At 68.2% G+C, this 56,669-nt stretch carries 52 protein-coding genes (1 of these 52 running past the window's edge); 38 read left to right on the forward strand and 14 right to left on the reverse strand.

What is annotated here, in order from left to right; genetic code table 11:
• Positions 1 to 284: 284 nt before the first annotated feature.
• The gene (gene zwf, locus JHL17_RS34515) at positions 285 to 1,805 is read right to left on the reverse strand and encodes a glucose-6-phosphate dehydrogenase (RefSeq protein WP_200199185.1); all 1,521 of its coding nucleotides are present in this window, start codon (positions 1,803 to 1,805) and stop codon (positions 285 to 287) included.
• A gap of 152 nt (positions 1,806 to 1,957) precedes the next feature.
• Positions 1,958 to 3,796, reverse strand: coding sequence for a phosphogluconate dehydratase (gene edd / locus JHL17_RS34520; RefSeq protein ID WP_200199186.1), 1,839 nt, complete (start codon positions 3,794 to 3,796; stop codon positions 1,958 to 1,960).
• 223 nt (positions 3,797 to 4,019) lie between these two features.
• Between edd and JHL17_RS34525 the strand changes: the two genes are divergently transcribed.
• From JHL17_RS34525 to pqqE, 8 genes are all read left to right on the forward strand, one after another.
• Positions 4,020 to 4,937 carry an SIS domain-containing protein gene (locus JHL17_RS34525; RefSeq protein WP_200199187.1) on the forward strand — a complete coding sequence of 306 codons (918 nt, stop codon included), beginning with the start codon at positions 4,020 to 4,022 and terminating at the stop codon, positions 4,935 to 4,937.
• Between the two features lie 510 nt (positions 4,938 to 5,447).
• Positions 5,448 to 6,098: a response regulator gene (locus JHL17_RS34530; protein ID WP_200199188.1), complete on the forward strand. Its 651-nt coding sequence runs from the start codon at positions 5,448 to 5,450 to the stop codon at positions 6,096 to 6,098.
• 152 nt (positions 6,099 to 6,250) lie between these two features.
• Positions 6,251 to 6,739, forward strand: a complete 489-nt coding sequence (locus JHL17_RS34535; RefSeq protein WP_200199189.1) for a rhodanese-like domain-containing protein — start codon at positions 6,251 to 6,253, stop codon at positions 6,737 to 6,739.
• A 43-nt stretch (positions 6,740 to 6,782) separates the two neighbouring features.
• The gene (gene pqqA / locus JHL17_RS37475; RefSeq protein WP_247894027.1) at positions 6,783 to 6,956 is read left to right on the forward strand and encodes a pyrroloquinoline quinone precursor peptide PqqA; all 174 of its coding nucleotides are present in this window, start codon (positions 6,783 to 6,785) and stop codon (positions 6,954 to 6,956) included.
• A 123-nt stretch (positions 6,957 to 7,079) separates the two neighbouring features.
• Positions 7,080 to 8,012: a pyrroloquinoline quinone biosynthesis protein PqqB gene (gene pqqB / locus JHL17_RS34545; protein ID WP_200199190.1), complete on the forward strand. Its 933-nt coding sequence runs from the start codon at positions 7,080 to 7,082 to the stop codon at positions 8,010 to 8,012.
• Positions 8,009 to 8,785, forward strand: coding sequence for a pyrroloquinoline-quinone synthase PqqC (gene pqqC, locus JHL17_RS34550; RefSeq protein ID WP_200199191.1), 777 nt, complete (start codon positions 8,009 to 8,011; stop codon positions 8,783 to 8,785). Before pqqB ends, pqqC begins: the two co-directional genes overlap by 4 nt.
• Complete coding sequence (pqqD, locus tag JHL17_RS34555; protein ID WP_200199192.1) at positions 8,782 to 9,078, forward strand: pyrroloquinoline quinone biosynthesis peptide chaperone PqqD; 297 nt, start codon at positions 8,782 to 8,784, stop codon at positions 9,076 to 9,078. The genes pqqC and pqqD overlap by 4 nt, the downstream gene beginning before the upstream one ends.
• A 37-nt stretch (positions 9,079 to 9,115) precedes the next feature.
• On the forward strand, positions 9,116 to 10,234 hold the full coding sequence (gene pqqE, locus JHL17_RS34560; protein ID WP_200199193.1) for a pyrroloquinoline quinone biosynthesis protein PqqE: 1,119 nt from the start codon (positions 9,116 to 9,118) through the stop codon (positions 10,232 to 10,234).
• Between the two features lie 24 nt (positions 10,235 to 10,258).
• On the opposite strand, the gene JHL17_RS34565 is transcribed toward pqqE, so the two are convergent.
• Positions 10,259 to 10,435 (reverse strand): hypothetical protein, encoded by a 177-nt coding sequence (locus tag JHL17_RS34565; protein WP_200199194.1) that lies wholly within the window; start codon positions 10,433 to 10,435, stop codon positions 10,259 to 10,261.
• Between the two features lie 168 nt (positions 10,436 to 10,603).
• Here JHL17_RS34565 and osmF point away from each other — a divergent pair, with 168 nt between their 5' ends.
• From osmF to JHL17_RS34600, 7 genes are all read left to right on the forward strand, one after another.
• Complete coding sequence (gene osmF, locus JHL17_RS34570) at positions 10,604 to 11,536, forward strand: glycine betaine ABC transporter substrate-binding protein OsmF (RefSeq protein ID WP_200199195.1); 933 nt, start codon at positions 10,604 to 10,606, stop codon at positions 11,534 to 11,536.
• A 9-nt stretch (positions 11,537 to 11,545) separates the two neighbouring features.
• A complete protein-coding gene (locus tag JHL17_RS34575) occupies positions 11,546 to 12,730 on the forward strand; it encodes an ABC transporter permease (protein ID WP_345773938.1) in 1,185 nt (394 codons plus the stop codon).
• Positions 12,727 to 13,701, forward strand: coding sequence for an ABC transporter ATP-binding protein (locus tag JHL17_RS34580; protein WP_200199196.1), 975 nt, complete (start codon positions 12,727 to 12,729; stop codon positions 13,699 to 13,701). Before JHL17_RS34575 ends, JHL17_RS34580 begins: the two co-directional genes overlap by 4 nt.
• Positions 13,698 to 14,456: an ABC transporter permease gene (locus JHL17_RS34585; protein ID WP_282189402.1), complete on the forward strand. Its 759-nt coding sequence runs from the start codon at positions 13,698 to 13,700 to the stop codon at positions 14,454 to 14,456. The genes JHL17_RS34580 and JHL17_RS34585 overlap by 4 nt, the downstream gene beginning before the upstream one ends.
• Before the next feature lie 266 nt (positions 14,457 to 14,722).
• Complete coding sequence (locus tag JHL17_RS34590; RefSeq protein ID WP_200199197.1) at positions 14,723 to 15,679, forward strand: thiamine pyrophosphate-dependent dehydrogenase E1 component subunit alpha; 957 nt, start codon at positions 14,723 to 14,725, stop codon at positions 15,677 to 15,679.
• Positions 15,680 to 15,695: 16 nt separating this feature from the next.
• Positions 15,696 to 16,667 carry an alpha-ketoacid dehydrogenase subunit beta gene (locus tag JHL17_RS34595; RefSeq protein ID WP_200199198.1) on the forward strand — a complete coding sequence of 324 codons (972 nt, stop codon included), beginning with the start codon at positions 15,696 to 15,698 and terminating at the stop codon, positions 16,665 to 16,667.
• 188 nt (positions 16,668 to 16,855) lie between these two features.
• Positions 16,856 to 17,407 (forward strand): hypothetical protein, encoded by a 552-nt coding sequence (locus tag JHL17_RS34600; RefSeq protein WP_200199199.1) that lies wholly within the window; start codon positions 16,856 to 16,858, stop codon positions 17,405 to 17,407.
• A gap of 122 nt (positions 17,408 to 17,529) precedes the next feature.
• Here the strand turns inward: JHL17_RS34600 and JHL17_RS34605 are convergent, their stop codons facing one another.
• The 3 genes from JHL17_RS34605 to JHL17_RS34615 are packed head-to-tail and all read right to left on the reverse strand — an operon-like array spanning position 17,530 to position 21,131.
• Entirely contained in the window at positions 17,530 to 18,129 is a 600-nt protein-coding gene (locus JHL17_RS34605) for a PqiC family protein (protein WP_200199200.1), read from the reverse strand.
• A 19-nt stretch (positions 18,130 to 18,148) separates the two neighbouring features.
• Positions 18,149 to 19,852 (reverse strand): PqiB family protein, encoded by a 1,704-nt coding sequence (locus JHL17_RS34610; RefSeq protein ID WP_247894029.1) that lies wholly within the window; start codon positions 19,850 to 19,852, stop codon positions 18,149 to 18,151.
• A complete protein-coding gene (locus JHL17_RS34615) occupies positions 19,845 to 21,131 on the reverse strand; it encodes a paraquat-inducible protein A (RefSeq protein ID WP_247894030.1) in 1,287 nt (428 codons plus the stop codon). The genes JHL17_RS34610 and JHL17_RS34615 overlap by 8 nt, the downstream gene beginning before the upstream one ends.
• 305 nt (positions 21,132 to 21,436) lie before the next feature.
• Here JHL17_RS34615 and hutC point away from each other — a divergent pair, with 305 nt between their 5' ends.
• The 11 genes from hutC (at position 21,437) to JHL17_RS34670 (ending at position 31,645) form a co-directional block, all read left to right on the forward strand.
• Entirely contained in the window at positions 21,437 to 22,183 is a 747-nt protein-coding gene (hutC, locus tag JHL17_RS34620) for a histidine utilization transcriptional repressor HutC (RefSeq protein WP_345773939.1), read from the forward strand.
• 64 nt (positions 22,184 to 22,247) lie between these two features.
• Positions 22,248 to 23,078 carry a transporter substrate-binding domain-containing protein gene (locus JHL17_RS34625; RefSeq protein ID WP_247894031.1) on the forward strand — a complete coding sequence of 277 codons (831 nt, stop codon included), beginning with the start codon at positions 22,248 to 22,250 and terminating at the stop codon, positions 23,076 to 23,078.
• A gap of 194 nt (positions 23,079 to 23,272) precedes the next feature.
• Positions 23,273 to 23,920 carry an amino acid ABC transporter permease gene (locus JHL17_RS34630; protein WP_200199202.1) on the forward strand — a complete coding sequence of 216 codons (648 nt, stop codon included), beginning with the start codon at positions 23,273 to 23,275 and terminating at the stop codon, positions 23,918 to 23,920.
• A gap of 4 nt (positions 23,921 to 23,924) precedes the next feature.
• The gene (locus tag JHL17_RS34635; protein ID WP_200199203.1) at positions 23,925 to 24,629 is read left to right on the forward strand and encodes an amino acid ABC transporter permease; all 705 of its coding nucleotides are present in this window, start codon (positions 23,925 to 23,927) and stop codon (positions 24,627 to 24,629) included.
• Positions 24,629 to 25,456, forward strand: coding sequence for an amino acid ABC transporter ATP-binding protein (locus tag JHL17_RS34640; protein WP_282189403.1), 828 nt, complete (start codon positions 24,629 to 24,631; stop codon positions 25,454 to 25,456). Before JHL17_RS34635 ends, JHL17_RS34640 begins: the two co-directional genes overlap by 1 nt.
• A gap of 243 nt (positions 25,457 to 25,699) precedes the next feature.
• The gene (locus tag JHL17_RS34645) at positions 25,700 to 26,374 is read left to right on the forward strand and encodes an energy-coupling factor ABC transporter ATP-binding protein (protein ID WP_200199204.1); all 675 of its coding nucleotides are present in this window, start codon (positions 25,700 to 25,702) and stop codon (positions 26,372 to 26,374) included.
• Entirely contained in the window at positions 26,374 to 27,009 is a 636-nt protein-coding gene (locus JHL17_RS34650) for an energy-coupling factor transporter transmembrane component T family protein (RefSeq protein ID WP_200199205.1), read from the forward strand. The genes JHL17_RS34645 and JHL17_RS34650 overlap by 1 nt, the downstream gene beginning before the upstream one ends.
• A gap of 27 nt (positions 27,010 to 27,036) precedes the next feature.
• The gene (locus JHL17_RS34655) at positions 27,037 to 27,585 is read left to right on the forward strand and encodes a biotin transporter BioY (RefSeq protein WP_200199206.1); all 549 of its coding nucleotides are present in this window, start codon (positions 27,037 to 27,039) and stop codon (positions 27,583 to 27,585) included.
• A 24-nt stretch (positions 27,586 to 27,609) separates the two neighbouring features.
• The gene (locus JHL17_RS34660; RefSeq protein ID WP_200199207.1) at positions 27,610 to 29,079 is read left to right on the forward strand and encodes a class I adenylate-forming enzyme family protein; all 1,470 of its coding nucleotides are present in this window, start codon (positions 27,610 to 27,612) and stop codon (positions 29,077 to 29,079) included.
• A gap of 163 nt (positions 29,080 to 29,242) precedes the next feature.
• Positions 29,243 to 30,409 carry a thiolase family protein gene (locus JHL17_RS34665; RefSeq protein WP_200199208.1) on the forward strand — a complete coding sequence of 389 codons (1,167 nt, stop codon included), beginning with the start codon at positions 29,243 to 29,245 and terminating at the stop codon, positions 30,407 to 30,409.
• A complete protein-coding gene (locus JHL17_RS34670; protein ID WP_200199209.1) occupies positions 30,410 to 31,645 on the forward strand; it encodes an MFS transporter in 1,236 nt (411 codons plus the stop codon).
• Between the two features lie 42 nt (positions 31,646 to 31,687).
• Here JHL17_RS34670 and purT read toward each other — a convergent pair whose 3' ends face one another.
• A complete protein-coding gene (purT, locus tag JHL17_RS34675; RefSeq protein WP_200199210.1) occupies positions 31,688 to 32,857 on the reverse strand; it encodes a formate-dependent phosphoribosylglycinamide formyltransferase in 1,170 nt (389 codons plus the stop codon).
• 189 nt (positions 32,858 to 33,046) lie between these two features.
• On the opposite strand from purT, the gene JHL17_RS34680 reads away from it, so the two are divergent.
• Positions 33,047 to 33,478 carry a hypothetical protein gene (locus tag JHL17_RS34680; RefSeq protein ID WP_247894032.1) on the forward strand — a complete coding sequence of 144 codons (432 nt, stop codon included), beginning with the start codon at positions 33,047 to 33,049 and terminating at the stop codon, positions 33,476 to 33,478.
• A 7-nt stretch (positions 33,479 to 33,485) separates the two neighbouring features.
• Here JHL17_RS34680 and JHL17_RS34685 read toward each other — a convergent pair whose 3' ends face one another.
• The 5 genes from JHL17_RS34685 to JHL17_RS34705 form a co-directional block, all read right to left on the reverse strand.
• The gene (locus JHL17_RS34685; protein WP_200199211.1) at positions 33,486 to 33,761 is read right to left on the reverse strand and encodes a DUF5985 family protein; all 276 of its coding nucleotides are present in this window, start codon (positions 33,759 to 33,761) and stop codon (positions 33,486 to 33,488) included.
• Positions 33,761 to 34,030 carry a DUF5985 family protein gene (locus JHL17_RS34690; protein ID WP_200199212.1) on the reverse strand — a complete coding sequence of 90 codons (270 nt, stop codon included), beginning with the start codon at positions 34,028 to 34,030 and terminating at the stop codon, positions 33,761 to 33,763. The genes JHL17_RS34685 and JHL17_RS34690 overlap by 1 nt, the downstream gene beginning before the upstream one ends.
• Before the next feature lie 87 nt (positions 34,031 to 34,117).
• The gene (locus tag JHL17_RS34695; protein ID WP_200199213.1) at positions 34,118 to 34,492 is read right to left on the reverse strand and encodes a hypothetical protein; all 375 of its coding nucleotides are present in this window, start codon (positions 34,490 to 34,492) and stop codon (positions 34,118 to 34,120) included.
• Positions 34,493 to 34,556: 64 nt separating this feature from the next.
• On the reverse strand, positions 34,557 to 36,983 hold the full coding sequence (locus JHL17_RS34700) for a response regulator (RefSeq protein ID WP_247894033.1): 2,427 nt from the start codon (positions 36,981 to 36,983) through the stop codon (positions 34,557 to 34,559).
• On the reverse strand, positions 36,980 to 42,907 hold the full coding sequence (locus tag JHL17_RS34705; protein ID WP_247894034.1) for a HAMP domain-containing protein: 5,928 nt from the start codon (positions 42,905 to 42,907) through the stop codon (positions 36,980 to 36,982). The genes JHL17_RS34700 and JHL17_RS34705 overlap by 4 nt, the downstream gene beginning before the upstream one ends.
• A 487-nt stretch (positions 42,908 to 43,394) precedes the next feature.
• On the opposite strand from JHL17_RS34705, the gene JHL17_RS34710 reads away from it, so the two are divergent.
• From JHL17_RS34710 to JHL17_RS34720, 3 genes are all read left to right on the forward strand, one after another.
• Positions 43,395 to 43,604: a hypothetical protein gene (locus tag JHL17_RS34710; RefSeq protein ID WP_200199214.1), complete on the forward strand. Its 210-nt coding sequence runs from the start codon at positions 43,395 to 43,397 to the stop codon at positions 43,602 to 43,604.
• Positions 43,605 to 43,725: 121 nt separating this feature from the next.
• Entirely contained in the window at positions 43,726 to 44,673 is a 948-nt protein-coding gene (msrP, locus tag JHL17_RS34715; RefSeq protein WP_200199215.1) for a protein-methionine-sulfoxide reductase catalytic subunit MsrP, read from the forward strand.
• Between the two features lie 2 nt (positions 44,674 to 44,675).
• A complete protein-coding gene (locus JHL17_RS34720; RefSeq protein WP_247894035.1) occupies positions 44,676 to 45,398 on the forward strand; it encodes a protein-methionine-sulfoxide reductase heme-binding subunit MsrQ in 723 nt (240 codons plus the stop codon).
• Positions 45,399 to 45,459: 61 nt separating this feature from the next.
• Here the strand turns inward: JHL17_RS34720 and JHL17_RS34725 are convergent, their stop codons facing one another.
• Entirely contained in the window at positions 45,460 to 46,146 is a 687-nt protein-coding gene (locus JHL17_RS34725; RefSeq protein ID WP_200199216.1) for a dienelactone hydrolase family protein, read from the reverse strand.
• A 448-nt stretch (positions 46,147 to 46,594) separates the two neighbouring features.
• Between JHL17_RS34725 and JHL17_RS34730 the strand changes: the two genes are divergently transcribed.
• The 8 genes from JHL17_RS34730 (at position 46,595) to JHL17_RS34765 (ending at position 56,330) form a co-directional block, all read left to right on the forward strand.
• The gene (locus tag JHL17_RS34730; RefSeq protein ID WP_200199217.1) at positions 46,595 to 48,511 is read left to right on the forward strand and encodes a bifunctional sugar phosphate isomerase/epimerase/4-hydroxyphenylpyruvate dioxygenase family protein; all 1,917 of its coding nucleotides are present in this window, start codon (positions 46,595 to 46,597) and stop codon (positions 48,509 to 48,511) included.
• Positions 48,512 to 48,551: 40 nt separating this feature from the next.
• Positions 48,552 to 49,001 carry a type II 3-dehydroquinate dehydratase gene (aroQ, locus tag JHL17_RS34735; protein WP_200199218.1) on the forward strand — a complete coding sequence of 150 codons (450 nt, stop codon included), beginning with the start codon at positions 48,552 to 48,554 and terminating at the stop codon, positions 48,999 to 49,001.
• Complete coding sequence (locus JHL17_RS34740; protein ID WP_200199219.1) at positions 48,998 to 49,906, forward strand: shikimate dehydrogenase; 909 nt, start codon at positions 48,998 to 49,000, stop codon at positions 49,904 to 49,906. The genes aroQ and JHL17_RS34740 overlap by 4 nt, the downstream gene beginning before the upstream one ends.
• 58 nt (positions 49,907 to 49,964) lie before the next feature.
• Complete coding sequence (locus tag JHL17_RS34745) at positions 49,965 to 50,579, forward strand: TRAP transporter small permease (RefSeq protein WP_200199220.1); 615 nt, start codon at positions 49,965 to 49,967, stop codon at positions 50,577 to 50,579.
• Positions 50,580 to 50,591: 12 nt separating this feature from the next.
• Positions 50,592 to 51,872 (forward strand): TRAP transporter large permease subunit, encoded by a 1,281-nt coding sequence (locus JHL17_RS34750; protein WP_200199221.1) that lies wholly within the window; start codon positions 50,592 to 50,594, stop codon positions 51,870 to 51,872.
• Between the two features lie 50 nt (positions 51,873 to 51,922).
• On the forward strand, positions 51,923 to 52,942 hold the full coding sequence (locus JHL17_RS34755; protein ID WP_200199222.1) for a TRAP transporter substrate-binding protein: 1,020 nt from the start codon (positions 51,923 to 51,925) through the stop codon (positions 52,940 to 52,942).
• Between the two features lie 123 nt (positions 52,943 to 53,065).
• On the forward strand, positions 53,066 to 53,743 hold the full coding sequence (locus JHL17_RS34760) for a TetR/AcrR family transcriptional regulator (RefSeq protein WP_200199223.1): 678 nt from the start codon (positions 53,066 to 53,068) through the stop codon (positions 53,741 to 53,743).
• Between the two features lie 214 nt (positions 53,744 to 53,957).
• On the forward strand, positions 53,958 to 56,330 hold the full coding sequence (locus JHL17_RS34765) for a mechanosensitive ion channel family protein (RefSeq protein WP_200199224.1): 2,373 nt from the start codon (positions 53,958 to 53,960) through the stop codon (positions 56,328 to 56,330).
• 158 nt (positions 56,331 to 56,488) lie between these two features.
• Here JHL17_RS34765 and JHL17_RS37820 read toward each other — a convergent pair whose 3' ends face one another.
• Positions 56,489 to 56,669 carry the end of a flagellar biosynthesis regulator FlaF gene (locus tag JHL17_RS37820; RefSeq protein WP_200199225.1) on the reverse strand. It continues 365 nt past the right edge of the window, so 181 of the gene's 546 nt are visible here — the last part of the coding sequence; the start codon falls outside the window, past its right edge — the gene reads right to left on this strand; it ends in the stop codon at positions 56,489 to 56,491.

A 56,669-nucleotide genomic window follows, 5' to 3' on the forward strand; every position in this document is an offset into this window, starting at 1 on the left:
CCCAAGGCCGCAACGGCTACCAACTGCCGCCGCCTGCGCATCCCTTCTCACAACACGGTATAAACTTGTCAAAGAACCCGCCCGATGCAGAAACCGGATGCTCGACCGAACCTCTGGGGTTCGGGTCGCAAGCGCCGGTTTGTCGGGCTTCCCGTTCGCGTGTCGGTCGCTGCCGTGTCGGCGGCGCCGGCGTCGTTCGCGTCGGGAGGCGCTTTATAGGCGAGCCCTCCCGAACCGCGCAAGACCTTTTTTCACTCCGATGACGATTTTCTAACCGGACGCCGTCAGAAGGCAGCGGATGGAATCTCGTCGTCATGCCAGGTGCGGCCGTCGCGCTCGATCAGGGCGATGGACTGGGACGGCCCCCAAGTGCCGGCGATATAGGGCTTCGGCATCTCGTGCCGGGCCATCCAGCCGTCGATGATCGGCTCCGCCCATTGCCACGCGGCCTCGACCTCGTCGCGACGCATGAACAGGGTGGAGTTGCCGCGCACCACATCCATCAGAAGCCTTTCGTAGGCATCCGGGAACCGGCCGCCGAAGGTTTCGGCAAAGCTGAGGTTGAGAGCCGCCGGCCGCAGGCGCATGCCGCCCGGTCCCGGTTCCTTGGTCATCAGATGCATGCGGATGCTCTCGTCCGGCTGGAGCCGGACGATCAGGCGGTTGGCCTGCAGTTCGCCCGCACCTTGCGGGAAGATGGAATGGCGGATCGGCCGGAACTGGATGACGATCTCCGACATCTTGGCCGGCAGCCGCTTGCCGCTGCGCAGGTAGAAGGGCACGCCGGCCCAGCGCCAGTTGTCGATCTCCAGCTTCAGCGCGACGAAGGTCTCGGTGCCGCTGCCGGGCGGGATGCCGGGTTCGTCGAGGTAGCCCGGCACCGCACCGCCGGCGACGGCGCCGGCGCGATACTGACCGCGAACGGTGCAGCCGCCGATCTCGTCCGGCCCGATGGCTTTGAGCGAGCGCAGGACCTTCAGCTTCTCGTCGCGCACCGATTCCTGGGCCAGCGAGATCGGGCATTCCATGCCGACCAGGCAGACCAGCTGCAGCAGATGGTTCTGCACCATGTCGCGCAGGGCGCCGGACTGGTCGTAATAGCCGCCGCGCTCCTCGACGCCGACCGTCTCGGCGACGGTGATCTGCACATGGTCGATGTGGTCGGCGTTCCACAGCGGTTCGAACAGGGAATTGCCGAAACGCAGGGCCAGCAGATTCTGCACCGTCTCCTTACCGAGGTAATGATCGATGCGGTAAATCTGCGGCTCGGTGAAGACGGCACCGACCCGGTCGTTGATCTCCTGTGCCGAGGCGAGGTCGCGGCCGATGGGCTTCTCCAGCACGACCCGCGAATCGGCGGTGGCCAGACCGAAGGCACGCAACTGATCGCTGACCGGACCGAACAGGCCGGGAGAGGTCGCGAGATAGAAGATGCGGACCGCTCCGCTGCTCCGGGCCGGTGGATTGTCCAGCCGTTCCGTCAGTTCGTTCCAGCCATTGTCGGAGGTGACGTCGACCGGAACATAGTCCAGCCGTTCCAGGAACCGGGCGATCACCGCGGTGTCGCGTTCGTCCGCGTGCACGTGCTCTTGGATCGCCTCCTCGGCCTTGGCGCGGTAGTCGGACGGAGTCAGCGGGCTGCGCGAGACGCCGATGATCCGGCTGCCGTCGGCCACCTGCCCCGCCTTGTCGCGCAGATAGAGCGCCGGCAACAGCTTGCGCAGGGCCAGATCGCCGGTGCCGCCGAACACCGTGTAATCGAAGGGAGGCAGTGCGGGGGCTGCGCCGGTGGATCGGGAGTGCATCTTCGGGACCTCTCGACGTCGATGGCACGGAGCCTTGGGTCAGCCCGTGCGTCATGGTGCCACAGGGATGGGCCGGTCACAATGCGGGCCGGCATGGCCCGATGCCGGCCCGATTTTCCATGATCCTGCCTGCCGGTTCGGCTCGACAGGTTTCAGCCCAGCAGGTTGAGGACGGAAGCGCCGCTCTCCGCCGGGCCGGCATTGTTGCGGAACAGGGAGAACAGCTCTCGGCCGCAGCCATGGGAGGCATCCTCGCTCGGCGGCGGCGGGGCACCCCGGCTCTCCCACTCGGCTGCATCGACCAGAGCTTCGAGGGTCCCGGCTTCCGCATTCAGCCGCAGGACGTCGCCGTCACGCACGCGGCCGAGCGGCCCGCCGCCCTTCACCTCCGGCGTGACATGGATCGCGGCCGGCACCTTGCCCGACGCGCCGGACATGCGGCCGTCGGTCACCAGCGCGACCTTGAAGCCCTTGTCCTGCAAGACGCCCAGCGGCGGCGTCAGCTTGTGCAATTCCGGCATGCCGTTGGCGCCGGGACCCTGGTAGCGCACGACGACGATGACGTCGCGGTCGAGTTCGCCGGCGCGGAAGGCGATCTGGACGGCCTCCTGGCTGTCGAAGACGCGGGCCGGGGCTTCGACCAGGCGATGCTCCGGCTTGACCGCCGAGATCTTGATGACGCCGCGGCCGAGATTGCCGGTCAGCACGCGCAAGCCGCCTTCGGCCGCGAAGGGCGCCGCCGTGGTGGCGACCACCGACGGGTCGCCGCTCTGATCGGTGGCGGCACGGGTCCAGGTCAGGGCGCCGCCCTCATCCAGGTCCGGCATGCTGCGGTAGGGCTCCAGTCCGCCGTCGCCATGGATGGTGGCGATGTCGGTGTGGAGGAGGCCGGCATCGATCAGCTGGCCGATGACGAAGGGCATGCCGCCGGCCTGATGGAAGCGGTTCACGTCGGCGCTGCCGTTGGGATAGACGCGGGCCAGCAGCGGGACGACCGCCGACAGCTCCGAGAAATCCTCCCAGTTCAGTTCGACGCCGGCGGCGGCGGCGATGGCCGGGATGTGCAGGGTGTGGTTGGTCGAACCGCCGGTGGCCAGCAGTCCGACGATGCCGTTGACCAGCGCGCGCTCGTCGACGATCCGGCCGATGGGGGTGCCGGCACCGGGAACGGTCATCGCCACCACCCGCCGGGCCGCCGCGTCGGTCAGCGCATCGCGCAGGGGAGTGTTGGGATTGACGAAGCTGGCGCCCGGCAGGTGCAGGCCCATGATCTCCATCAGCATCTGGTTGGTGTTGGCGGTGCCGTAGAAGGTGCAGGTGCCGGGGGCATGGTAGGATTTGGACTCGGCCTCCAGCAGTTCCTCGCGCCCGACCTTGCCCTGGGCGTAGAGCTGGCGCGCCTTGGCCTTGTCGGCGTTCGACAGGCCGGACGGCATCGGACCGGCGGGGACGAAGATCGTCGGCAGATGGCCGAAGGCGAGCGAGCCGATCACCAGGCCGGGGACGATCTTGTCGCAGATGCCCAAGCACAGCACGCCGTCGAAGGTGGCGTGGGACAGCGCGACTCCGGTCGCCAGGGCGATGACGTCACGGCTGAACAGCGACAGTTCCATCCCCTCATAACCCTGGGTGACGCCGTCGCACATGGCGGGTACGCCGCCGGCCACCTGGGCGACGCCGCCGGCCGCGCGCACCGACTCGCGGATCATCGCGGGATAGCGCTCATAGGGTTGATGGGCCGAGAGCATGTCGTTGTAGGCGGTGACGATGCCGATCGACGGCTGCGTCTCGCCGCGCAGCGCCGCCTTGTCATTCGCACCGCAGGCCGCAAAGGCGTGGGCGAGGTTGGCACAGCCCAGGCGATGGCGGCGCGGCTGTCCGCCGGCGCTTTCCAGCCGCGCCAGATAGGCGGCACGGCGGTCGCGGCTGCGCTCCGCGATACGCTCCGTCACGCGGGCGACGACAGAATTCAGGGGGCTGGGCTTGCTCATGATCGCGTCTCGACCGTTTGTGGGAGGCGATGATTTCCGAACCGGACCATACGCCAAGGGCAGCGGGGTGTGAAGAAATTTTTTTTCATACAGGGGCCGGCTTTGTCGGATTTCTCGCCATTCATGGCGAAATTCTTCATAGTGGCGGGAACGCCCCATCGAAGCATCTCGCCGGTCTGGCTCCGCGATGGGCCGGTCCTTTCCAGGGAAGTAACTTTACGTCATGGCATCCCCGGTCAACACCGCAGCCACCAATCCTGCACCATTGGATATATTGGGCGAGATCCGCCGGTTGCGGACTGGGCTGAAGCGGTCGGAGGGGCGGATCGCCGATTTGGTGCTGGCCGATCCGCGGCGGGTGCTGGACCTGAACGTCACCTCTCTGGCACAGGCGGCGGCGGTGAGCGAAGCGACCGTCGTGCGTTTTTGCCGCAGCGTCGGCTGCGCCGGCTTCCCCGACTTCAAGCTGCGCCTTGCCGGCTCCCAGGCCCGCGATGCGTTGCGCTGCGAGGGTCTCCGCGGCACGCCCTATGTCAGCCAGGATGTCGCACCCGGCGACGATGTCGGCACGCTGGCGCGAAAAATTTTTTCATCGAGCGCCGCCGCGCTGACTGCGGCGTCCGACGCGCTGGACGACGAGGCGCTGGACCGGGCCATCGCCCTGCTGGCCGATGCACCACGGGTGCTGTGCGTCGGCACCGGGGGGTCGAGCGCCCTGGCCCAGGATGCGGCACACAAGCTGCTGCGCTTCGGGGCCGACGCCCAACCCTGCGCCGATCCGGTCCTGGCGCGCATGCTGCTGGTCAATATGGCGGCCGGCGGGGTGTTGCTGGCGCTGTCCAACACCGGACGCAGCGGAACGATCAACGAACTGGCGGCGGCGGCCCGGGCCCAGGGTACGGCGGTGGTGGCGATCACCGCTCCCCGATCCCCCCTAGCCGCCATGGCGACCGTGATCATCGCCAGCCGGCCGGTGGAGGACACCGAGATGTACACGCCGATGGCATCGCGGCTGGTGCATCTGACGCTGATCGACGTGCTGTCGACCGGTGTGGCCCTGCGGCTGGGCGATCCTGCGGTTCGGCAGCTGGCGAAGGTGAAGTCGGCGATCAATGCCGGACGGCTGCCGCCGCTGGCTTGACCGCCCAAGGCCCGGCCGCCTGCCGCAAGCGTCATCCGACCATCGATCATGGCGGAGCGGCTTGGGCGCAGCGGCAGCGGCCGGTCTTGTACCATCGTCGAATAATTATGCGAACGAACGATTGCTATTCTCTGCCGCAATCCGACCCCACAACGGCCCCGTGCCCCGTCGAGACCTGAACCAACGGCCTAAAGACGAGCGGGAGCCATAAGACGGATCCAGGAAGAGGACGCACGGATGATGCTCAGACCGGCCAAGCCACCTGCCCTTCCCCGCCGCAAGGAGCGCGGCACCGACGGTTCGATCCGCTCCCGGCTGGAAGCCGTCCCGAAGGACTGACCACGGGCGCTGCCGAAGGAGGTACACTCGATGGCGGTGCGACATGTTCGCGCACAAAACAATTGGCGTTATTCGCCTTGTTGCACCTTTCCATTTGGGTCTGACACAATGGATCGGCGGAGCTTTCCCGCAATCCGCTCCAATCTGCCGCTATGCAGGGAACCGCAGGCCATGACCCGGATCCTGATTGCCGATGATCACCCGATGGTGCGCGATGCGTTGCGCAGCGCGGTGCTCTATTCCTGCCAAGCCACCGATGTGATGGAGGCGGACCGGCTCGACAGCGTCATGCAGGCGCTGGAGGAGCGGGGCGATCTCGACCTCGTTCTGCTGGACGTCAACATGCCCGGCATGAACGGGCTCGGTGGGCTGCGCATGCTGCGCCAGCGCTTTCCGGCAACGCCGGTGGTCGTCGTCTCCGCCCATGAGGAGCGCCGCTGGGTGCGCGAAGCGATGGAGAGCGGAGCCGCCGGCTTCATTCCCAAATCGACCCCACGCGATGCCATCGCCGCTGCCCTGCGCCAGGTGCTGAACGGCGAGCTCTATGTTCCGCCCTCCGCCGGCGAGGAGGGAGCGGCTGACGACCCCGAGGATGCCGAGACCGCCGAGATCGCCCGCCGCATCGCCACCCTGACGGCACAGCAGTTGCGGGTGCTGGAGTTGCTGGGCACCGGAAAGCTGAACAAGGAGATCGCCTTCGATCTCAGCATCACCGAGACGACGGTGAAGGCCCATGTCTCCGCCATCCTGCAGAAGCTCAAGGTCTACAGCCGCACCCAGGCGGTGGTGATCGCCAACCGCGTCCTGGCCGACCGGCGGTGAGGAGCCATAGGCACGGCCCCCCGCCCCGGCCTTCGCCCGCCAGCGGGGGAAAACCGGGGCGGAGCCATGACTTCCCCAGCATCCGCTCCGTCCTCCTCGCCCTCGCCCTTCTCATCACCTCCGCCCCCGCTGCCCCCGCCCTCGCCGCCGGCGTGCCGCAGCCGGAGGGCTACCGACTGTCCGACTACCGCTCCCCCACGCCGGACGGGGTCGCCGGGGCGGAGACGGTCGACACGCCCGCCGTGCAGTCCCTGCTGTCGCAAGGCCGCCTCGTCCCGATCTTCGTCCAGCGGCTCGAACGCAGCACACTCCCCGGCGGCCCCTGGCTGCAGTCGAAGCCCTACCGGCAGATTCCCGGCGGCGTCTGGCTGCCCAATGTCGGGGTGGGAGCACCCGACCCGGCGACTCTGGGATGGTTCGAATCCCAGCTGGACCGGTTGACCGGCGGTGACCGGTCCCGTGATCTCCTGTTCTACTGCCTGTCCGATTGCTGGCTGTCATGGAACGCGGCCAAGCGTGCGGTGTTGCTTGGTTATGCCCGGGTGCATTGGTACCCGACGGGCATCGACGGCTGGATGGAGGCCGGTCTGCCGACGGAGGAGGCGCATCCGCTGCCGCCGCCCGCCGCTCCCGCGCCGTGACGCAAGTGGTGATCCGGCGTCGAAAGAGGTGGCGGATTACACCATGGTAGCATGGCGGTCCTCCGCCTCGGACCGCTACTCTTCATCTTGCCAACCATCCTGGTCAGCAACAGTCAGCAAGCAGGAGTATCACGCGATGAAGACCTGGCGCAAACCGAAGACCACCGAGATCGCCGTCGGCACCGAGATCAACGCCTACGCCTGCGCCGGCCTGTAAGCCGGACGAGGGGGAGCCGGGGAAGCACGGCGTGACGGCTCTTCCCCGGTACACCCCTGGCCCGGTCCACCCCTGGATTTGCTTAGCCAGGATTGCGGTCAAGACGCGTTCAAGACGGTGGCCATGAAGATTCTCGTACTCGGTTCGGCGGCCGGCGGGGGCTTCCCGCAATGGAACTGCGCCTGCGAGGGATGCCGCCGTGCCCGCTCCGGCGACCCGGCGGCGAAGCCGCGCACCCAATCGTCGCTGGCGGTGACCGCCGACGGCGAGCGCTGGCTGCTGCTGAACGCCTCGCCCGACCTCGGCGCGCAGCTGCTCGCCAATCCGCAGCTTCACCCAAAAGCTGGCCTGCGCGGCAATCCGATCGGCGCGGCGTTGTTGACCAATGCCGACATCGACCATGTCGCCGGCCTGCTGACCCTGCGCGAATCCCACCCCTTCGCCGTCTACGCCACCCCGCGCGTCCATGGCGTGCTCGCCGCCAACAGCGTCTTCAACGTCCTCAACCCGGATCTGGTCGCCCGCCGTCCGATGGCGCTGGGCCAGCCATTCCAGCCCGCCGGGGCCGACGGCCGCCCGCTGGGGCTGGAGGTTGAGGCCTTCGCGGTACCGGGCAAGGTGGCGCTCTATCTGGAGGACGCGTCGGCCGGCCCCGGCTTCGGTTCCGTCGCCGAAGATACGGTGGCTCTGCGCATCCGCCCCGCGGATGGCTCGAGCGAAGGTTTCTTCTACATCCCCGGCTGCGCCGGGATGCCCGCATGGCTGGCAGACCGGCTGCATGGGGCGCCGCTGGTGCTGTTCGACGGCACCACCTGGACCGACGACGAGATGATCCGCAGCGGCACCGGCATCAAGACGGCGGCGCGGATGGGCCATATGCCGATGTCCGGGCCGGCGGGCAGCATGGCCGCCTTCGCGCCGCTGAACGTCGCCCGCAGAATCTACATCCACATCAACAACACGAACCCCGCCCTGCTGGAGGATTCGCCCGAACGGGCCGAGGCCGAAGCGGCCGGCTGGCGCATCGCCCATGACGGGCTGGAGCTGACCCTATGACCGAGCTGATGTCCCGCGAGGAATTCCGCGCCGCCCTCTATGCCATCGGCGAGCGGCAGTATCACGACCTCCACCCCTTCCATCAGCTTCTGCACGGCGGCAAGCTGCAGAAGGGGCAGATCCAGGCCTGGGCGCTGAACCGCTTCTATTACCAGGTGTCGATCCCGCGCAAGGACCTGACCATCATGTCCCGCATGGACGATCCGGCGCTGCGCCGCGCCTGGTTGCAGCGGGTGCTGGACCATGACGGCCTGACCCAAAGCGGCGAGCTGGACGAGACCAGGGTCGGCGGCATCGAGCGCTGGCTGCGTCTGACCGACGGGCTGGGGCTGGACCGCGCATACGTGAAGTCACTGGAGGGCATCCTCCCTGCCACCCGCTTCGCGGTGGACGCCTATGTCAACTTCGTCCGCGACCACTCGCTGCTGGAAGCGGTCGCGTCCTCGCTGACCGAGCTGTTCGCGCCGTCGATCCACCGCGAGCGCATCGCCGGCTTCGAGCGCAACTACGCCTTCGCCAACGACAGCACCCTGTCCTATTTCCGCAAGCGGCTGGACGAGGCGCCGCGCGACGTGGAGTTCGGGCTGGACTATGTGCTGACCCATGCAGAAACGGCGGACCAGCAGCGGCGATGCCTGCGCGCCCTGCGCTTCAAGACGGAACTGCTGTGGGCGCAGCTCGACGCGCTGCACCATGCCTATGTCACCCCCAACCTGATCCCGCCCGGCGCCTTCGTGCCGGAGGACATGGAACCGACACGGTACAGCCGGTGAGCACGGTCGCTCCCCATATCGCCGAGAGCGACCGGCCGAGGCTGGCCCCCGGCGTCATGCTGCGCAACGACCGCCGCCGCGGGCAGTGGATGCTGATGGGGCCGGAGCGGCTTCTGGTGCTGGACGAGATGGCGCTGGCGGTGGTGCGTGCCTGCGTCGGGCCGGACATCGCCGACGTGGCCGCCGGTATCGACCGGCTGTCGGTGGAGTATGATGCCCCGCGCACGGAGATCGCCGGCGACGTGCTGGAGATGCTGACCGACCTGCGCAACAAGGGCTATGTCGTCACATGAGGCGCCCCGGGAGGTGCGTCCCCAGGAGGTGAGTCCGATGAGCTGCGCCCTGCCCGCCTTCGCCGCCGCGACCCAGACCGAGCCGGCCCCGCCCTTCGCCGTGCTGATGGAGCTGACGCACCGCTGCCCGCTGCGCTGCCCCTATTGTTCCAATCCGCTGGCGCTCGATCCGGCCAGCGCCGAGCTGGACACCGCCACCTGGAAGCGCGTGCTGGACGAGGCGGCCGACGTCGGCGCCCTGCAGGTCCATTTTTCCGGCGGCGAGCCCTGCGTCCGCAAGGATCTGGAAGAGCTGGTCGCCCACGCGACGGAGATCGGGCTCTACAGCAACCTCATCACCTCGGCCGTGCTGCTCGACCGGCCAAGGCTGGAGCGGCTGCAGCGGGCCGGGCTTCAGCATGTCCAGATCAGCCTGCAGGATGCCGAGGCCGGCGGCGCCGACCGTATCGGCGGCTTCAAGGGCGGCCATGCGAAGAAGCTGGAGGTGGCCCGGGCGGTGGTCGCCCAGGGTCTGGCGCTGACCATCAACGCGGTGCTGCATCGCCACAACATCGAGCGGGTCAATGACGTCATCGATCTGGCGATGGATCTCGGCGCCGGACGAATCGAGATCGCCAATGTGCAGTATTACGGTTGGGCGCTCGCCAACCGTGCGGCGCTGATGCCGTCGCGCGACCAGTTGCTGGCGATGGATGCGGCGGTGCGCGCCCGGCTGCCCGAACTGGCCGGGCGGATCGTGGTGGATTACGTCGTGCCCGATTACTACGCCCGCCGGCCGAAGAGCTGCATGGGCGGCTGGGCGCGCCGCTTCATGAACGTCACCCCGCACGGCCGTGTCCTGCCCTGCCACGCGGCGGAGACGATCCCGGGACTGGCGTTCGAGACGGTGCATGACCGCAGCCTGTCCGACATCTGGCGCGACGGCCCGGCCTTCACCCGCTACCGCGGCACCGGCTGGATGCCGGATCCCTGCCGGTCCTGCGACCATCAGGAAGAGGATTGGGGCGGCTGCCGCTGCCAAGCCTTGGCGCTGGCGGGCAGTGCCGATGCGACCGATCCGGTGTGCGAGCTGTCGTCCGCCCACGCCGACGTCGCCGCGCTGCGCGACCGCGACGCGGCGGCGCTGGGGACGGAGTGGACGTATCGTGGGCTGTGAGAAATAGTCGTGAGCCGGTCCTCGCTATTTGTCATGGCCCGATCCGCCCTTCTTCCCACCGCCGTCCTGTTTGTTGACGGTAGCCCAGGCGCGCTTTTCCGCTTCCTCATGTGACACGCCGCGTTTCTCGTATCCCTCCTCGATATGTTCTGCCTTGCGCTTCTGCTTCTCGGTGTATTTGTCCTTGTCGCCCTGGGACATCGGATCCTCCTGTTGCCGTTTCCCGCTCAACAGCGTCCGGGGATGGGAAGTTCCTCAGGGGAATAGGCTGAAACTCATATCCGGGAAAGGACAGACGGAAAGCGCGGCTTGCCGTGAGCGGGGCTGTCACCCATCCTTTCCCCAATGCTTTCAGGGGGAGGTTCCAGGGTGTTCACGATCTTCAACAAGGGCCGCGCCGTCATCGGCGCGGCAGCGCTTGCGGTGAGCCTGCTCGCCGGTACGGCGCAGGCGGCAGACGCGGTCCGCGTCGGCTCGAAGCTGGATGCCGAAAGCGGGCTGCTCGGCACCATGATCCTCCAGGTGCTGCAGGCGGGCGGCATCCCGACGGAGAACAAGATCCAGCTGGGTCCGACCAAGATCGTGCGCGGCGCGCTGCTGTCCGGCGAGATCGACATCTATCCCGAATATACCGGCAACGGCGCCTTCTTCTTCAACGTCGACAGCGACCCGGTCTGGAAGAATGCCGGCGCCGGCTACGACAAGGTCCGGCAGCTCGATCAGGAGAAGAACAACGTCGTCTGGCTGAAGCCGGCCCCTGCCAACAACACCTGGGCGCTCGCCGTCCGCCACGACGTCGCCGACGCCAACAAGCTGAAGACGATGGAGGATTTCGCCAAGTGGGTCTCCGGCGGCGGCAAGGCGAAGGTCGCGGCCTCCGCCGAGTTCGTGGAGAGCCCGGCCGCCCTGCCCTCCTTCCAGCAGACCTACGGATTCGCGCTGAAGCCCGACCAGATGCTGATCCTGGCCGGCGGCGACACCGCCGCCACCATCCGTGCGGCGGCGGAGCAGACCTCCGGCGTCAACACCGCCATGGTCTATGGCACCGACGGCGCCATCGCGGCATTGGACCTCGTCGTCCTGGCCGACACCAAGGGCGCGCAGATGGTGTATGAGCCGGCCCCGACCGTCCGCGCCTCGGTTCTGACGGCCAACCCGAAGATCGCCGACCTGCTGAACCCGGTCTTCGCCAGCCTGGATGCCGGAACCCTGCGCGGGCTGAACGCCAAGATCTCGGTGGACGGACAGGACCAGAAGCAGGTCGCCACCGAGTATTTGAAGTCCAAGGGCTTCTTGAAGTAAGCCGGTGACGTGATCATCCGCCTGCCCCTGCACAACCGCGTCGCCCTGCTGATGGCGCTGGCCGCCGCCGCCGCCGCCGTCGCATTGCCGTTCCTCGGCTTCGCGCCCAACCGGCTGCTGTCCGGGCGGCCGGTGCCGCTGTGGACGGCGGTGCAGGGACTGGGGGGAGCGATGGTCCTGATCACGGCACTGGCCCTGCTGGCGACGCCGTTCCTGCGCCCGACCCGGTTCGGGCTCGGCCTGACCGTCGCGGCCGGCGGGCTGTTCACCGCCGGATTGGTCTGGCTGACCGGCGCCCAGGCGGCTGTGCTGGCGCAAGGAGCATCCGCGGCGGCACGGACATCCTTCGCCTCCGGTTTCTGGGTGATGGCGGCGGCCGGGCTGCTGACCGCGGTGGATGCGGCGCGTCGGCTGGGGCTGGGGGCCGTCGGCCGGATGGCGGTGGGCGGCGCGGTCGCCGGGCTGGTGGCGCTGCAACTGGCCTCGGGCCATCTCGATTCGCTGTCGATTCTCAAGGAATACGCCAACCGGCGCGACGTGTTCGCCGATGCCGTGCTGCGCCACGCCATGCTGGTGGCGACGGCGCTGTTGCCGACCCTGCTGGTCGGCGTGCCGCTGGGGATCGCCGCGCACCGGGTGCAGGCGGTCGGCCGCGCCGTCTTCCCGGTGCTGAACGTGGTTCAGACGGTGCCGTCGATCGCGCTGTTCGGACTGCTGATGGCGCCGCTGGCCGCGCTTGGAACCATGCTGCCGGGATCGGGAATCAGCGGGGTCGGGCCGCTGCCGGCGATGATCGCGCTGACGCTCTATTCCCTGCTGCCCATCGTCCGCAACACCGCGGTCGGCCTCGACGGCGTACCCGCCCCGGTGCGGGAGGCCGCGAGGGGGATGGGGCTGACGCCGCGCCAAATCTTCCTGCGGGTGGATCTGCCACTGGCCTTGCCGGTCTTCCTGTCGGGGCTGCGCATCACCGTGGTCCAGGCGGTCGGGCTGGCGGCGGTGGCGGCGCTGATCGGTGCCGGCGGGCTCGGCGCCATCATGTTCCAGGGGCTTTTCGCCAACGCGCTGGACCTTGTGCTGCTGGGGGCCGTTCCCGTCATCCTGCTGGCGGTGGCGGCCGACGCCCTGCTGTCCATCGGCATCGCCGCCGCCACCCACAGCATCGGCGTTCTGCCGGGAAGGAGTGCGCCATGATCGATTTCGAGCGCGTGACCAAGCGCTTCGGCACCTGGACCGCGGTGGATGCCGTGTCCTTCACCGTGGCGGAGGGGGAGTTCCGCGTGCTGATCGGCCCGTCCGGCTCCGGCAAATCGACGGTGCTGCGGATGATCAACCGGCTGATCCCGGCCGACGAGGGCGCCATCCGCATCGACGGCGAGGACATCGCCGCGCTGAAGCCGGAAGAGCTTCGCCGGCGCATGGGCTATGTCATCCAGTCGGTCGGGCTGTTCCCGCACTGGACGGTGGAGCGCAACATCGCCACCGTCCCCGGCCTGCTCGGCTGGCCCAGGGCGCGCATCCGCGACCGCGTGACCGAACTGCTGGAACTGCTGAACCTCGACCCGCGGCGCTATCGCGGCGCCTATCCGCACCAGCTGTCCGGCGGGCAGCAGCAGCGGGTCGGCGTCGCCCGCGCGCTGGCGGCTGAGCCGCGCATCCTGCTGATGGACGAACCGTTCAGCGCGCTCGACCCCATCACCCGCGCCAGCCTGCAGGCCGAGCTGTCGGCCATCCACCGCCGCACCGGCACCACCGTGGTCTTCGTCACCCACGACATGGACGAGGCCTTGCGGCTGGGCGACAGCATCGCGGTGATGGACCATGGCCGGCTGATCCAATGCGCCACCCCGCTGGACATCCTGACCCACCCGGCCAGCCCGCTGGTGCGCGACCTCGTCGGGCGCGAGGAGTGGGGCCTGAAGCGGCTTGCCGTCGAGACCGTCGGCGACCGCGCCCGCCGCCAGGAAAGCGTGACCGGCGAACCGCTAGCGAGCGGGACCCCGCTGCACCGCGCCCTGTCGGAAATGGTCGCCCGCGGCACCGAGCGGCTGCCGGTGGTGGATGGAGACGGCCGGCCGGCCGGGGTCCTGCATTTGTCCGATCTCGTGCGTCCGGCCCCCGGCGGCCCAGCCTGCAGCGGCCCTGGCCCCAGTGGAACGGCATGACCGGCGCCGGCATGGCCCCGCGTGAGCTGCTGACGGACCGGCTGATGCTGGGGCTGGTGGCGCTGGTGGCCCTGGTTCTGGGAATGCCGTCGCTGAAGCCGCTCTTCGCGACGCTCTACCCCGGGCTGGACCGCCCGCTGTACGAGGCGGAGAGCTTCATCCGGCTGACGCTGGACCATATGGCGCTGGTCGGCCTCTCGAGCCTTGCCGCGATCCTGCTGGGAGGCGGGGCCGGCATCGCCGTCACGCGGCCCTGGGGACGGGAGTTCCGCGGCCTGCTGGAGACCATCGCCACCATGGGCCAGACCTTCCCGCCGGTGGCGGTGCTGGCGCTGGCCGTGCCGGTGATGGGGTTCGGACAGGAGCCGGCGCTGATCGCGCTGACGCTCTACGCCCTGCTGCCGGTGGTGGAGAACACGGTCGCCGGCCTGGACGGTGTTCCGGCCCCGGTGCTGGATTCCGCCCGCGGCCTCGGCATGGGGCCGGCGGAGGTGCTGTTCCGGGTGGAACTGCCCCTGGCGGCCCCGGTGATCCTGGCCGGCGTGCGCACCGCCGTCATCATCAATGTCGGTACCGCAGCCATCGCCTCCACTGTCGGCGCCAAGACCCTGGGCCTGCCGATCATCGTCGGGCTGAACGGATCGAACCAAGCCTATGTCATCCAGGGCGCCTTGATCGTTGCCGCGCTTGCCGTGGTGATCGATGCCGGATTCGACCGGCTGGCGGGTTGGCTGACCCAGTGGTCGCAGCGCTGAAAAAGGCGCGATATTTCAGATCGTTGTCCCACCCGAGACACTTAATGATCTTTTAGCATTCCCATAAGAAACAGTTAGTACCCGAAGCTCGATTGGCACGCTTATGGTCGCTTCCGAACACGGCCCGTTCGGAATGCAACATCGGCCCCTGCCCTCTCCTCGCTCTCCGCGCCAGGTTCGCGGAGATGCCCGACGAGTGGCGCTGGCGAGCCGCAACGAAGACTCCGCGCATCCGGACGGTCCCCAATTCTAGGGAGACCACCGCCATGACAGTCCTTCCCCTGGATCCGGTCCAGGCCCTCGAACGCATGATGCTGATCCGTGCCTATGAAGAGACGCTGATCGACCTGCATGGACGCGGCCGTGCCGCCGGAACCTGCACCTCGGTGGGCCAGGAGGCGCCTGCCGTCGGCGTCGTCTCGGCGCTCACCGCCGACGACCTGATCCTGACCAACCATCGCAGCGCCGGCCATCTGCTGGCCCGCGGCGCCGATCCCGGCCGCATGCTGGCCGAAGTGATGGGCAAGCGCGACGGCTATTGCGGCGGCAAGAGCGGGTCGCTGCACATCTCGGCCAAGGAGTTCGGCGTCGTGCTGACCTCCACCATCGTCGGCGGCGAATTGGCGCTGGCGACCGGCGTCGGACTGTCGCGCAGGATGCTGGACAAGTCGGGAATCGTCGCCTGCTTCTTCGGCGACGGTGCCGCCACCGAAGGGCGTTTCCAGGAATCGCTGAACCTCGCCGCGGTGTGGAAGCTGCCGATCCTCTATGTCTGCGAAAACAACCAGTGGCAGGCCTTCGTCCACCGCAAGGAGACGATGCTGGCGGACGGCATCGTCGGGCAGGCGGCGGCCCTGGGGGTTGAGACTGCCGTGGTCGACGGCAATGACCCGCTGGCGGTGTTCGATGCCGCAAGTGCCGCCATCGACGCCATTCGCCGCACCGGAAAGCCCTTCCTGCTGGAGGCGATGACCTACCGCCTGCGCGGCCATTTCGAGCCCGACGACCAGGGCTATGTCGACAAGGCCGAACTGGCCCGGTGGCGCGACCGCGACCCGATCCTGGGCCTGCGCGCGCGGCTGGAGCGCGAAGGCCGCCTGACCGCCGAAGCCGAAGCCGCCATGGAAGCCCGCGTCCGCGCGGCGATGGAGGCCGCCACGGCCTTCGCCGACGCCAGCCCCTATCCGGGCGTCGAGGTCCTGACCACCGATGTCTACGCCTGAGCGGAGGCCCACCACCATGACCACCATGACCGTCAACGACGCGATCTCCGCCGCCCTGGCCGAGGAGATGCGGCTCGACCCCACCGTGATGATCTTCGGCGAGGGCGTCGCCACCAAGCGCCACGACCTGCTGGAGGAGTTCGGCGCCGCCCGTGTCCGCAACACCCCGCTGGCCGAGGGCATCATTGCCGGCACCGCCGCCGGGGCTGCCGCCACCGGCCTGCGCCCGGTGGTGGACCTGCTGTTCGCGCCCTTCCTCTGCTATGCCATGGACGAGATCGTTAACAGCGCCGGCAAGCTGCGCTACATCTCCGGCGGGCAGTTCAGCTTCCCGATGGTGGTGCTGGCGATGACCGGCGCCGGCTGGGGCGTCGGCGCCCAGCACAACCACAATGTGGAAAGCTGGTTCGTCCACAGCCCCGGCCTGAAGATCGTCATGCCCTCCACCCCCGCCGACTTCAAGGGGCTGATGAAGTCGGCGATCCGCGACGACAACCCGGTGCTGGTCTTCGCCGACATCGCACTCGGCTACAGCACCGGCGAGGTGCCGGAAGAGGCCGACGCCATCCCGCTGGGCAAGGCGGCGGTGCGGCGAGAGGGCCGCGACGTGACGCTGGTGTCCTATGCCAAGACGGTTGGCACCTGCATGGCGGCCGCCGAGACGCTGGCTGCCGCCGGCATCGACGCCGAAGTGATCGACCTTCGCAGCCTGAAGCCGCTGGACGAGACCGCCATCCTGCGCTCCGTCGCCAGGACCGGACGGCTGGTCGTGGTGCATGAGGCGAGCCGCCTGTGCGGCGTCGGTGCAGAGGTCGCCGCCCTGGTCGCGGAAAAGGCCTTCGCCAGCCTGCGGGCACCGGTCCTGCGCCTGACCGGACCGGACGCTCCCGCCCCGGCCAGCTTCCCGCTGGAGCAGGCCTTCGTGCCGCAGGCCGATGCGGTGGTCGAAGCCGTACGGTCGCTGATGGACGAGAGGGCAATCGCCTGATCGGAACGGCATCCCGTCCGCCCCCCGCCCCGTCTCCACAGCCCAGCTTCCGCAATCGGAGGTCCTGGTTGCGGAGACGGAAGGGCTTGGCGCCCTTCCCGCAAGATCGTCACCTAGCGTTGCGAATGCCTTGCATTCTCATATAGAGAGGGCTAGCCTTCACTCATCCACCACAAGCGGAGTCCGCCATGTCCAGCATGCAGTCCCATCGCCGCTCCATTCCCGCCCCCGAGCGATTCCAGGATCTGCGTGGCGCCGAGGCTTTGGTCGTCTCCGTTCTGCGCCTGTGGGCCGAGCCCCTGCGGGAACCGGAACGACGGCATCCCCACTGGCAGGACGGCATGACCGAGGCCGGGTTGTCGAACGATGCCGCCGTGGCGTTCGATACGCTGATGCGCATCGTACTGGCGGCCACCGTCCGCCCGCTCGACCTGCACCGCCCACCCTGTCCAGGCTTGGGCACCGACGAAACGCTGCTGCTCGACATGCTTCGGCTGGCGCAACAGGGCCAGCATGGCGAGGCCGGGTTGCTGATGAACGACTTGTTGCCGCTGGCCGGCGTGCGGATGGCGATGGCCCCGCTCTGCGTCCTGGCGACCGCCCTCAGCCGCGCCGGGCTGCAACTGCCCGACCCGGCGGAGGATGCTCGCACACCGAAGCGGGCCGCCGCCGGGTGCATGGAGCGCACGCGGGAGCGCCCTCTGCCGACCGCCGACCGCGGCGCCACCCTGCTGCACTAGAGTTTGTCTGATCCTTGTTGAAGCATCAGACAAACTCTATGCTTTTGATTTTTCCTGAGATTCACGCTTCAAGCGCTTCGGCTTGAACCGATCACACTCTAAGGCGGCGGCAACCGGTCGCGTCAGCGCCGAACCCCTGCGGCGACGCGATCGGCGAATGTGCCGACCGCTTGGCTCATCGCCCTGACCTGGGCATCGGGACCGGTACCGGCGGACGGAACCTCCACCGTTTCGCGCGTCGGCCCACTCCTTCGCCCAGGCGCGCCGCCACCCGGCGACAGGCTCCATTGCGCGTCCAGAACGACGCGGCCGGTGGCGTCGGCATCGAAGCGCAGCACGGTGACGGCCAGCACGGCCGTTCCTTCCCCCACCGAACTGCCGGCCACCGGCAGGACCGTCACGCCCGGCAGACGCGCCGCGAGGTCCCCGGCCAGGGTCGAGCGCAACCCATCCGCCAGCGGTTCGGCCCAGCGGTCGAACTCGAGTGTCTCGATCCGGTTCTCGTCGATCCGGCGAACGATCTGCGGCCGGTCGATCAACATCGGCAGGTCCAGCGATCCCAACGCCAGGGCTTGGGAACCAGACCGGAGCGGCTGCACCGTCCCGGCGGGTGCGACCACCGCCAGCGTGTAGAGCCGGCTGTCCGGTGTCGACTGGCAGGCCGCCAGCACGAGAAGCGGCAGCGCCAGCGCGGCGCTCCGCAATCCGCGCACCCATTCCATCACGTCATCCCCCATTCCATTATTTTTTGCCCCGGAGCAGCGCTTCCGGGTGGCGTTCCAGATAGTCGGCCAGTACGCGGAAGGACCGGGCGGCGTCGTTCAGCTGCCGCATCACGCCGGGCAGATCGGCCTGTCCACCGCCACCGCCGAGCAGCCCGTTGGCGCTGTTCAGCGTGCCTTCCGCCGCCGTCGCCACGCCACGCAGACTCTTCACCAACTGCGGCAGTTGCCGGTCGGCATCGCGCATCAACGTGTCCGCGCTGCCCAGCGCCTTGGCCAGCGCGGCCAGCGAGCGCGCGAGGTCCGGCGAGCCGGCAAGGCCGCTCACCGACTGCAGGGTGCCGCGCAGATCGGCCAGCAGCGCGTCGAGCGGCAGCGCCGCCACCTTGTCCATCACCACCCCGGCCGACCGCGAGAGGGAGTCGAGGTCGCTGGAGGCGACGGTCGGCAGTTCCGATCCCTCGGTACCCGGTACCGTCGGCGGGGGGTCGGGCTCGAAATCGAAGGACACCAGCATCTGCCCGGTCAGCAGGTTGCCGGACGCCAGACGCCCGCGCAGCCCCTTGCCCACCTGGGTGGCGATCAGCTTGCGCACCGCCGCCTCGTCCATCGGCTTTCCGTCGATGACGGCATAGGTCCGGGCGACCAGATCGGGTTCGATGTCGATCTCGACAGGGATGTGCAGTTGCTGTTTGGCCTCGTCATACTCCAGCCGGACGGCGGCGACATGGCCGACGGTCAGGCCGCGCATCAGCACCGGCGCGCCGGCCTGCAGCCCCTGCACCGAGCCGGGGAACTCCAACCGGTAACGGACGCGCAGACGGTCGCGCGCGGCGGCCGCGGACACCTGATCCTCGTAGAGCGTGAAGGTCGCCCAGTCCATCGCCTGCGCTCCGGCCTCCGGATCCGGCGGGGTTTCCAGCACCACGCCGCCCAGCGCCAGGGTCTTCAGCGATTCGGTCTGGAACTTGATGCCGTCGGCACCGGCGGAGAACTGGATGCCCGACGACCGCCAGAACCGGCTCCCCTCATGCACCAGCCCCTCATAGGGCGCGCGGATGAAGACCGACACCGACACCGTCCGGTCCTGGGGCGAGAGGTTGTAGCCCATCACCTCGCCTACCTGGACGCCGCGGAAATAGACGGGGGAGCCTTGGGCCAGCGATCCCAGCTGCTCCGCCTTCAAGGAGAAGCTGCGGCCCGGCACGTCGGCGCGGACCGCCGGCGGCTCGTCGAGCGCGTCGAATTCCCACCGGTCCTCGCCGCCGCCCGGCTCCATCTCCACATAGGTGCCGGACACCACCGTGCTCAGCCCCGACACTCCCCCCAGTCCCAGACGCGGCGCCACCACCCAGAAGCGGGTTCCCTCCTTCAAATGGCGGGCGGCAGTGCGGTCCATGCGGGCGGTGGCGATCACCTGCGACAGGTCGTCGGACAACCGGACCGCTTCGATCACGCCCAGATCGACGTTCTTGTGCTTGATGCGGGTCCGCCCGGCCTCCAGCCCGTCGCCGGACTGGAAGGTGATGACGATCTGCGGACCGCGCTCCTCCAGCCAGCGCCAACCGAGCCAGCCGGCGATCAGCGCCGCCACCAGCGGCAGCAGCCACAAGAGGGACAACCTGCGGCGCGTCGATACCGCCACCTCCGGCGGATGCGGGGGCGGAGGAGGTGAGGGGACCGGAGGGGAAGCGGGAGGCGGCGACTGGTCGGCGTCAGTCATGCCGCACCCCGTCCGCCCGATCCCACATCACGCGCGGGTCGAAGACATGGCTCGCCAACATGGTCAGGATGACCACGGCGGCGAAGGCGATCGCGCCGTCATCGGCGCGGACGGAGGCGACGGCACCGAACTGGACCAGCGCCGTGAGGATTGCGATCATGAAGACGTCCACATTGGACCAACGCCCGATGGCATCGATGAAACGGTAGAGGCGGGTCCGCCCCTGCAGCCGCGCGGCCGATCCGCGCCAGGCGGTGACGACAAACCATGCTAGGCCGCCCAGCTTCAGGAGCGGCACGGCGATGCTGGCGACGAAAACCAGCAGGGCCAGCGGCCACATGCCGGACCCGGCCAGTTCCCCCACCCCGCCCAGGATCGTGCTGGGGTCGCCCCGGCCGAAATTGACGACGGTCATCACCGGCAGCAGGTTGGCCGGCACATAGAGGATGGCGCTGGTGGCGACCAGCGCCGTGGTCCGCCCCAGGCTGTCCGGCTCCCGCACATGCAGGCGGCTGCCGCAGCGGGTGCAGCGGCCCGGTGCCGGTTCATGCCCATGGTCATGGACGCGCTGGCAGACCGAACAGGCGACCCAGCGGCTTGGCGGCGGGGCCGAAGCGGGCGGCACATGATCGATGGCCGACCACAGCGCCCGGCGGTCCAGGCCCTGGTCCATCGCGCTCATCGCCAACACATAGCCGCCGAGCGCCAGCCCACCGGTCAGCAATTCCGCATTGGCGAAGCCGTAGAGCTTGGAATAACCGACCAGCAGGCCCAGCAGGAAGACGTCCAGCATCGCCCATGGGCGCAGGGCTTCGGTCAGGGCGAACAGCCTTGCGGTCGCCCGCGGCTGCTCCGGCGGAAGCCCGGCGCGCAGGCGCAGCAGCACGGCGATCACGCCCACGACGCGGACGACCGGCGCGCCCAGCACCAGCACCCCCACCAGCAGCGAAAGCGGCCACATCCCCTGGTCGGCCAGGGCCTCGATCCCGGTGGTGACCAGGCCGGCGCGGTCGTTGCCCTGGATATGCACCGCCATCAGCGGATTGAGCGCGATCAGTCCCAGCATCAGCAGGGCGGTCAGCGCCATCGGCAGGGCATGGCGCGGACCGCCCGCCACATGCCGGTACAGCACCGCGCCGCATCGCGTGCAGACGGCCCGGCCGTGGCGGGGCAATTCACGGACACGATGAAGCCGCCCACAGTCCGGACAGCCGACCAGATCGTCCCGTACCGTCACCCGATGCCCGCTCAACCCGACCTTGCCCTGCCATATCGACATGCACGCGCCCAAAAGACTCACCGCAAATCCCGCACTCCAATTGGCTTTTTCGGCCGGCTGCGCAAGCCCCAGCGAACGGGATAGGCGATTTTCCATCGCACCGCAGCAAGGCCGAGGTCCGGGCCGGGAATTCCCGATTGACCGACGGTTTATGTACATACATTATCGTCCAAACGTCACATCGCGGCTCGGAGAGCGGGGTGCAGGGGTTGGCACGGCAAGGCCTGACCGGACAGGATCGCGATGGCGGACCGGCTTCCACTCAGGATGGCCGGGCGTCAGTCGGCCCGGTGCAGGACGACCTGGTGCTCGCCGGGCTCGCGCTCGATGGCCGCGGGCCGCTGTTCGACCAGATCAAGCGCGCCGTCGCCGGCCAGATCCTGCGCGGCCGCTGGCTGGCCGGCGAACGCCTTCCCAACGAGGCGGAGCTGTCGAGCCTCTACGGCGTCTCCCGCCAGACCGTTCACAAGGCCATCGCCCTGCTGGCGCGGGAAGGCTTTCTGGTCCGCCGCCGCCGGGCCGGCACCTTCGTCGCCACCGGCCGCCGCGACCGCTTCGCCCTGCCCATTGAGGATATCGGCGACGTGGTGGCGCGGGAGGGGCGCGTCTACGAGTTCCGCATCCGCGACCGCAAGAGCCTTCGCAACGGCGAAGGAATCCGCTGGCCCGACCTGCCCGACGGAACGCCGATCCTGACGCTCGAATGCCTGCATTTCAGCGACGGGACACCGATCCAGTTCGAACGCCGCCTCGTCAACCTCGACGTCGTGCCGGAGGTGGTTGACGAAGCCTTCGATGTCGTGGCACCCAGCCGCTGGCTGGTCGACCGGGTCCCCTGGTCGTCGGCCGACCACAGCGTGCGCGCCGTCAACGCCACGGCGGAGATGGCGGCGCTGCTGGGGGTGGAAGCAGGGGCGGCCTGCCTGTCGATCCGGCGGCAAACCATGCATCTCAGCCGGCCGGTGACGCTGGTCCATTTCCTCTCGGTCGGCGACCGCTTCAGCCTCAGCGGCTCGTCGATCACCGACAGCGCGACCGAGTTGAATTTGTAAACACAAAAGGACCGGCGGCAGCCGCCGGCCATGACAGGGGTCTTTCACGATGGAGAGCAAATCGATGGTTCGGACGATGTTCAAGACGGCGCTGCTCGGCGCCACGCTGCTGGTCGCCGGGGTCGCCGCCGGTACGGCGATGGCCGACACGCTGGCCGACGTGAAGAAGGCGGGCGTCTTCACCGTCGCCACCGAAATGCAGTTCCCGCCCTTCGATTTCCTTGAGAACAACGAATACAAGGGTGTCGACAAGGACCTGTTCGACGAGGTGGCGAAGGAGCTGGGCGTCAAGGCCAAATACATGGACCTGCCCTGGACCAGCGTGCTGCCGGGCCTGGAAGCCAAGAAGTTCGACCTGGTGATCGCGCCGGTCACCATCACGAAGGAGCGCACCAAGCGCTACGCCTTCACCGTTCCGATTTCCGAGGCGACCGCCGCCCTGATGAAGCGCGCCGACGACAAGACCATCAACAAGCCGGAGGACATCGCCGGCAAGAAGGTCGGCGGCGGCAAGGGCACCTCGCAGCTGGCCCAGGTGAAGGAGTACGGCCAGACCCTGCCGACCCCGCCGGACGTCCGCGAATATGTCGACAGCAACCAGTCCTACGCCGATCTGGCCGCCGGCCGCGTCGACGCCTCGGTCAACTCGCTGCCGAACCTGAATTTCGCCGCCGCCCAGCGCAAGGACACCTTCGCCGTCGTCCTGCCGCCCTTCGGCAAGCCCTCCTACTTCTCCTGGGTCGGCCGCCTGGACGAGAACGACAAGAGCCTGGTCGAGGCGGTCAACGCGGCGCTGGTGAAGATCCAGAAGGACGGCCGCATGGCCACCATCCAGAAGAAGTGGTTCGGCGTCTCGCAAGAGCTGCCGACCACCGTTCCGGAACCGCAGCTGTAAGGGGGATAGGTGACTTTCCCTCTCCCGTCCCGGGAGAGGGAGGGGACCCACGAAGTGGGGAGGGTGAGGGGCAATCCGCACATGGATTCCCCGATCCTCGCATCACCCCTCACCCTTCCCATGGCTTGCGCCATGGGCCCCTTCCCTCTCCCGGGGCGGGAGAGGGTTAGGATCGCTCGACGAAGGCCCACCCGATGAAGTTCAGCGTCATCATCGACGCCCTTCCCTATCTGCTGGGAGCGGCCGTCACGACCATCTGGGTTTCGCTGCTCGGCGTTCTGCTGGGGCAGGTGATCGGCGTCGCCGTCTGCGTGGCGCGCCAGTCCGGCGGCCGGGCGGCGGACATCGCCGGCGGCGTCTATGTCAGTTTCTTCCGCGGCGTGCCGCTGCTGATCCAGCTTCTGCTGATCTATTACATGCTGCCGCTGATCGGCATCGACGTGCCGCCGCTGGTCGCCTCCATCGCCGCGCTGGGGCTGGCATCCGGCGCCTATGTCTCGGAGATCTACCGCGGCGCCCTGAATGCCGTTCCGCACGGCCAGTCGGAGGCGGCGCTGGCGCTCGGCTTCCCCGGCCGGTCGATCTGGGCGCGCATCCTGCTGCCGCAGGCCTTCCGCATCTCGGTTCCCGCCCTGGTCAACGAGCTCATCCTGCTGCTGAAGGCGTCCTCGCTGATCTCGGTCGTCGGGGTGGCGGAGCTGACGCGGACCAGCCAGACCATTTCGGCCAGCAACTTCCGGCCGCTGGAAATCTATCTGGCGGCCGGCCTCATCTATTTGGCGATCAACGGCGCGCTGGCCCTGTTCGGCACGCTGGTCGAACGCCGCCTGCAACAGGCCTGACCCGATGTTGGACTTCGCCCTTTTCGTCCAGTACGGCCCGGCGCTGCTGCGCGGCTTCGGCGTCACCATCCTGTGCTGGGGCGCCGGCTGCCTGATCGGCATGGCGCTGGGCTTCGTACTGATGCTGCTGCGGCAAGTGCCGGTGAAGCCGCTGCGCTGGATCATCCGCGCCTATATCGAGGTGATCCGCGGCACGCCCTTCCTGATCCAGCTGTTCCTGCTCTACAGCGGCGGTCCGTCCTTCGGCCTGCGGCTGGAGGCGACCACCGCCGGCATCCTCGGCCTCGGCCTCTACGGCAGCGCCTATTTCGCCGAGATCTTCCGCGCCGGCTATCAGGCCGTGCCGAAGGGGCAGGTGGAGGCGGCGCTCAGCCTCGGCATGTCCTACGGCGCCATCCTGCGCCGGGTGATCGTGCCGGCGATGCTGGTATCGACCATCCCGGCCATCGTCAACATGATGGCGATCCTGACCAAGGAGACGGTGGTGCTGTCGATCATCACCGTGCCGGAACTGATGTACGAGATGCAGACGATGGCGGCGGAGACCTTCGCCACCTTCGAGACCATCCTGGGGATGGCGCTGTTCTACTGGCTGCTGGTGGAGGTGGTTTCGCGCCTGGGCCGCCGGCTGGAGGCCCGCGTCACCCGTTTCCTGACCCATGCCTCGCCGCAGGGGTCGTCGACCGAGACCGCAACCGCGAGGGCGTGATGACCGCCGTTTCCCAAACCGCCACCCCGCCCCGCCCGGCGAGCGCCGGAGATGCCGTGCCGATGGTTTCGATCCGCGGCGTCGGCAAGAGCTTCGGCACCAACGAGGTGCTGCGCGACATCGACCTGACCGTCGACAGGTCGGAGGTGGTCTGCCTGATCGGCCCCAGCGGCTCGGGCAAGAGCACGCTGCTGCGCTGCATCAACTTCCTGGAGGTCTACGACCGCGGCGAGATCCGCATCGAAGGCAAGCTGGTCGGCTACACCGACGACGCGCAACGCCGCCGCCTGTCGAACCGCGACCTGCGGGATTTGCGCCGCAACGTCGGCATGGTGTTCCAGCAGTTCAACCTGTGGCCCCACATGACCGCGCTGGAGAATGTGGCCGAGGCGCTGGTGCAGGTCCGCGGCATGGACAAGGCTGCGGCATCCGCCCACGCCGGCCGGATGCTCGACCGGGTCGGCCTGGCGGCCAAGGCCGACAGCTATCCCGCCCGGCTGTCCGGCGGCCAGCAGCAGCGCGTCGCCATCGCCCGCGTCATCGCGATGGAACCCCATTTGATGCTGTTCGACGAGCCGACCTCGGCGCTCGATCCCGAGCTGGTGGGCGAGGTTTTGCAGGTGATGCGCGATCTGGCGGCCGACGGCATGACCATGGTGGTGGTGACGCACGAGATGGGCTTCGCCGCCAACGTCGCCGACAAGGTGGCCTTCCTCGACCGCGGCCGCATCGCCGCCTTCGGCACCCCGCGCGAGGTCTTCCACGAGGCCACCGAGCCGCGGGTGCAGCAGTTCCTGCAGACTTATCACGAGCGCAACAGTTTCTGATTATCCACGCGGGTTAAGTACCGGCTTCGATACCCCCACCCTGACCCTCCCCCGCTGGGCGGGGGAGGGGAATAAGTGCTTGTTCGAAAAGGCGGCGGCAGTCCCTCCCCCGCCCAGCGGGGGAGGATAGGTGGGGGTCCAACGCCGCGATACATGCGCTCCCCCTGGAACTCAGCCCGCAAACCCGTTAAGAACCTTTCGCACGCGCAACAGAACTGCAACGCGAAAGCCGGCTCCCCGTCGATGATCGAACTCCGGTCCGTCACCCACGCCTATGGCGACCGCCCCGTCCTGCACGACCTGTCACTGCGGCTGGCGGAGCGGCGCATCGCCATCCTCGGCGGCAACGGATCCGGCAAGAGCACGCTGGCGCGGATGCTGAACGGCCTGATCGTGCCGACATCGGGCAGCGTCGCCGTCGATGGCCTGGACACCCGCACCGACGGTCGCGCCGTGCGCCGGCGGGTCGGCTTCGTCTTTCAGAATCCCGACACCCAGATCGTCTATCCGACGGTGGAGGAAGACCTCGCCTTCGGACTGAAGGCGCGCAAGCTGCCGAAGGACGAGATCGCCCGCCGGGTCGCCGGCGCGCTGGAGCGCTACGGCCTCGATCGCTACCGCCACCAACCGGCCCACCAGATGAGCGGCGGCGAGAAACAACTGCTCGCCATCGCCGGGGTGCTGGTGCTGGAGCCCGATTACGTGATCTTCGACGAGCCGACCACTTTGCTCGACCTGCGCAACCGCCGCAAGGTGATCGAACTGCTGCGCGGGCTGCCCCAAACACTGCTCGTCGTCACCCATGATCTCGACATGGTGAAGGACTTCGACCGGGCGCTGGTGCTGGAGGATGGCCGCGTCGTCATCGACGCTCCGCCGGTGGAGGCCGTGCCCGCCTATGTGGAGCGGCTCGGCTGATGCTTGGGCTCTACCTGCACCGGGAGTCGGTCATCCACCGCCTGCCGGCGGGAGCGAAGCTGGGCGGACTGATGCTGGTCACGGTGATCGTGCTGACCCTGCCCGGTGCCTGGGGGGCGCTGGCCGCCGGACTGGTCGGTGCCGCGGTGCTGGCGGCCGCCGAACTGCCGGCCGGGCGGGTGCTGTCGGAACTGCGGGCGCCGGTCGTCATGCTGACCCTGCTGTTCGGCTTTCAGGCGGTGCTGGCCGGCGGCGGCTGGATGGAGACGGCGATCGCCGTCGCCCGTTTCGCCGCCTTGATCCTGCTGGCGACGCTGGTCACCCTGACCACCCGCGTCATGGACATGGTCGACCTGTTCGAGCGGCTGTTCGGCCTGCTGCGCCCGCTCGGGGTCAACCCGGCGAAGATGGCGCTGATGCTGGCGCTGACCATCCGCTTCATCCCCCTGCTGGGCGATCAGGTGCGCGAGGTGCGGATGGCCCAGCGCGCCCGCGGCGTCGAACGCAACATAGCCGCCCTGTTCGTTCCGCTGCTGGTCAAGATCCTCACCATGGCCGATGATCTGACCGCCGCACTGGAAGCGCGCGGATACGACCCAGCCGATACCGGAACCAAAAACGGCACCCAACGATAACGACACCAGCCGAAGGAAGCGTCCGCCATGCTGTCCACCCGCGACCTCGTCCTCTGCGCCCTGTTCGCCGCCCTGCTGGGCGGGCTCGGCATGGCGCCGCCGATCCCGCTCGGCTTCCTGCCGGTTCCCATCACGGCGCAGACTCTGGGCGTCATGCTGGCCGGCACCATCCTGGGCGCCAAGCGCGGCGGCATCGCCGCCCTGCTGTTCGTCCTGCTGGTCGCGGCCGGACTGCCGCTGCTGGCCGGCGGGCGCGGCGGCATCGGCGTGCTGATGGGGCCGACCGGCGGCTTCGTGCTGATCTGGCCGATCGCCGCCTTCGTCACCGGCTGGCTGACGGAGCGCTTCGCCACCACCGCCAATCCGATCCGGCTGTTCGCGGTCAGCGTCCTCGGCGGCATCCTGGTCGTCTATGCCGGCGGCATCCCCTGGCTGTCGCTGGTCGCCGGCCTGCCGATCGAGAAGGCGGCCTTCGGCGTGCTGGCTTTCCTGCCAGGCGACCTGATCAAGGCCGGCATCGCCGCCGTCGCCGCCTCGGGTGTCCGGCGCGCCGGCATCCTGCCGATCCATGCCTGAAAGATGGCGCCTGATCGACCTTCCATGAACGACGATATCGAAGGGGCGGCGGACAACCTCGCCCGCGCCTTCGCTTTGGCTGCCGGGCGGGCGCCCGGTCATCCGGCGCTGGTCTTCGTCGACGAGACGGTACCCTACGGCACCCTGCTGCAACAGGTCCGCCGCGCGGGCGCCGGAGTGGCCGCCCTGCGCCGGGACGGCGTGCCGCCGCGCGTGGCGCTCAGCCTGGGAAACCACCCGGACCTGCTGGTTCTGTTCTTCGGCATCGTCGCGGCTGGCGGCATCGTCGGATTGCTCGATCCGAAATGGAGCGAAGCCCAGACCGCCGCCGCCCTGGACACCCTCCGTCCCGACCTGCATCTGACGACGGAGGCCGCCGCGGCCTGGATCGCGGGACAACCGGTGGATTGGGCCATCCCGGCGGTCGATCCGAAGACGCCCTTCCTGGTCGGCTTCACCTCCGGCACCACCGGGCGGCCGAAGGCCTTCATCCGCAACCAGGCCTCCTGGCTGGCGACACTGGAAGCCAGCCGGGGCGAGTTCGGCATCGGGCCGGACGACATCGTTCTGGTGCCGGGGCCGCTGGTCCATGGCCTGGGCCTTTACGGAGCTGTGGAGGGTCTGTCGACCGGCGCCACCGTCCGGGTGCAGCCGAAATTCGACACGACGGATGCGGCGGCACAGCTGGCGGAATGCGGAATCACCACGCTTGTCGTCGTTCCGACGATGCTGGTCGGCATCCTCGACGCGGCGGAACGCGATGGGCACCGCTTCCCGACCCTGCGCCGGGTGGTCTGCTCCGGCGCCAAGCTGGCGCCCGCAGTGCATGACCGATTGGCCGCCCTCTGCCCCGATGCCGCGGTGCTGGAGTATTACGGCGCGTCGGAGCTGAGCTTCGTCAGCCTGCGCTCGTCCCGCGAAGGCGCCCCGGCCGACAGCGTCGGCCGGCCTTTCCACGGGGTGGAGCTCAGCCTGCGCAACGATGACGGCAACCCGGTGGAGCGTGGCCGGCCCGGCACGGTCTGGGTGCGCAGCGGCATGCTGAGCGACGGTTATCTCGGCACCACCGATGGCGCCGGCTATCGCGAACGGGACGGCTGGGGCACGGTCGGCGACTATGGCTGGATCGATGAAGAGGGCTGGTTGCGGCTGGTCGGCCGGGCCGGCGACATGGTCATCACCGGCGGCCTGAACGTCTACCCGGCGGAAGTCGAAGCGACCCTGCGCGCCCATCCCGCGGTGGCGGAGGCGATGGTATTCGGCCTGCCCGATCCCTATTGGGGCGACGCCCTGTCCGCCGTCGTCTGGTGGCGCGGGACCGAACGCGCGTCGCTGGCCGATCTGCGGAGTTGGTGCCAGGAGCGGTTGGAGGCCTACAAGGCGCCGCGACGGGTGTTTGCCGCGGCCGACATGCCGCTGACCGGCAGCGGCAAGATCGCCCGCGCCGATGTCCGCGAGCGGGCGAAAGCCGGGGAGCTGGAGGTGGTGGGGTGAGAAATATTGCTGCACGCCTTCACGCCCACATCGAGCCCCTTCTCCCCCCCGGGGAGAAGGTTGGGATGAGGGGGTTCGGCGCAGCCGAAGAGATCCTCGCCATGTATCCCCCTCACCCTGACCCTCTCCCCGGGGGGGAGAGGGGATTCCGGGGGAACCGCCCATGACACGCCCGATCATCGTCGCCGCCCGACGCACGCCCGTCGGCCGCATCGGCGGCATGCTGCGCGAGCTTGCCGTCGAGGATCTCGCCGCTCCGGTCATCCGTGCCGTGGTCGCCGATGCCGGCATCGATCCGACGGAGGTGGACGAGGTTCTGCTGGGCAACGCCGTCGGTCCCGGCGGCAATGTCGCACGGCTGTCGGCGCTGGCCGCCGGCCTGCCGGTATCGGTACCCGGCGTCACCGTGGACCGGCAATGCGGTTCGGGGTTGGAAGCGGTCAACCTCGCCGCCCGGCTGGTACAGTCCGGAGCCTGCGACATCGTCCTCGCCGGCGGGGTGGAGAGCACCAGCACCGCCCCCTGGCGCATCGCCAAGCCGTCCAGCCTCTATCGCAGCCCGACCTTCTACGACCGCGCCCGCTTCGCTCCCGACGAGACCGGCGATCCGTCAATGATCGAGGCGGCGGAAAATGTCGCCGCCGCCTATGGCATCGACCGCGCCCGCCAGGACCGCTACGCCCTGGACAGCCACCGCAAGGCTGTGGCCTCCCAGGCGGCGGGACGGTTCGACCGCGAGATCGTCCCCCTCACCCTGCGCGACGGCCGGGTCGTCGACCGTGACGAATGCCCGCGGGCCGACAGCAACCTCGACCGGCTGGCGGCCCTGCGCCCGATCCTGCGGCCGGACGGCACGGTGACGGCGGGGAACGCCTGCCCGGTCAATGACGGCGCCGCCGTGGTGGCGGTGGTGTCGGAGCGGAAGTTCCACGCGCTCGGCCTGACCCGCGGCTTGGCGGTGGTCGACTCCACCACGGCGGGCGTGGACCCCAAGCTTCTCGGCACCGGTCCGATTCCGGCGGTGACCAAGCTGCTGGCCCGCAACCCCGGCCTGACCGTCGCCGGCATCGATCTCGTCGAATTCAACGAGGCCTTCGCCGCCCAGGTGCTGGCCAGCCTCGACACGCTCGGCATCGATCCGTCCCGCGTGTCGGTCGGCGGCGGTGCGCTGGCGCTCGGCCATCCCTATGGCGCGTCGGGAGCCATCCTGGTGACGCGCCTGTTCACCGAACTGCTGTCCCCCGCGGCGGGCGGCACGCCCCGGCGCGGCCTCGCCACGCTCGGCATCGGCGGCGGGCTGGGGATCGCCACACTTCTGGAGCCAGTTTGAATGACCAGCGCCCCTGCGGCCGAGGATAGTTTCCGCTCGGCCTTTCGCCACCGTGCCTTCGCCCTGTTCTGGTGCGCGCGGGTCTGTTCGATGCTGGCGATCCAGATGCAGGTGGTGGCGGTCGGCTGGCAGGTCTACGCCATGACCGGCGATCCGCTCGACCTCGGTCTGGTCGGGCTGTTCCAGTTCCTGCCGACGCTGGCCCTGGTGCTGGTGGCGGGCCATGTGGTCGACAACAACGACCGCAGGACCGTGCTGTTCGGCGCCCTGTCGATCGAAATGGCCGCGGTCGCCGTCCTGTTCCTGCTGACGATGGCAGGCGGCCTGACGCCCCATGCGATCTTCGCCGTCGTGGCGCTGATCGGCCTCGCCAAATCCTTCGAGGGGCCTGCCAACCAGGCGATCCTGTCGGCGACCGTGCCGGTGGAGGATCTGCCCAACGCCGTCGCCTGGCAATCCTCAGGCGTGCAGGTGGCGCAGATCTCGGGTCCGGCGCTCGGCGGCCTGCTCTACATCGCCGGTCCGGCCGCGGTCTATGGCGTCAGCACGGCGATGCTGGCGCTTTCGGTCCTGCTGATCGCCGCCTGCCGGCCGCGCCCGGTGACGATGACCAAACGCGCGATGAGCCTGACGAGCATGCTGGCCGGCGCCGCCTTCATCCGCAGCCGGCCGGAGATCCTGGGCGCCATCTCGCTCGACCTGTTCGCGGTGCTGCTGGGCGGGGCGACCGCGCTGCTGCCGATCTATGCCCGCGACGTGCTGCATGTCGGGCCGTGGGGCCTTGGCCTGCTGCGCTCGGCCCCGGCGCTGGGGGCACTCGTCATGGCGATGGTCATCACCCGCTGGGGCGTGAAGCGCCATGCCGGACGCTGGATGCTCATCGCGGTCGCGGGGTTCGGCGTCGCCACCATCGCCTTCGGCCTGTCGGCCGATCCGGTGCTGTCCTTCATCGCCCTGCTGGCGGTCGGCGCCACCGATCAGGTCAGCATGTTCGTCCGCCAGACGCTGGTCCAGCTGTCGACCCCCGACGAGATGCGCGGCCGGGTCGGTGCCGTCACCTCGCTGTTCATCGGCGCCTCCAACCAGCTCGGCGAGTTCGAATCCGGCAGCGTCGCGGCGCTGGCCGGAGCGGTGCCGGCGGTCGTGCTGGGCGGCGTCGGCGCGGTCGGCCTCGCCGGGCTGTGGGCAATGCTGTTCCCGGCGCTGCGGCGGGTGGACCGGCTGCTGGGACGGTAACTACCCCGCCCCACCCTGTTCCACTCCCGCCCCAGGTTCCCTTTACAGATACCGGATCGTCACCTTGTCCGCCGCCTGTCTGGCCCGCGCCCGCGCGTCGTCGGTGTCGGTGCCGGTCGCCAGCGCCACGCCCATGCGGCGGTTCTTGCGGGTGGTCGGCTTGCCGAACAGGCGGACGTCGACCTCCTGCTCCGCCGAACCCAGAGCCAGCGCATCGGCCAGCCCCTCGATGCGGAAGGCCTCCGCCTCGCGGTCGGCCAGGATGACGGCGGAGGCCGACGGGGCGCGGCAGGCGATGCCGGGGATCGGCAGGCCCAGGATGGCGCGGGCGTGCAGTTCGAACTCCGACAGGTTCTGCGACAGCAGGGTGACCATGCCGGTGTCGTGCGGGCGCGGCGACAGTTCGGAGAAGATCACCTCGTCGGCGGTCACGAAGAACTCGACCCCGAAGATGCCGTAGCCGCCGAGGTTGTCGACGACGCGGGCGGCCATCGCCTTGGCGTCGTCCAGCATCGCCTGCGGCATGGCGACCGGCTGCCAGGATTCCTGGTAGTCGCCGCGCTCCTGCCGGTGGCCGATCGGCTCGCAATAGAGAATGCCGTCGCGGGTGCGGACGGTCAGCAGCGTGATCTCGTATTCGAAGGGGACGAATTCCTCGACGATCACCTTGCGGCGGTCGCCGCGCATGTTCGCCACCGCATAGTCCCAGGCGGCCTCCAGCCCGGCGGCGTCCCGCACCGTGCTCTGCCCCTTGCCCGACGACGACATCACCGGCTTGACGACGCAGGGGAAACCGGTGTGCTCCGCCCCGGCGCGGACCTCCTCCAGGCTCTCGGCATAGCGGTAGCGCGAGGTGCGCAGCCCGAGTTCCGTCGCGGCGACCTCGCGGATGCGGTCGCGGTTCATCGTCATGGTCGCGGCGCGGGCCGAAGGAACGACGGTGGTGCCGGCATCCTCGAACTCATGCAGCACTTCGGTGCGGATCGCCTCCACCTCCGGCACGACATAGTCGGGCCGGTGCTTGGCGATGGCCGCGCGCAGGGCGTCGGCATCCAGCATGGAGAACACCTCCGCGCGATCGGCGACCTGCATCGCCGGGGCGTTGGCATAGCTGTCGCAGGCAATGACCTCGCAGCCCAGCCGCTTGGCGGCGATGACGAATTCCTTGCCCAGTTCCCCGGAGCCGAGCAGAAGGATCCTGGCGGTGAACATCCACGCACTCCCGATATTGGCGACAGCAGGCCGACCATAGGGCTTCGCACCGGCCGGGCCAAGTCCCGCAGTGTCCGTCCGGAGGACGGGACGGCAAGCGGAAGCCATGCGGCCCAAATATTTCTGAAAAGAAATTGTATTGGTACTGGATGAAACACACAGTCCATGCGTTCATGGAAAAAAGAACCCATGTCTTGGGAGGCGATGATGGACAAGACGGCGCGGCGGGGAATTTTCGGCGGCAGGACCGTCATGGCCGCTTGTCTGGCAGCGTCACTAGCCTTGCCGGGCTGCGCCGGCAACGGCAACGACGACATGGCGGGTGCCCTGCTGATCGGCGCCGCGGTGGTCGGGCTGGGCGTGCTGGCCGCCACCGCCGGGGACGACGACGATGGCGATCACGATCGCAACCGGCGCCACCGCGGCGGCTACGACAACGGCGGCTATCACGGCAACGGCTATGACAGCGGCTATCGCGGCGGCCGGGGCCGCGGCGGCTACGGCCGTTATGCCGGCAACGGCCAATGCGACGATGGGCGCTACCGCACGTCCAACGGCGGGCGGGCCGATTCCGGAACCGACGAGTGGGATTGCCGCCGCTTCGGCGACGGCCGCAAATGAGCGTCGGTCAACGCCGACGCCCTTCGAGATTCTTGCGGACGATGGCGGCGATGATCAGCAGGAAAGCCAGAAGGCGCAGCAGATAGACCCAGCTCTGCTCCTCGCGCTCAAGCCCGCCCAGCGCCAGGACGGTCTGGTTCAGCGCCAGCAGGGCGAAGGCAAGCGCGAAGCTGGCGAACAGCGCGTCGCGCGTCCGCCTCCAGAAGCTGAGGAAGAACAGCCCGGCGACCGCATAGAACGCCGCCAGCGCCCCGGTGAAGAAGCTTGAGGTGGTCGGCAGCATCACTCGGCATCCCAGATGAAGCCGTACAGCAGCACCCCGACGCCGGCCATGGCGGAGAACTGGCGCAGCGGCAGCAGATCGACCTGCGTCGGCAGGACCACCACGTCGATGAACAGCAGCAGGTTGTTGACCGCCAGCCCGACGAAGCACAGCGTGCTCCACAGCAGAAGCCGGCTGCGCGAGCGCAGATAGCTGCGCAACAGCAGGACCATGCACAGCAGGCTGGCGGCAAAGCACAGCAGATAGACCGCCGATTTCAGGACGTCCATCTCAGCGCTCCCCGTTCCCGATCTTGCCGCGAAGGGAACGGAACGTAGTCCTGACTCGGAAAGCGGCGGTCATTTCAGTCATCGATGTCAATCATTGAGGCGGAAACGGAAGGAATCGGCAAAGATTTGCACTTTGTTGCCGGGAGCCGAGAAGATCTCGCGGATGATGGCGGAGGGCCGGCTGGCATAGGCCTGCTCGATCTCCTCCACCCATTGGTCCAGAAGCGGGGCCGCCGGCTGGTAGCGGTGCCGGCCGTCCGCCAGCGCCACCAGCAGACCGGCGCCAAGGAAACCACCCAGCGCCTCCTGCACCACCACATCGCTGCCCCGCAGTTCACTCACCAGTTCACCATTGGACCAGTCGCGGTCGGGATTTCGGCGCAGAAGAAGAAGAAGTTCCAACGCCCAGACGGACCGGATCGAACCTCTGAGCAGGGTAAGCGCGTCTTCGGACAAAACCATGAACCAGAACCTGACCTGATATGCACGACCGGCGGCGCGGGGCGGCGCCGCCCTCCATCCCCCCTCATCGACCCCGGACGACCTCCGCCGGCCCGTCAGCCGGTACGTCCGATGGCACGAGGGGGCTCTGTACATCCAGCGCATGCCGCAGGGCACGGGCCAGAACACCGTCCCGGTACGGCTTCGCCAGCGTTTCCGCCCGGCTCAGCACGGCCCCCAGCACGGCACCGGGATCGGCACTGCCGTCGGTGGCGGTGGACGCGCCGGCCTCCGGCCCCGGCGCACTGGTTCCATTGGCATAACCCGACGCGAACAGGACGCGCAGCGAGGGGTGGCGGCGCAGCCCCTCCAGCGCCAGTTCGCGCCCGTTCAAGCCACCCGGCATGACGATGTCGGTGAACAGAAGGTCGACCGGCTGGCGGTCCAGCAGAGCGAGCGCCGCGGCGGCCCCGTCAGCCTCCAGCACGCGATAGCCAAGCGCCCCCACCGCCTGCACGGCGACGGCGCGCACGTCGGCGTCATCGTCCACCACCAGAACGGTCTCGCCGCGGCCGGCCAACGCCTCGTCGGTTCCATCCTCGTCGGAGGCCGGGCCATGCGCCGCGTCCATTGCCGCCCGCGGCAGATAGAGGCGGAAAGTGGTGCCGGACCCGGGGGTGCTGTCGATGCCGATCGCCCCGCCCGACTGCTTGACGAAGCCATGGATCATGGCAAGGCCGAGACCGGTGCCCTTCCCGGCCTCCTTGGTGGTGAAGAAGGGCTCGAAGGCGCGGTCCAGCACCTCGGGCGCCATGCCGCAGCCGCTGTCCGACACCGACAGCAGAATATAGTCTCCGGCCGGAACCGACATGCCGTGGGCGGTCACCGGCTCGGCGAAGCGGGTGTTCCCGGTGCGGATGCGCAGGGTGCCGCCGCCGGGCATGGCGTCGCGGGCGTTGATGACGAGGTTCAGCAGCGCCGATTCCGCCTGCGAGCGGTCGACCGCCGCGGTCCACAGCGGTTCGCCATCGGCCGGCTGCGCCTCGATGGCGATGGCGACGCCGCCGCCCAGCGTGCGCTCCATCAGCTCGCCCATCCCCGCGACCAGCGCGCCCAGATCCACCGGCTCCGGATGCAGCTGCTGGCGGCGGGCAAAGGTCAGCAGGCGCCGCGTCATGTCGGAGCAGCGCAGCGCCGCCTGCAGCGCCATCTCCGCCCGCCTGGCCGCCTTGGGATCGTCGGCGAGGCCGGGCACCAGCCGTTCCAGGCTGCCGATCACCACCATCAGCATGTTGTTGAAGTCGTGGGCGATGCCGCCGGTGAGCTGCCCGACCATCTCCATCTTCTGGGCATGGGCGAGCTGGTGCTGGGCCTGGCGCGTCTCGGTCACGTCGAGGATGGTGCCGAACAGTTCGGTCGGCACACCCTCCTCGTCGCGCACCAACACCGCCTGGTCCAGCAGATGGCGCTCGCCACCGTCCGGGCGACGCCAGCGATACTCCACCGTGGTCAGGCCGGTTTCGTGGATCGATTCCAGCTGACGCAGAACGCGGCCGCGGTCATCCGGATGCAGCCCCGATTCCCAGAAATGGGGATCCTCGGTGAACCGGGCGGCGGGACAGCCCAGCACCGTCTCCGTCGTGTCCGACAGGTAGCGGAACGGAATGCCCGGCGTCAGGTCGGCGGTGTAGAGCACGATGGGAAGCTGGCCCAGGATCAGCGCCTGCCGCTCCTCCGACCGGCGCAGCGCCTGTTCGGCCTGCCGCATCTCGCGCCGGACCCGCTCGTTCTCGTCCAGCAGGCGCTGTTTGGCCTCGACCTCGCGCTTCACCTCCTCGGTCTTGCGGTAGAGGTCGACGAAGACCGACACCTTGCATTTCAGGATCTGCGGGTCGACCGGCTTGAACATGTAGTCCACGGCACCGCTGGCATAGCCGCGGAAGATATGCGTCTCGTCCTTGTTGATGGCGGTCAGGAAGATGATCGGGATATGGCGCGACTTCTCCCGCAGGCGGATCAGTTCCGCCGTCTCGTAGCCGTCCATCCCCGGCATGTGGACGTCCAGCAGGATCAGGGCGAAGTCCTGGCGCAGCAGGTGCTTCAGCGCCTCCTCCCCCGACTTCGCCAGGACGAGCTGCGCCCCCAGATCCTCCAGCGTCTCGCGCACGGCGAACAGGTTCCGCGGGTCGTCGTCGACGACCAGGATGGCGACGTCGCACTTGTCGGGCTGCGGATATGAATCGGTGGTCATGATCCCGCTTTCCCATCCCGCAGGAGCGGCGGCCTGCAGCACCGGACCGCCGGCAGGAGCGGCCGCCGGCAAGGGCGGCGTCGCATCGGGCGCCATGGCCGGCGCGCAGAGCGCCGGACGGACGGTGTCTCCGTCGGGCGGCTGGAAACTGGTGGTGCCGAGCAGTCGCGACCGGCGGGCCGCCGGCACCGGGAAGGCCGGCGGCTGGGAAAATGGCACGCGCCGCGCCGCCCGCGCCGGTCTCGACGTCCGCCGGGTCATGCCGAAGCTCCGCCGCGCGGTTGCGGCCTGCCGCCCTTGGCGGTCCAGATGCGCAGCAGGGAGAGCAGATGATCGATGTCCACCGGCTTGGCGATGTAATCGGTCGCCCCCGCCTCGATGCATTTGTCGCGGTCGCCCTTCATCGCCTTGGCGGTGACGGCGATCATCGGCAGGCCGCGGAACTCGTCGATGCTGCGGATCGTGCGCATGGTCTCATAGCCGTCCATTTCCGGCATCATGATGTCAACCAGCACGACGTCGACCGCCGGGTCGGCGCGCAGCCGCTCGATCCCCTCTCGGCCGCTTTCGGCATGCAGGACTTCGATCTTGTGGGCCTCCATCACGCTGGCGAGCGAGAAGATGTTGCGGATGTCGTCGTCGATCACCAGCACCCGCTTGCCGGCCAACGCCGGGTCGTGCTGGCGCAGGTCGAGGATGCTGCGGCGCTTCTCGTCGGGCAGCCGGTCGACGGCCCGGTGCAGGAACAGCGCGGTTTCGTCCAGCAATCCGGCCGGCGAGCGGGCGTTCTTCAGCACCACCGTCTCGGCCAGGCGGCGCAGCCGCGCCTCGTCCTCCACCAGGATGTCGGGGGCGGCATAGACCACCACCGGCATCCAGGCGAGCGTGTCGCGGGTGCGCAGCCATTCGACCAGCTCGAAATCCGCCTGGGACGGGCCGGCCAGGGTCGGGCTCGACAGATCGAGCACCATGCAGTCGAAGCGGTCGGCGGTCAGCGCCGCCATCGCCGCCTCGATCGAGGTGACGGTGTGCGTCTCCACATCGCCGTTGCCGATCAGGGCGGCGACGGCGCCCGGCTGCAGGCTGTCCTTCTCCACCACCAGCAGCTTGCGGTGATCGCGCTCCTTGAAGCTCTTCACCCGGTTCAGGGCATCGAAGATCGCCTCGCGCTCCACCGGCTTTTCCGAATAGTCGAAGGCGCCCATCGACAGGCCGCGCCGCCGCTCGTCCTTGGCGGAGATGACGTGGACCGGGATGTGGCGGGTCTGCGGATCGCGTTTCAGCAGGTCGAGCAGCGCCCAGCCGTCCATGTCCGGCAGCCCGATGTCGAGCAGGACGGCGTCCGGCCGGTATTTGCGCGCCAGCGGCAAGGCCGCCGCCCCGCCGCTGGACAGCAGGGTGCGGAAGCCCTTCTCCCGTGCCAGATCGATCAGGATCGACGCGAAGGTGTTGTCGTCCTCGACGATCAGCACCACCGGCTCGCCGGGGCGCAGGCGCTCGCGGTCGTCGCCGGCCGGCTGCAGGTCGAGGAGGGCCAGCCCCTCCTGCGGACCGGAGGCCACCACCGGCCGGGTCGCCGTCTCCGTCCGCTTGGGCAGGAGCCCGGCCGACGGCATGGCGGCGCTGGCTGCGGCGATGGCGGAAGCTCCCAGCGGAACGGCGGCATCGGCGACGATGTCGTAGCTGCGCGGAACGAAGAGCGTAAAGGCGCTGCCCTTGCCGGGCGTGCTGGCGACACGGATCTCGCCGCCCAGCAGCCGGGCGATCTCGCGGCTGATCGACAGGCCGAGGCCGGTGCCGCCGTATTTGCGGCTGGTGGTGCCGTCGGCCTGCTGGAACGCTTCGAAGATGATGCGCTGCTTGTCCTCCGGGATGCCGATGCCGGTGTCGATGACGGTGAAGGCCAGCACCGACGAGGCCGCGTCGAGCGTCGGGTGCGCCGCGCTCCACCCTCCCGTCGCCGGGGCGACGCGGAAGGTGATGCCGCCGCTCTCGGTGAACTTGAAGGCATTGGACAGCAGGTTGTTCAGCACCTGGGCCAGCCGCTTCTCGTCGGTCTGGACGCTGGCGGGCAGTGCGGCGTCCATCTCGATGGTGAAGTCCAGCTTCTTCTCCTGCGCCAGCTGCGAGAAGGTGCGCTCGACATGGTTGCGCAGGTCGCCCAGCACGACCTCGCCGATCTCCAGAGTCACGGTGCCGGACTCGATCTTCGACAGGTCGAGGATGTCGTTGATCAGGCCCAGCAGGTCGGAACCGGCGGAATGGATGGTGCGGGCGAACTCCACCTGACGGTCGGACAGGTTGGTGTCGGGGTTGTCGGCCAGCAGCTTGGACAGGATCAGCAGGCTGTTCAGCGGCGTGCGCAGCTCGTGGCTCATGTTCGCCAGGAACTGCGACTTGTATTTGGAGGTCAGGGAAAGCTGTTCGGCCTTCTCCTCCAGCGCCGCCTTGGCGAACACGACCTCGCGGTTCTTGCGCTCCACCTCGATGTTCTGCTTCTCCAGCTGCTCGGCCTTCTCCTCCAAAGCCTCGTTGGTGGTGGTCAGCTTCTCCTGCTGGGCCTTCAGCAGCTCTTCCGACTTGCGCAGCGAGGCGGCCTGCTGTTCCAGCCGCTCGTTGGTGGTCGTCAGCTCCTCCTGCTGGCTCTGCAGCTCGGTGGTCAGGCGCTGCGACTGCTTCAGCAGGCCTTCGGTGCGCATGTTGGCGGCGATCGTGTTCAGCACGATGCCGATGCTCTCGGTCAGCTGTTCCAGGAAGCTCTGGTGCGTCTCGCTGAAGCGGCCGAAGCTCGCCAGTTCGATCACCGCCTTCACGTCGTCCTCGAACAGCACCGGCAGGACGATGATGTTCAGCGGCGGCGCCTCGCCGAGGCCCGAGCTGATGGCGACATAGTCGCGCGGCACGTTGGTCAGCAGGATGCGCTTCTTCTCGTAGGCGCACTGCCCGACCAGGCCTTCCTTCAGGTGGAAACGGTTGGACAGGTTCTTGCGCTCCTTCAGCGCGTAGGAGGCGACCAGCTCCAGCAGCGGCTCGTCGCGGTCGCGGGTGGCGACGTAGAAGACGCCGTGCTGGGCGTTCACCAGCGGCGCGATCTCCGACAGGATCATGTTGGAGACGGTGACCAGATCGCGTTCGCCCTGCAGCATGCGGGTGAATTTCGCGAGGTTGGTCTTCAGCCAATCCTGTTCCGCATTCTTCAGCGTCGTGTCGCGAAGGTTGCGGATCATCTCGTTGATGTTGTCCTTCAGCGCCGCGACCTCGCCCATCGCCTCGACGGTGATCGAGCGGGTCAGGTCGCCCTTGGTCACCGCGGTGGCGACCTCGGCGATGGCGCGCACCTGGGTGGTCAGGTTGGCGGCCAGCTGGTTCACGTTTTCCGTCAGATCCTTCCACAGCCCGGCGGCGCCCGGCACGCGGGCCTGACCGCCCAGCTTGCCTTCGATGCCGACCTCGCGGGCCACGTTGGTGACCTGATCGGCGAAAGTCGCCAGCGTGTCGATCATGCCGTTGATGGTGCTGGCCAGCGCCGCGATCTCGCCCTTGGCGTCCACCGCCAGCTTGCGCTTCAGGTCGCCGTCGGCGACCGCGGTGACGACGCTGGCGATGCCGCGCACCTGGCCGGTCAGGTTGGCCGCCATCATGTTCACGTTGTCGGTCAGATCCTTCCAGGTGCCGCCGACACCCTCGACCTTGGCCTGACCGCCCAGCTTGCCTTCCGAACCCACCTCGCGCGCCACGCGCGTCACTTCCGAGGCGAAGCTGTTCAGCTGGTCCACCATGGTGTTGATGGTGGATTTCAGTTCGAAGATTTCGCCCTTCACGTCGACGGTGATCTTCTTCGACAGATCGCCCTTGGCGACCGCCGTCGTCACTTCGGCGATGTTGCGGACCTGACCGGTCAGGTTGGCCGCCATCATGTTGACGTTGTCGGTCAGATCCTTCCAGGTGCCGGCAACCCCCTTCACCTGGGCCTGACCGCCCAGCTTGCCCTCGATGCCGACCTCGCGCGCCACGCGGGCGACTTCCGAGGCGAAGCTGTTCAGCTGGTCCACCATGGTGTTGATGGTGGATTTCAGCTCCAGGATCTCACCCTTCACGTCGACGGTGATCTTCTTCGACAAGTCGCCGTTGGCGACCGCCGTCGTCACCTCGGCGATGTTGCGCACCTGACCGGTCAGGTTGGTCGCCATCGCGTTCACGTTGTCGGTCAGATCCTTCCAGGTGCCGGCAACCCCCTTCACCTGGGCCTGACCGCCCAGCTTGCCTTCCGAACCCACTTCGCGCGCCACGCGCGTCACCTCCGAGGCGAAGCTGTTCAGCTGGTCCACCATCGTGTTGATGGTCGACTTCAGCTCCAGGATCTCGCCCTTCACGTCGACGGTGATCTTCTTCGACAGGTCGCCGTTGGCGACCGCCGTCGTCACTTCGGCGATGTTGCGCACCTGACCGGTCAGGTTGGTCGCCATCGCGTTCACGCTGTCGGTCAAATCCTTCCAGGTGCCGCCGACGCCCCGGACCTGCGCCTGGCCGCCCAGCTTGCCTTCCGAACCCACCTCGCGCGCCACGCGCGTCACCTCCGAGGCGAAGCTGTTCAGCTGGTCCACCATCGTGTTGATGGTGTTCTTCAGCTCCAGGATCTCGCCCTTCACCGGCACGGTGATCTTCTTCGACAGATCGCCGTTGGCGACCGCGGTGGTGACGTCGGCGATGTTGCGGACCTGGCCGGTCAGGTTCGCCGCCATCAGATTCACGCTGTCGGTCAGATCCTTCCAGGTGCCGCCGACGCCCTCCACCTTGGCCTGACCACCCAACTTGCCTTCGGAGCCCACCTCGCGCGCCACGCGCGTCACTTCCGAAGCAAAGCTGTTCAACTGGTCCACCATGGTGTTGATGGTGGATTTCAGCTCAAGGATCTCGCCCTTCACGTCGACGGTGATCTTCTTCGACAGGTCGCCCGTCGCGACGGCGGTGGTGACGTCGGCGATGTTGCGGACCTGACCGGTCAGGTTGGCCGCCATCATGTTCACGCTGTCGGTCAGGTCCTTCCACGTACCGCCGACGCCCTGCACCTGGGCCTGGCCGCCCAGCTTGCCTTCCGAACCCACCTCGCGCGCCACGCGCGTCACTTCCGAAGCGAAGCTGTTCAGCTGGTCCACCATGGTGTTGATGGTGGATTTCAGCTCCAGGATCTCACCCTTCACGTCGACGGTGATCTTCTTCGACAGGTCGCCCTTCGCGACCGCCGTCGTCACTTCGGCGATGTTGCGGACCTGACCGGTCAGGTTTTCCGCCATCATGTTCACGTTGTCGGTCAGATCCTTCCAGGTGCCGCCGACGCCCTCGACCTTGGCCTGGCCGCCCAGCTTGCCTTCGGAGCCCACCTCGCGCGCCACGCGCGTCACTTCCGAGGCGAAGCTGTTCAGCTGGTCCACCATGGTGTTGATGGTCGACTTCAGCTCCAGGATCTCGCCCTTCACGTCGACGGTGATCTTCTTCGACAGATCGCCCTTCGCGACCGCCGTCGTCACCTCGGCGANATCGCCCTTCGCGACCGCCGTCGTCACCTCGGCGATGTTGCGGACCTGACCGGTCAGGTTCGCCGCCATCACATTGACGTTCTCGGTCAGATCCTTCCAGGTGCCGGCGACGCCCTTCACCTGGGCCTGACCGCCCAGCTTGCCCTCGATCCCGACCTCGCGCGCCACGCGCGTCAGCTCGGTGGTGACGGTGACGAGCTGATCCACCATGGTGTTGACGTTGCGGGCGGTGCGCAGGAACTCGCCCTGCAGGGGGCGGCCTTCGATTTCCAGCGCCATGGTCTTGGACAGGTCGCCCTTGGCGACGGCGCCGATGACGCGGGCGATTTCCGTCGTCGGCTGGATCATATCGCCGACCAGCGTGTTGATGCTGTCGACGCAGGTTTCCCAGCCGCCGGACGCATTGTTCAGCTTGGCCCGCTGGCTGATGCGCCCTTCCTTGCCGATGGCGACGCTGAGCCGGCTGACCTCGGTGGTCAAGTTCTGGTTCAGTTCCACCACGTCGTTGAAGGCAGCGGCGATCTCGCCATCGATGCCCGTCAGGTCGAGCGGCAGCCGCACCGAGAACTCGCCCTTGCGCAGTTGCCGCAGGGCCATCAGCAGAACCTTCGGATCCAACGCGTCCGCGGTCTCGACCATCGCCGTCATGCCATTCCCCAATCCGCGCGCCTGCCCACCATGGACCGCGCTTCGCCCATCGTTCAGGACCGCTCCCCAGCGCGGTCGAAGAAAATGCAAGCCACCACAACCGGAAAATCGAATGCCCCACACAGGACCCTGCGCACCCCACCCCAGCCTGGCGAGTGACAGCGCAGTCCTACAGTCCCGCACGATGAAGTAAAGGCGATTCGGGTCAATTTAGCCTTTCGTAGATATCTGGAGTTCCCGCCTAAGGGCTATGCCTATGACTTAGGGCTGATATCGACGTTTCTTGGGCTTGGCGTGCTTTGTCACGCCTTTACCCCTATGGGCTGGCTGCCATCCAACGGTCAGGAGTCGGAACGATTCATCGGTCCGCGTCGTTATGGATCCACCCAAGGCGGGACTTTTCGGCACCAGCCATTTCCCGCGGGGTGAAATAAATCCGACCGTCATCACAGCCCGGGGCTTGGCGATGAATCTATGGACATTTACCATGCAGGCGTCGATGTGCTGCATGTTCTCTTGGATGCGCGCCTGCCATCAAGGCATGACCTTGGCCCAATCTTTCGCCGAGATGCCCAGGCTGCCGATGCTCGGTCCGCCGCGCCCACCGGCCGACATCCTGCCTTTTCCGGCTGCGCGTGCGGCGCGCGGCGGCGGATTCGGCGGACCGGCGGTGGTGATCCCCCTCGGCCGGCGCTGATCCGGCGCGAATCGTCCCTTCAACATGCCCGCTCACGCAATCGTGTAGATCGCGTGATTTGCCGACGGCCTGCCGTGGACCTATGGTTAGTGGCAGGAATGGTCCGTTCGGGAGAGGGTCGATGCTGTTCAAGTTTCCCACCGCGTCGCAGGCACGCGAGGACGAGGTGACGCCGCGGGAGTTGTTCCTGTCGCGCCGCAGCCTGATGGTCGGTGGCGCCGCCGCACTGGCGTTGGGCAGCCTGCCGATCTGGAGCCGCAACGCGTGGGCCGCCGCCTTCGAGGCGCAGACCACGATCAAGCCGGCCGATCCGAAGTTCGATCCGACCACGCCGATGAAATCGGCCACCACCTACAACAACTTCTACGAATTCGGCACCGGCAAGAGCGATCCCGCCGAGAATGCCGGCACCTTGAAGACCCGGCCCTGGGAAATCGCCATCGGCGGCGAGGTCGCCAAGCCGATGACCATCGGCATCGAGGACCTGCTGAAATTCCCGATGGAAGAGCGCATCTATCGCCTGCGCTGCGTCGAAGGCTGGTCGATGGTGATCCCCTGGGTCGGCTTCCCGCTGGCCGAGCTGCTGAAGCGGGTCGAGCCGACCGCGAACGCCAAATACATCGCCTTCCAGACCCTGAACGACCCGAAGCAGATGCCGGGCTTGCGCTCCTGGGTGCTCGACTGGCCCTATACCGAGGGGCTGCGGCTGGACGAAGCGATGCACCCCCTGGCCCTGCTGGCCGTCGGCATGTATGGCGAGGTGCTGCCCAACCAGAACGGCGCCCCGATCCGGCTGGTGGTGCCGTGGAAATACGGCTTCAAGTCGATCAAGTCGATCGTCAAGATCACGCTGGTGAAGGACCAGCCGGCGACCGCCTGGAACAAGTCGCAGCCACGCGAATACGGCTTCTACTCCAACGTCAATCCGGAGGTCGACCATCCGCGCTGGAGCCAGGCGACGGAGCGGCGGGTCGGCGACTTCTCCCGCCGCAAGACCCTGCCCTTCAACGGCTACGGCGAAGAGGTCGCATCGCTCTATTCCGGAATGGACCTGAAGGCGAATTACTGACCATGTCCACCCCCATCTCCCCGGAGGCCGCCACCCGCGGAATCGACTTTCGCGGCGCCGCCAACACGGCACTCGGGTCACGCTGGGCCAAACCCGCCGTCTTCACGCTGGCCCTGGTCCCGCTGGTCTGGACCGTCTGGCTCGCCTATACGGGCGAGCTGGGGGCGGAGCCGGTGCTGGAAAGCGTGAAGGCCAGCGGGCTGTGGGCCCTGCGCTTCCTGCTGATCGCGCTGGCGCTGACGCCGCTGCGGATGCTGACCGGGGTGGCAGGGCTGGCGCGGTTCCGCCGGATGCTGGGGCTCTTCGCCTTCTTCTATGCGCTGGTCCATCTGTCCACCTACATCGGACTGGACCAGTTCTTCGACTGGGCGGCGATCTGGAAGGAGATCGTCAAGCGGCCCTACATCACCGTCGGCATGGGCGCCTTCCTGATCCTGACGGCTCTGGCCGCCACCTCGACCAACGGGATGGTGAAGCGGCTGGGCGGCAAGCGCTGGCGCGCCCTGCACCGGTGCGTGTTCGTCGCCGGGCTGGCCGGCTGCCTGCACTTCGTCATGCTGGTGAAGGGCTGGCAGACGGCGCCGCTGGTCTATGGGCTGATCTGCATCGGGCTGCTGGCCTTCCGCCGCTGGCCGGTCCGGCTCGGGCAGCGGAAGGATACGCGGCAGGCCAGGACGGCCTCGGTTAGAGTGCGGTCGGTTCAGACCGGGTCCTCTGAAGCGTGACTCGCCCGGAAAATCAAACGATCGGCGTCGAGCGGATGCTTCAACAAGCATCCGCTCGACGTTAAAACACCGCCCGCAGCAGCCCCACGGTCCGGCGAAGCGCCAGCACGGCACTTTCCGGATGGAAGCTCCCCCGCTCGTCGCAGTTGAAGCCGTGGCCGGCGGGATAGACATGGACCGGCACCCACGGATAACGCGACCGCACGCCCTCGGCGACCGACAGCGGGATCCCGTGGTCCTGCTCGCCGAAATGCAGCAGCGTCGGTACGCGCGGGGCGCTGTCCAGCGTCTTGCCGATCTCCCCGCCGTAATAGCCGATCGCCGCGCGAACCGGCAGCGTCGCAGCCGCGGCCCAGGCGATGCTGCCGCCCCAGCAATAGCCGACGATGGCCGCCGACCCGTCACCGCCCAGGTGGGCCAGTGCCGCAGCGACGTCCTGCAGGGCATCGGCGGTCGACACCGCCCCCTTCAGCGCGATGCCCCGCTGGATGCCGGCATCGTCATAGGGCAGTTCCACCCCACGTTCGGCCCGGTCGAACAGGTCCGGCGCCACGGTGGTGAAGCCCTGCTGGGCGAAGCCGTCGCACACGTTGCGGATGTGATGGTTGATGCCGAAGATCTCCGGCGCCACGATCAGGCGGCCGATCTCCTCGACCTTGGCCGGCGCCCGATAGGCGCGCATCCGGTGGCCGTCCGCCGCCGTCAGCTCGATCCAACCGGCCGCTTGGCCCATGATGGCGTCATTCATGTCCCGAACCCTCATCTCGCAAGACCGTCCAGGCGGTCATTGCCCGCAATCATAAGGCTCTGGAACAGCGTGGCAATCGGCGACTGAGCAGCAGGCCGGCGCGATGGTCATATTCCCTTCCATCCATATTCTTGTTTCGCGATCGGTTCCATCAGCGAACCTGCGCTCACCCACCCAGCCCGTCGTGGCTGTGGATGGCGGCTGCCGCTCCGGACCGGACGTCACGGATCAGGATGGGACTGGCTGGACGAGGGGACGTGAAGGTGGCGTCTTCGACGATCCGCTTGTCAAGGGCGATTTTCGCTATCAACGTTCTGTAATCGCCCTTTCCGGCTGAAATTGCGTTGTTTCAGCTACTTATCGTCAGCAAAACAAATCATTTGCGAGCAAATGTACGAACTGGTACGTTTGTGTCTACAAACAAATTGCCGCTGCCCAAGGGACTGCCATGCCGTCCAGCGCTCTGACCTTCAAGAAATCGATCGCCACCGTCTCACTCAGCGGCACCCTGCCGGAGAAGCTCGAGGCTGCCGCCGCCATCGGCTTCGACGGGGTCGAGATCTTCGAGAACGACCTGCTGACCTTCGACGGGTCGCCGGCCGACGTCCGCCGCATCGCCTCGGGACTGGGGCTGGAGATCGCCATCTTCCAGCCTTTCCGCGATTTCGAGGCGATGCCCGACCCGATCCGGGTTCGCAACCTCGATCGCGCCGAACGCAAGTTCGACGTGATGCAGGAGCTCGGCACCGATCTCGTGCTGGTCTGCTCCAATGTCCAGCCGGCCGCGATCGACGACCCGGCCCGCGCCGCCGCCGACCTCGCCGAGATGGCCGAGCGGGCGCACCGCCGGGGCTTGCGCGTCGGCTACGAGGCGCTGGCCTGGGGGCGGCACGTCAACCGCTGGCGTCAGGCCTGGGACATCGTCCGGCAGGCCGACCACCCGGCCCTGGGGCTGATCGTCGACAGTTTCCATACGCTGGCGCTGGACGACGACCCGTCCGGCATCGCCGAGCTGCCGGGCGACCGCATCTTCTTCGTCCAGCTGGCCGACGCGCCGAAACTGTCGATGGACGTGCTGTCCTGGAGCCGGCATTTCCGCAACTTCCCCGGACAGGGTGCCCTGCCGGTCCAGGGATTCCTGGATGCGGTGCTGAGGTCGGGCTATCGCGGACCGCTGTCGCTGGAAGTCTTCAACGACGAGTTCCGCGCCGCGCCGGCCCGCCTGACCGCACTCGACGGGCTGCGCTCGCTGATCCATGCGGAGGCGGAAGCCGGCCACGGTTCCGGTTTGCCCGCCCCGCCGGTCTGTTCCGGGATCGAGTTCCTGGAATTCGCCGTCGATGCCCCGGCGCGCGAGCGGCTGTCCGGCCTGCTCTCCTCGCTGGGCTTCCACCATGCCGGCCGCCACCGCTCCAAGGATGTCGATCTCTACCGGCAGGGCGGCGTCAACCTCGTGCTGAACAGCGAGGAGGACTCCGCGGCGTCCGAACATTTCCAGATGCATGGCCCCTCGGTCTGCGCCATGGCCTTCAAGGTCGACGACGCGGCCCGCGCCATCGCCCGCGCCGAGGCGCTGCGCTGCGTGCTGTGGCGCGAGCGGGTCGGCGACGGCGAACGCCGCATCCCGGCTCTGCGTGCGCCCGACGGCACGCTGATCTACCTGGTCGACGACAAGGAAGCCCGGCGCAGCATCTGGGAGGACGACTTCCACCTGTTCGCCGAACTGCCGTCGGCAACGCAGCCCCTGCTCGGCATCGACCATGTCGCCCAGGCCCTGCCCTTCGGCCGGATGGACAGCTTCGTGCTGTTCTACCGCACGGTCTTCGGCTTCGTGCCGGAAAGCCTGTGGGAGCTGCCCGACCCCTACGGCCTGATCCGCAGCCGGGCGCTGGTGAGCCCGGAGGCCGAGCCCGGCCATGGCGTCCGGCTGCCGCTGAACATCTCCGAAAGCCGGCGCACCGCCACCGGCCGCTTCGTCAGCGCGACCTCCGGGGCCGGCGTCCATCACGTCGCCTTCGCCACCGCCGACGCCGCCACCCTGGTGGAGGACCGGCTTGCCGCCGGCGCGCCCTTCCTGCCGATCCCCGCCAATTACTACGACGATCTGGCGGTCAAGCATCCGCTGGACGACAAGGCGCTGGACGGGCTGAAGCAGCGCGAGCTGCTGTATGACCGGGACGGCCAAGGGGAGGCGGGCGGCGAGTTCCTGCATGCCTACACCGACAGCTTCGACGACCGCTTCTTCTTCGAGGTTGTGGAACGGCGCGGCGGATACCGCCAGTTCGGTGCCGTCAACGCGGCCATCCGCATGGCGGTGCAGGCGCAGCTCCGCGAGGGCGCCCGGCCCGAGCTCTATCTCGACTGAAAATGAACGAAACAGTGCGTTTATCCGGAGATGCCTGCCGATGAGCCGCCCGATCCTGGTCCTGAACGGACCCAACCTGAACCTGCTGGGCAAGCGCGAGCCCCACATCTACGGGCATGAGACGCTGGCCGATGTCGAAGCGGACTGCCGGCGCACCGGCGGGACCCTGGACCTCGCAGTCGAGTTCCGCCAGTCCAATGCCGAACATGTCCTGATCGACTGGATCCACGAGGCACGCGAGACGGTGGACGGGCTGGTCATCAACCCGGCCGGCCTGACCCACACCTCGGTGTCGCTGATGGACGCGCTGTCGGCCTGCGCCTTCCCGATCCTGGAGGTTCACATCTCCAACATCCACCGGCGCGAGGAATTCCGCCATTTCTCCTATGTCTCGCGCGTCGCCGCCGGGGTGATCTGCGGTTTCGGCACCCAGGGCTACACGCTGGCCCTGCAGCGGATGGCCCGCCTGCTGGAGACCGCCCCGCGATGAACGCCATCTCCCGATCAATACCGGCAGCCCCCGTCGCCACATCCATTCTCGCCGGGCTGATCGGCGCCGGCATCCAGGCTTCCCGCACCCCGGCGATGCACGAGCGCGAGGCGGATGCGCTCGGTCTCCGCTGCCTCTACCGGCTGATCGACCTCGACCGCCTCGGCCTCGGCCCCGATGCGCTGCCGGAACTTTTGTCGGCAGCCGAGCGGCTGGGCTATACCGGCCTGAACATCACCTATCCCTGCAAGCAGGCCGTCATTCCGCTGCTGGACGAGCTGTCGGACGACGCCCGCGCCATCGGCGCCGTCAACACCGTCGTGCTGAAGGACGGCCGGCGGGTCGGTCACAACACCGATTGCTCCGGTTTCGCCGAAGGCTTCCGCCGCGGCCTCGGCAGCGTGCCGATGGACCGGGTGGTGCTGCTCGGCGCCGGCGGGGCCGGGGCGGCGGTCGGCCATGCCGCCTTCCATCTCGGGGCCGGCCGGCTGGACATCTTCGACGCCGAGCCGGCACGGGCGGCAGCGCTGGCCAACCAGATCAACGACCGCTTCGGCGCCGGACGGGCCCTTGCGATCACCGGCCAGGACGGCCTGCGCGGCGCGGTGGCCGGGGCGGACGGGCTGATCCACGCCACGCCCACCGGCATGGCGAAGTTCCCGGGCCTGCCGCTGCCGGCCGACATGCTGCACCCCCGGCTGTGGGTGGCGGAGATCGTCTATTTCCCGTTGGAGACCGAACTTCTGCACACCGCGCGGGCGATCGGCTGCCGGACGTTGGACGGCGGCGGCATGGCGGTTTTCCAGGCGGTGGATGCCTTCCGCCTGTTCACCGGGGTTTCTCCCGATGCCGAACGCATCCGCGCGCATTTCGCGTCGATGGACGCCAAGGCGCCAGCCACTTGATACTCGACCCCAATCGACACGAAGAAGCCGGCAGGACCGCCGGCACGGGGAGGACCGCATGAGACCGCTGGTCGAGGCCTATTTCACCCTCATCAAGATCCTGATGGCGCTGTGCATGGCCGGCATGGTCGTGCTGGTGTTCGGCAATGTCGTGCTGCGCTACGCCTTCAACAGCGGCATCACGGTGTCGGAGGAGTTGTCGCGCCTGTTCTTCGTCTGGATGTGCTTCCTCGGCGCCATCCTGGGCCTGCGCGAGCACGCGCATCTGGGGGTGGACGCCCTGGTGGCGCGATTGCCGCGGACCGGCAAGATGGCCTGCGCGGTGCTCAGCTGCGGGCTGATGCTGTGGGTCACCTGGCTGGTGCTCCAGGGAAGCTGGACCCAGACCCTGATCAATTGGAGCGCCCAGGCACCGGCCACCGGCCTGTCGATGGGCTTGCTGTACGGCATCGGCGTGGTGTTCGGCCTGTCGACCGGCGCCATCCTGCTGCACGAGCTGTATCTGCTGCTGACGGGCAAAATCTCCGACGGCGACCTCGTGATGGTCTCGGAATCGGAGGATCTGCCGGAGGCGACAGCCCATGGCGCCCACACCGGCGGACACCGGACGCATCAGGGCACCAAACGGGATGTGGTTCCGCCGCTGCCCTCCGCCACCGCCTCCAGCCGCTGAGGAATCCGGGCCATGACCATCGCCATCTTCCTCGGCTCCCTGCTGGGCGCCATGGCCATCGGCATGCCGATCGCCTATGCCCTGCTGCTGTGCGGCGTGGCGCTGATGATCCAGCTCGACCTGTTCGACGCGCAGATCGTGGCGCAGAACCTGATCAACGGTGCCGACAGCTTTCCCCTGATGGCCGTGCCCTTCTTCATGCTGGCCGGCGAAATCATGAACACCGGCGGCCTCGCCAAGCGCATCGTCAACCTCGCCATGGCGATGGTCGGCCATATCCGCGGCGGGCTGGGCTACGTCGCCATCCTGGCGGCGACGGTGATGGCGAGCCTGTCCGGCTCCGCCGTGGCCGATGCCGCGGCGCTCGCCACCCTGCTGGTGCCGATGATGGTGGCCGCCGGCCATGACCGCAACCAGTCGGCCGGCCTGATTTCCGCCAGCGCCATCATCGCGCCGATCATCCCGCCGTCCATCGGCTTCGTCATCTACGGCGTGGCCGGCAACGTCTCGGTCACCAAGCTGTTCCTGGCCGGCATCTTCCCCGGCATCCTGCTGGCCGTCGGCCTGTGCGGCGCCTGGTGGTATGTGTCGCGCAAGGAGAACCTGACCCCGCCGCCGCGCCGTTCGCTGCGCGAGGTGCTGGCGATCCTGCGCGAAGGCGTGTGGGCGCTGATGCTGCCGGTGATCATCATCGTCGGCCTGAAGTTCGGCGTCTTCACCCCAACCGAGGCCGCCGTGGTCGCCGCCGTCTATTCGCTGTTCGTTGCCGTCTGCGTCTATCGCGAAATGTCGGTGGCCGACATCTATCCGGCCCTGCTGGGAGCGGCGAAGACGACCAGCGTCGTCATGTTCCTGGTGGCGGCGGCGCTGGTGTCGTCCTGGCTGATCACCGTCGCCAACCTGCCGGGCATGGTGACCGACCTGCTGGAGCCGCTGATGGACAGCCCGACCCTGCTGCTGTTGGCGATGATGGCGCTGGTGGTGGCGATCGGCACGGCGATGGACATGACGCCGACCATCCTGATCCTGACGCCGATCCTGGTCCCGGTGTGCAAGCAGGCCGGAATCGACCCCGTCTATTTCGGTGTGCTGTTCATCATCAACAACGCCATCGGCCTGATCACGCCCCCGGTCGGCACCGTGCTGAATGTGGTCTGCGGCGTCTCGAAGGTGAGCATGGAGGGCGTCATCCGGGGCGTCTGGCCCTTCATGCTGGTGCAGCTCTTCGTCCTGTTCCTGCTGACCCTGTTCCCGTCGCTGGTCATGGTGCCGGCCGCCTGGCTCAGCCACTGATCCGCTCTCCAGTTCCCTGCTCTCTCAAGAAAAAATCCGGAGGAAACCCTATGAAGACGCGCATGAAGTCCCTGCTCGCCGGCCTGCTGCTGCCCGGCCTGCTGTTCGCCGGTGCCGCCGGTGCCGCCGAGTACAAGGACCGGTCGGTGAAGTTCGCCTTCCAGAACGTCAAGGAGCACCCGCAGGGCCAGGGCGCCCAGAAATTCGCCGACATCGTCGAGGCCAAGAGCGGCGGCAAGATCAAGGTGAAGCTGTTCCCCGGCGGCACGCTGGGCGGCGACGTGCAGACCGTCTCGGCGATGCAGGGCGGCATCGTCGAGATGTCGGTGATGAATGCCGGCATCCTCGTCAGCCAAGCCAAGGAATTCGCCCTGGTCGACCTGCCCTTCCTGTTCAACAGCGCGACCGAGGCCGACGCCCTGCTGGACGGCCCGGTGGGCGAGCAGCTGATGGCCAAGCTGCCGGAGAAGGGGTTGGTCGGGCTGGGCTTCTGGGATCTGGGCTTCCGCAACCTGACCAACAACCGCCGGCCGGTGAAGACCGCCGCCGACATCGCCGGCCTCAAGATCCGGGTGATCCAGACGCCGATCTACATCGACATCTTCAAGGCGCTCGGCGCCAACCCGGTTCCGCTGGCCTTCCCCGAACTCTACAGCGCGCTGGAGACCGGCACCGTCGACGGGCAGGAGAACCCGGCCAAGACCATCGAGCTGACCAAGTTCAACGAAGTCCAGAAATACATGACGATCACCCGGCACATCTACAATCCGCAGTCTCTGATCGTCTCCAAGAAGTTCTGGGACACGCTGAACGCCGACGAGAAGGCGCTGTTCCAGAGCGCCGCCGCCGAAGCCACCGTCTTCCAGCGCAAGCTGTCGCGCGATCAGGAAGCCGACGCGCTGGCCTCGCTGAAGTCCAAGGGCATGGTCATCGACGAGCTGCCGGCCGACGAACTCGGCAAGATCCGCGAGAAGGTCAAGCCGGTGGTCGAGAAGTACAAGGGCGAGATCGGCGAGGCGCTGGTCAGCCAAGCCTATGCGACGATCGAGAAGAAGCGCGCATCCAACTGACGCGCAAGGCGACGGGGGGAGCGGGCACGCATCCGCTCCCCACTCCGGGATTGAGCTTTCGTCCGAGTTCGTTCATCACCAGCAACGGAGGCGCCGGCGCGCCGCATCAGCATGGGACAGGGAATGAGCGCGGACGACGCGACCGAGACGAACCGCAAGGCCAAGCCAAGTCGGAAGAACGACCCCGAAGGCACCCGCCAGGACATACTGGAGGTCGCGACGGAGGAATTCTCCTCGCTGGGCTTCAGCGGCGGCCGGGTCGACGCGATCGCCGCGCGCACCCGCACCACCAAGCGCATGATCTATTATTATTTCGGCGGCAAGGAGGAGCTGTATCTTGCCGTGCTGGAGAAGGCCTATGGCGACATCCGCGCCATCGAGAACCAGCTGAACCTGCAGGACCTGGAACCGGAGGCGGCGATCCGCGCGCTGATCGACTTCACCTTCGATTACCAGGAGCGGCACGAGGACTTCATTCGTCTGGTGAGCATCGAGAACATCCACCACGCCGAACACATGAAGAAATCCAAGGCGATCCGCAACCTCAACATCACGGTCATCGACACGCTGGCCCGCATCCTGGAGCGCGGCCGGGCCGGCGGCGTCTTCAAGGCGGATATTCAGCCCATCGACCTGCATCTGATGATCAGCGCCTTCTGTTTCTTCCGCGTCTCCAACCGCCACACCTTCAATCTGATCTTCCACCAGGATCTGGCCGCCACCGATACGCGCGCCCGCCACAAGCGGATGATCGGCGACGCCATCGTCAGCCTGCTGAAGGCCGAAACACCCGCCGCCTGACCCTGTCGGCACTTCGCCTCGACGGGGACCGGGATGGCGACGGCGATCCCGGTCCGGAGCCTGTCGTCGACGTGGCGAACCGCCAGCACGGCCGACTTGGCACCCCCAAGAGCAAAATCCCAATTCAGTCCCGAGCTGGGCATGAGGCGCTTCCCGGATGCGCAATCTGCGCTACTCTGGCGGGGTTGAACGCCACGCTCCGCGACGCCACGCCATGCCGACCGCCCTGCTCCTCACCCGCGCCCTCCACCTGCGTTTCCGGTGGCCGGTCCGATTCCGCGTCGCCGCGCCGCTTCTGCTGCTGGCCCTGCTGTCGGCCGCCGCGGCATCGGCCCAGACACCATCGCCGCAAACACCATCGACCGAGACATCATCGCCGCAGGCTCCACCCGCCGCTGCGGCGCCACCTCCGGCCTCCACGAGCGCTGCCGACGGCCTGATGATGCTGATGCTCAGCGAGGGGCGCGACCGCATGGCGGGATTCCGCGGCAAGCTCGCCAAGCGATTGCGCGCCACGCCGGAAATCCCCTCGGCCATCGCGACGACCCTGGCGGCCCAGAGCCCGACCGGCGAGCCCGTCCATTTCCTGCGGATCATCGGCCTGATCATCGCCTCGATGGCGGTCGGCCATGGCGCGCAGCATCTCGTCTACGAGCGGCCCGTCGCCCGCCGCCTGCTGCCGCGTCCCGCCGAACCAAGGCCGGGCGGGTCGGTGCTGGCCGCCCGGTTTCCCCGCCTGGTGGCCCACACGCTGCTGACGCTGGGCGGCATGATCCTCGCTACCGTGATCGGCTTCGGGCTCGCCACCGCGCTGACCCCCGAGCCGACACCGATGACCGAGAAGACCGCCATCCTCACCGGCGTCGGCTATCTGCTGGTCTGGGCCATCGCGCTGTTCTGGCGGCTGGTGCTGCCCCCCGGTACGGCGATGGGCCTGGGGACTGGCCCTGGAACCGGCCCGGGGATTGGCCGGGGGGCGGATGACGGGCTGGCCCCGGCCGTCCGCCGGATGCGGCGCGACCTGACCGCCAGCGGCGCCTTCGGCGTCGCCCTGATGATCGCCACCATCTGGCTGGAGGCGCTGGGGATGCCCTACGATCCCCATGCGGTGCTGGTGGCGCTGTTCGGCCTGCTGACCGTGCTGGCGACGCTCGGCGCGCTGTATGCCAACCGGCGGACGGTCGACCGCGCGTTCCTCGCCGGCCGACCGGCCGGAACGGTCGCCACGCTGGAGCGGCTGACCCTGCGCCTGTGGTTTCCGGTGGTGGTGGTCTATTTCGCCTACGCCTGGGCCACGCTGGTCAACCGCCTTATCCTGGGCTGGCCGACCGAACTGCCGCTGCTGCTCGGGGCCTACACCGTGGCCGGAGCGATCCTGGCCGTCTACGCCACCGTCACCTACGCCACCGAATGGCTGTTCCACCAGCGGCGGACCCTGTGGCGGCCGCTGGATGACGGCAAGGACGGGGACCGCGACGACACCGGCGAGCCCGCGGACGCCCCGCGCGCCGCCACCCTCGACAGCTACGAGGCCCTGGCCCGGCGGGTGGCCGGCATCCTCGCCGCCGCGGCCGGGGTGGCGGTGACCCTGTCGGTGTGGAACGTCCCGCGCATGCACGGCGATGCCGCCGATCGTCTCGTCAGCATCATGACGGTCTGCCTGATCGGCTACGTCGCCTATCATGGCGTCCGCATCGGCATCGACCGCCGGATCGCCGAGGAAGGCCCGGTGCCCGGCACCGTTCCCGGCGACGAGGGGAGCGGCCACGGCTCGGCCAGCCGGCTGGCGACGCTGCTGCCGCTGGTGCGCAACTTCTTCCTGCTGTCGATCGTCGGCGCGATCCTGATCAGCGTGCTGATGGAGCTTGGGGTCAACATCGCGCCGCTGTTCGCCGGAGCCGGCATCGCCGGCATCGCCATCGGCTTCGGTGCGCAGACGCTGATCCGCGATATCTTCTCAGGCGCCTTCTTCCTGATCGACGACGCCTTCCGCAAAGGCGAGTACATCGAGATCGGGTCGATCCGCGGCACGGTGGAGAAGATCTCGGTGCGATCGATGCAGCTCCGCCACCATCGCGGGCCGCTGCACACCGTTCCCTTCGGCGAGATCCACCAGCTGACCAACTATTCGCGTGACTGGGTGATCATGAAGCTGCCGCTGCGCATCACCTACGACACCGATGTCGAGAAGGTCCGCAAGCACATCAAGCAGCTCGGGGAGGCGCTGCTCGACGATCCGGACCTGGGACCGAAGTTCCTGCAGCCGCTGAAGTCGCAGGGCGTCATCCAGATGGAGGATTCGGCGATGATCCTCCGCGTCAAGTTCATGACCCGGCCCGGCGACCAGTGGGAGATCCGCAAGCGGGTGTTCCAGGAACTCCATGCCCTGTTCCGCCGGGAGGGCATCCGCTTCGCCCACCGCGAGGTGACGGTCCGCTTCGCCGCCGAGGCGACGGCGACCGACCCCACCGGTGGCCCGATCGGGGAAGAGGCGCGAACCCTGGCCGCCGGCGCCGTCCTTCACACGCTCGGCGAGGACGCCTTGGACGCCGAGGCTGCGGCCGGCCGGCGCAAGGGCGCGCTGTAGCAGGCCCAAGCCCTCGGCCGGACCCTAAGCGTCGGGCGACGTCTGGCGATCGGCGATTCCGACGTCACGCGATCCGATCCGACACCTCCGACCGGATACCGTGAAAAAGGCCGGCGCCCCACTGAGGCGCCGGCCTTCCATGTCCAGTCCGACGCCGGTCAGATCGAGATGCGCAGGGATTCGCGGTTGACCGGCGCGGCGTCGGGAGCGGTCATCGGGCGCGGCGGCACGGCCGGGCGCATGCCGGCGGGCGGCTGGCCCGGGGCGGAGGCGCCGGCGGTCGGAGCCTGGGGAGCCGCGGTCTGCGGGGTACCCGGATGCGGCTGGGTCGCCTGCTGG

It is taken from the genome of Azospirillum endophyticum, assembly GCF_016595245.1.
GTDB lineage: Bacteria > Pseudomonadota > Alphaproteobacteria > Azospirillales > Azospirillaceae > Azospirillum > Azospirillum endophyticum.

Coding starts and splice junctions, on each gene's coding strand:
- zwf (WP_200199185.1), bottom strand. CDS start 1,805: ATGCACTCCCGATCCACCGGCGCAGCCCCCGCACTGCCTCCCTTCGAT.
- edd (WP_200199186.1), bottom strand. CDS start 3,796: ATGAGCAAGCCCAGCCCCCTGAATTCTGTCGTCGCCCGCGTGACGGAG.
- JHL17_RS34525 (WP_200199187.1), top strand. CDS start 4,020: ATGGCATCCCCGGTCAACACCGCAGCCACCAATCCTGCACCATTGGAT.
- JHL17_RS34530 (WP_200199188.1), top strand. CDS start 5,448: ATGACCCGGATCCTGATTGCCGATGATCACCCGATGGTGCGCGATGCG.
- pqqA (WP_247894027.1), top strand. CDS start 6,783: ATGGTAGCATGGCGGTCCTCCGCCTCGGACCGCTACTCTTCATCTTGC.
- pqqB (WP_200199190.1), top strand. CDS start 7,080: ATGAAGATTCTCGTACTCGGTTCGGCGGCCGGCGGGGGCTTCCCGCAA.
- pqqC (WP_200199191.1), top strand. CDS start 8,009: ATGACCGAGCTGATGTCCCGCGAGGAATTCCGCGCCGCCCTCTATGCC.
- pqqE (WP_200199193.1), top strand. CDS start 9,116: ATGAGCTGCGCCCTGCCCGCCTTCGCCGCCGCGACCCAGACCGAGCCG.
- JHL17_RS34565 (WP_200199194.1), bottom strand. CDS start 10,435: ATGTCCCAGGGCGACAAGGACAAATACACCGAGAAGCAGAAGCGCAAG.
- JHL17_RS34580 (WP_200199196.1), top strand. CDS start 12,727: ATGATCGATTTCGAGCGCGTGACCAAGCGCTTCGGCACCTGGACCGCG.
- JHL17_RS34585 (WP_282189402.1), top strand. CDS start 13,698: ATGACCGGCGCCGGCATGGCCCCGCGTGAGCTGCTGACGGACCGGCTG.
- JHL17_RS34590 (WP_200199197.1), top strand. CDS start 14,723: ATGACAGTCCTTCCCCTGGATCCGGTCCAGGCCCTCGAACGCATGATG.
- JHL17_RS34595 (WP_200199198.1), top strand. CDS start 15,696: ATGACCACCATGACCGTCAACGACGCGATCTCCGCCGCCCTGGCCGAG.
- JHL17_RS34600 (WP_200199199.1), top strand. CDS start 16,856: ATGTCCAGCATGCAGTCCCATCGCCGCTCCATTCCCGCCCCCGAGCGA.
- JHL17_RS34605 (WP_200199200.1), bottom strand. CDS start 18,129: ATGGAATGGGTGCGCGGATTGCGGAGCGCCGCGCTGGCGCTGCCGCTT.
- JHL17_RS34610 (WP_247894029.1), bottom strand. CDS start 19,852: ATGACTGACGCCGACCAGTCGCCGCCTCCCGCTTCCCCTCCGGTCCCC.
- JHL17_RS34615 (WP_247894030.1), bottom strand. CDS start 21,131: ATGTCGATATGGCAGGGCAAGGTCGGGTTGAGCGGGCATCGGGTGACG.
- JHL17_RS34625 (WP_247894031.1), top strand. CDS start 22,248: ATGGTTCGGACGATGTTCAAGACGGCGCTGCTCGGCGCCACGCTGCTG.
- JHL17_RS34630 (WP_200199202.1), top strand. CDS start 23,273: ATGAAGTTCAGCGTCATCATCGACGCCCTTCCCTATCTGCTGGGAGCG.
- JHL17_RS34635 (WP_200199203.1), top strand. CDS start 23,925: ATGTTGGACTTCGCCCTTTTCGTCCAGTACGGCCCGGCGCTGCTGCGC.
- JHL17_RS34640 (WP_282189403.1), top strand. CDS start 24,629: ATGACCGCCGTTTCCCAAACCGCCACCCCGCCCCGCCCGGCGAGCGCC.
- JHL17_RS34645 (WP_200199204.1), top strand. CDS start 25,700: ATGATCGAACTCCGGTCCGTCACCCACGCCTATGGCGACCGCCCCGTC.
- JHL17_RS34650 (WP_200199205.1), top strand. CDS start 26,374: ATGCTTGGGCTCTACCTGCACCGGGAGTCGGTCATCCACCGCCTGCCG.
- JHL17_RS34655 (WP_200199206.1), top strand. CDS start 27,037: ATGCTGTCCACCCGCGACCTCGTCCTCTGCGCCCTGTTCGCCGCCCTG.
- JHL17_RS34660 (WP_200199207.1), top strand. CDS start 27,610: ATGAACGACGATATCGAAGGGGCGGCGGACAACCTCGCCCGCGCCTTC.
- JHL17_RS34665 (WP_200199208.1), top strand. CDS start 29,243: ATGACACGCCCGATCATCGTCGCCGCCCGACGCACGCCCGTCGGCCGC.
- JHL17_RS34670 (WP_200199209.1), top strand. CDS start 30,410: ATGACCAGCGCCCCTGCGGCCGAGGATAGTTTCCGCTCGGCCTTTCGC.
- purT (WP_200199210.1), bottom strand. CDS start 32,857: ATGTTCACCGCCAGGATCCTTCTGCTCGGCTCCGGGGAACTGGGCAAG.
- JHL17_RS34680 (WP_247894032.1), top strand. CDS start 33,047: ATGTCTTGGGAGGCGATGATGGACAAGACGGCGCGGCGGGGAATTTTC.
- JHL17_RS34685 (WP_200199211.1), bottom strand. CDS start 33,761: ATGCTGCCGACCACCTCAAGCTTCTTCACCGGGGCGCTGGCGGCGTTC.
- JHL17_RS34690 (WP_200199212.1), bottom strand. CDS start 34,030: ATGGACGTCCTGAAATCGGCGGTCTATCTGCTGTGCTTTGCCGCCAGC.
- JHL17_RS34695 (WP_200199213.1), bottom strand. CDS start 34,492: ATGGTTTTGTCCGAAGACGCGCTTACCCTGCTCAGAGGTTCGATCCGG.
- JHL17_RS34700 (WP_247894033.1), bottom strand. CDS start 36,983: ATGACCCGGCGGACGTCGAGACCGGCGCGGGCGGCGCGGCGCGTGCCA.
- JHL17_RS34710 (WP_200199214.1), top strand. CDS start 43,395: ATGCAGGCGTCGATGTGCTGCATGTTCTCTTGGATGCGCGCCTGCCAT.
- msrP (WP_200199215.1), top strand. CDS start 43,726: ATGCTGTTCAAGTTTCCCACCGCGTCGCAGGCACGCGAGGACGAGGTG.
- JHL17_RS34720 (WP_247894035.1), top strand. CDS start 44,676: ATGTCCACCCCCATCTCCCCGGAGGCCGCCACCCGCGGAATCGACTTT.
- JHL17_RS34725 (WP_200199216.1), bottom strand. CDS start 46,146: ATGAATGACGCCATCATGGGCCAAGCGGCCGGTTGGATCGAGCTGACG.
- JHL17_RS34730 (WP_200199217.1), top strand. CDS start 46,595: ATGCCGTCCAGCGCTCTGACCTTCAAGAAATCGATCGCCACCGTCTCA.
- aroQ (WP_200199218.1), top strand. CDS start 48,552: ATGAGCCGCCCGATCCTGGTCCTGAACGGACCCAACCTGAACCTGCTG.
- JHL17_RS34740 (WP_200199219.1), top strand. CDS start 48,998: ATGAACGCCATCTCCCGATCAATACCGGCAGCCCCCGTCGCCACATCC.
- JHL17_RS34745 (WP_200199220.1), top strand. CDS start 49,965: ATGAGACCGCTGGTCGAGGCCTATTTCACCCTCATCAAGATCCTGATG.
- JHL17_RS34750 (WP_200199221.1), top strand. CDS start 50,592: ATGACCATCGCCATCTTCCTCGGCTCCCTGCTGGGCGCCATGGCCATC.
- JHL17_RS34755 (WP_200199222.1), top strand. CDS start 51,923: ATGAAGACGCGCATGAAGTCCCTGCTCGCCGGCCTGCTGCTGCCCGGC.
- JHL17_RS34760 (WP_200199223.1), top strand. CDS start 53,066: ATGAGCGCGGACGACGCGACCGAGACGAACCGCAAGGCCAAGCCAAGT.
- JHL17_RS34765 (WP_200199224.1), top strand. CDS start 53,958: ATGCCGACCGCCCTGCTCCTCACCCGCGCCCTCCACCTGCGTTTCCGG.